General features: G+C 70.6%; 46 protein-coding genes and 3 pseudogenes (1 of these 49 running past the window's edge). 22 read left to right on the top strand and 27 right to left on the bottom strand.

Annotation, left to right across the window (positions count from 1 at the left end; genetic code table 11):
* Together AB0H43_RS06660 and AB0H43_RS06655 are read right to left on the bottom strand one after the other, a co-directional pair.
* A pseudogene (locus AB0H43_RS06660) lies at positions 1–531 on the bottom strand (glutamyl-tRNA reductase) (its annotated part extends 702 nt beyond the left edge of the window); the annotation flags it as partial.
* Entirely contained in the window at positions 528–1,280 is a 753-nt protein-coding gene (locus AB0H43_RS06655; RefSeq protein WP_359997582.1) for a redox-sensing transcriptional repressor Rex, read from the bottom strand. The pseudogene AB0H43_RS06660 and the gene AB0H43_RS06655, both read right to left, overlap by 4 nt.
* Positions 1,281–1,719: 439 nt before the next feature.
* Here AB0H43_RS06655 and AB0H43_RS06650 point away from each other — a divergent pair, with 439 nt between their 5' ends.
* Positions 1,720–2,352: an HAD hydrolase-like protein gene (locus AB0H43_RS06650; RefSeq protein ID WP_359997579.1), complete on the top strand. Its 633-nt coding sequence runs from the start codon at positions 1,720–1,722 to the stop codon at positions 2,350–2,352.
* A gap of 74 nt (positions 2,353–2,426) precedes the next feature.
* On the opposite strand, the gene AB0H43_RS06645 is transcribed toward AB0H43_RS06650, so the two are convergent.
* Entirely contained in the window at positions 2,427–2,660 is a 234-nt protein-coding gene (locus AB0H43_RS06645) for a glutaredoxin family protein (protein WP_359997576.1), read from the bottom strand.
* Entirely contained in the window at positions 2,653–4,269 is a 1,617-nt protein-coding gene (locus tag AB0H43_RS06640; protein ID WP_359997574.1) for an AMP-binding protein, read from the bottom strand. The genes AB0H43_RS06645 and AB0H43_RS06640 overlap by 8 nt, the downstream gene beginning before the upstream one ends.
* A 525-nt stretch (positions 4,270–4,794) precedes the next feature.
* On the opposite strand from AB0H43_RS06640, the gene AB0H43_RS06635 reads away from it, so the two are divergent.
* The 3 genes and pseudogenes from AB0H43_RS06635 (at position 4,795) to AB0H43_RS06625 (ending at position 7,864) form a co-directional block, all read left to right on the top strand.
* Positions 4,795–5,760, top strand: coding sequence for an ECF subfamily RNA polymerase sigma factor, BldN family (locus tag AB0H43_RS06635; protein WP_359997571.1), 966 nt, complete (start codon positions 4,795–4,797; stop codon positions 5,758–5,760).
* Positions 5,761–5,905: 145 nt separating this feature from the next.
* Positions 5,906–6,727: pseudogene (locus AB0H43_RS06630) on the top strand (DUF5667 domain-containing protein); the annotation flags it as partial.
* A 348-nt stretch (positions 6,728–7,075) separates the two neighbouring features.
* On the top strand, positions 7,076–7,864 hold the full coding sequence (locus AB0H43_RS06625; RefSeq protein WP_359997568.1) for an HAD-IB family hydrolase: 789 nt from the start codon (positions 7,076–7,078) through the stop codon (positions 7,862–7,864).
* Positions 7,865–7,878: 14 nt separating this feature from the next.
* On the opposite strand, the gene AB0H43_RS06620 is transcribed toward AB0H43_RS06625, so the two are convergent.
* From AB0H43_RS06620 to AB0H43_RS06575, 10 genes and pseudogenes are all read right to left on the bottom strand, one after another.
* The gene (locus AB0H43_RS06620; protein WP_359997565.1) at positions 7,879–8,991 is read right to left on the bottom strand and encodes a hypothetical protein; all 1,113 of its coding nucleotides are present in this window, start codon (positions 8,989–8,991) and stop codon (positions 7,879–7,881) included.
* Positions 8,992–9,008: 17 nt separating this feature from the next.
* Complete coding sequence (locus tag AB0H43_RS06615; RefSeq protein ID WP_359998582.1) at positions 9,009–9,878, bottom strand: lysophospholipid acyltransferase family protein; 870 nt, start codon at positions 9,876–9,878, stop codon at positions 9,009–9,011.
* 18 nt (positions 9,879–9,896) lie between these two features.
* Positions 9,897–10,940, bottom strand: a complete 1,044-nt coding sequence (locus AB0H43_RS06610) for an NAD-dependent epimerase/dehydratase family protein (protein WP_359997562.1) — start codon at positions 10,938–10,940, stop codon at positions 9,897–9,899.
* 92 nt (positions 10,941–11,032) lie between these two features.
* Positions 11,033–11,134, bottom strand: a complete 102-nt coding sequence (locus AB0H43_RS06605) for an AURKAIP1/COX24 domain-containing protein (RefSeq protein ID WP_007465623.1) — start codon at positions 11,132–11,134, stop codon at positions 11,033–11,035.
* A 167-nt stretch (positions 11,135–11,301) separates the two neighbouring features.
* The gene (locus tag AB0H43_RS06600) at positions 11,302–11,517 is read right to left on the bottom strand and encodes a helix-turn-helix domain-containing protein (protein WP_253759908.1); all 216 of its coding nucleotides are present in this window, start codon (positions 11,515–11,517) and stop codon (positions 11,302–11,304) included.
* A 212-nt stretch (positions 11,518–11,729) separates the two neighbouring features.
* Positions 11,730–12,914, bottom strand: a complete 1,185-nt coding sequence (locus AB0H43_RS06595; protein WP_359997554.1) for an ABC transporter permease — start codon at positions 12,912–12,914, stop codon at positions 11,730–11,732.
* Between the two features lie 14 nt (positions 12,915–12,928).
* Positions 12,929–13,618, bottom strand: a pseudogene (locus tag AB0H43_RS06590) (ABC transporter ATP-binding protein); the annotation flags it as partial.
* Positions 13,615–14,943 (bottom strand): efflux RND transporter periplasmic adaptor subunit, encoded by a 1,329-nt coding sequence (locus AB0H43_RS06585; RefSeq protein WP_359997551.1) that lies wholly within the window; start codon positions 14,941–14,943, stop codon positions 13,615–13,617. The pseudogene AB0H43_RS06590 and the gene AB0H43_RS06585, both read right to left, overlap by 4 nt.
* Before the next feature lie 51 nt (positions 14,944–14,994).
* A complete protein-coding gene (locus AB0H43_RS06580; protein WP_359997548.1) occupies positions 14,995–16,779 on the bottom strand; it encodes a hypothetical protein in 1,785 nt (594 codons plus the stop codon).
* A gap of 178 nt (positions 16,780–16,957) precedes the next feature.
* Complete coding sequence (locus tag AB0H43_RS06575; RefSeq protein ID WP_359997545.1) at positions 16,958–17,545, bottom strand: CGNR zinc finger domain-containing protein; 588 nt, start codon at positions 17,543–17,545, stop codon at positions 16,958–16,960.
* A 120-nt stretch (positions 17,546–17,665) separates the two neighbouring features.
* Here AB0H43_RS06575 and AB0H43_RS06570 point away from each other — a divergent pair, with 120 nt between their 5' ends.
* Positions 17,666–18,586, top strand: a complete 921-nt coding sequence (locus tag AB0H43_RS06570; RefSeq protein WP_359997543.1) for a proline dehydrogenase family protein — start codon at positions 17,666–17,668, stop codon at positions 18,584–18,586.
* A gap of 25 nt (positions 18,587–18,611) precedes the next feature.
* On the opposite strand, the gene phoU is transcribed toward AB0H43_RS06570, so the two are convergent.
* Positions 18,612–19,298 carry a phosphate signaling complex protein PhoU gene (phoU, locus tag AB0H43_RS06565; protein WP_359997540.1) on the bottom strand — a complete coding sequence of 229 codons (687 nt, stop codon included), beginning with the start codon at positions 19,296–19,298 and terminating at the stop codon, positions 18,612–18,614.
* A gap of 177 nt (positions 19,299–19,475) precedes the next feature.
* Between phoU and AB0H43_RS06560 the strand changes: the two genes are divergently transcribed.
* The 3 genes from AB0H43_RS06560 to AB0H43_RS06550 are packed head-to-tail and all read left to right on the top strand — an operon-like array spanning position 19,476 to position 22,912.
* Positions 19,476–20,582 carry an ATP-binding protein gene (locus tag AB0H43_RS06560; RefSeq protein ID WP_359997538.1) on the top strand — a complete coding sequence of 369 codons (1,107 nt, stop codon included), beginning with the start codon at positions 19,476–19,478 and terminating at the stop codon, positions 20,580–20,582.
* Between the two features lie 58 nt (positions 20,583–20,640).
* A complete protein-coding gene (locus tag AB0H43_RS06555; protein ID WP_359997535.1) occupies positions 20,641–21,324 on the top strand; it encodes a response regulator transcription factor in 684 nt (227 codons plus the stop codon).
* Positions 21,325–21,349: 25 nt separating this feature from the next.
* Complete coding sequence (locus AB0H43_RS06550; protein WP_359997532.1) at positions 21,350–22,912, top strand: hypothetical protein; 1,563 nt, start codon at positions 21,350–21,352, stop codon at positions 22,910–22,912.
* A 90-nt stretch (positions 22,913–23,002) separates the two neighbouring features.
* Here AB0H43_RS06550 and AB0H43_RS06545 read toward each other — a convergent pair whose 3' ends face one another.
* Complete coding sequence (locus AB0H43_RS06545) at positions 23,003–25,312, bottom strand: cellulose binding domain-containing protein (RefSeq protein WP_359997529.1); 2,310 nt, start codon at positions 25,310–25,312, stop codon at positions 23,003–23,005.
* A gap of 160 nt (positions 25,313–25,472) precedes the next feature.
* Positions 25,473–26,393, bottom strand: a complete 921-nt coding sequence (locus AB0H43_RS06540) for a Ppx/GppA phosphatase family protein (protein ID WP_359997527.1) — start codon at positions 26,391–26,393, stop codon at positions 25,473–25,475.
* Between the two features lie 97 nt (positions 26,394–26,490).
* On the opposite strand from AB0H43_RS06540, the gene AB0H43_RS06535 reads away from it, so the two are divergent.
* Complete coding sequence (locus tag AB0H43_RS06535; RefSeq protein WP_359998580.1) at positions 26,491–27,267, top strand: hypothetical protein; 777 nt, start codon at positions 26,491–26,493, stop codon at positions 27,265–27,267.
* Between the two features lie 36 nt (positions 27,268–27,303).
* Positions 27,304–28,101, top strand: a complete 798-nt coding sequence (locus AB0H43_RS06530) for a sugar phosphate isomerase/epimerase (protein ID WP_359997524.1) — start codon at positions 27,304–27,306, stop codon at positions 28,099–28,101.
* A gap of 130 nt (positions 28,102–28,231) precedes the next feature.
* Here AB0H43_RS06530 and AB0H43_RS06525 read toward each other — a convergent pair whose 3' ends face one another.
* Genes AB0H43_RS06525 through AB0H43_RS06515 form a run of 3 tightly spaced genes read right to left on the bottom strand, consistent with a single transcriptional unit; the run spans position 28,232 to position 32,047 of the window.
* Positions 28,232–29,545: an MFS transporter gene (locus AB0H43_RS06525; protein WP_359997521.1), complete on the bottom strand. Its 1,314-nt coding sequence runs from the start codon at positions 29,543–29,545 to the stop codon at positions 28,232–28,234.
* 11 nt (positions 29,546–29,556) lie between these two features.
* Complete coding sequence (locus tag AB0H43_RS06520; RefSeq protein WP_359997518.1) at positions 29,557–30,825, bottom strand: MFS transporter; 1,269 nt, start codon at positions 30,823–30,825, stop codon at positions 29,557–29,559.
* Positions 30,806–32,047: an MFS transporter gene (locus AB0H43_RS06515; protein ID WP_359997515.1), complete on the bottom strand. Its 1,242-nt coding sequence runs from the start codon at positions 32,045–32,047 to the stop codon at positions 30,806–30,808. Before AB0H43_RS06515 ends, AB0H43_RS06520 begins: the two co-directional genes overlap by 20 nt.
* A gap of 121 nt (positions 32,048–32,168) precedes the next feature.
* Between AB0H43_RS06515 and AB0H43_RS06510 the strand changes: the two genes are divergently transcribed.
* Positions 32,169–32,924, top strand: coding sequence for a phosphoglyceromutase (locus AB0H43_RS06510; RefSeq protein WP_359997512.1), 756 nt, complete (start codon positions 32,169–32,171; stop codon positions 32,922–32,924).
* A 368-nt stretch (positions 32,925–33,292) separates the two neighbouring features.
* On the opposite strand, the gene AB0H43_RS06505 is transcribed toward AB0H43_RS06510, so the two are convergent.
* Positions 33,293–35,884: a LuxR C-terminal-related transcriptional regulator gene (locus tag AB0H43_RS06505; protein ID WP_359997510.1), complete on the bottom strand. Its 2,592-nt coding sequence runs from the start codon at positions 35,882–35,884 to the stop codon at positions 33,293–33,295.
* Positions 35,885–36,104: 220 nt separating this feature from the next.
* Between AB0H43_RS06505 and AB0H43_RS06500 the strand changes: the two genes are divergently transcribed.
* From AB0H43_RS06500 to AB0H43_RS06490, 3 genes are all read left to right on the top strand, one after another.
* A complete protein-coding gene (locus AB0H43_RS06500; protein ID WP_359997507.1) occupies positions 36,105–38,465 on the top strand; it encodes a hypothetical protein in 2,361 nt (786 codons plus the stop codon).
* A 206-nt stretch (positions 38,466–38,671) separates the two neighbouring features.
* Positions 38,672–40,405 carry an FHA domain-containing protein gene (locus AB0H43_RS06495; RefSeq protein WP_359997504.1) on the top strand — a complete coding sequence of 578 codons (1,734 nt, stop codon included), beginning with the start codon at positions 38,672–38,674 and terminating at the stop codon, positions 40,403–40,405.
* Positions 40,402–42,012 (top strand): serine/threonine-protein kinase, encoded by a 1,611-nt coding sequence (locus tag AB0H43_RS06490; RefSeq protein ID WP_359997501.1) that lies wholly within the window; start codon positions 40,402–40,404, stop codon positions 42,010–42,012. The genes AB0H43_RS06495 and AB0H43_RS06490 overlap by 4 nt, the downstream gene beginning before the upstream one ends.
* Positions 42,013–42,117: 105 nt before the next feature.
* Here AB0H43_RS06490 and AB0H43_RS06485 read toward each other — a convergent pair whose 3' ends face one another.
* A complete protein-coding gene (locus tag AB0H43_RS06485; RefSeq protein WP_359997498.1) occupies positions 42,118–43,005 on the bottom strand; it encodes a DUF559 domain-containing protein in 888 nt (295 codons plus the stop codon).
* Positions 43,006–43,144: 139 nt separating this feature from the next.
* Between AB0H43_RS06485 and AB0H43_RS06480 the strand changes: the two genes are divergently transcribed.
* From AB0H43_RS06480 to AB0H43_RS06465, 4 genes are all read left to right on the top strand, one after another.
* Positions 43,145–44,056: a hypothetical protein gene (locus tag AB0H43_RS06480; RefSeq protein ID WP_359997495.1), complete on the top strand. Its 912-nt coding sequence runs from the start codon at positions 43,145–43,147 to the stop codon at positions 44,054–44,056.
* Positions 44,057–44,059: 3 nt separating this feature from the next.
* Positions 44,060–45,187: a histidine kinase gene (locus AB0H43_RS06475; protein ID WP_359997492.1), complete on the top strand. Its 1,128-nt coding sequence runs from the start codon at positions 44,060–44,062 to the stop codon at positions 45,185–45,187.
* Complete coding sequence (locus AB0H43_RS06470) at positions 45,184–45,828, top strand: response regulator transcription factor (protein WP_359997489.1); 645 nt, start codon at positions 45,184–45,186, stop codon at positions 45,826–45,828. Before AB0H43_RS06475 ends, AB0H43_RS06470 begins: the two co-directional genes overlap by 4 nt.
* 148 nt (positions 45,829–45,976) lie before the next feature.
* The gene (locus AB0H43_RS06465; protein WP_359997486.1) at positions 45,977–47,353 is read left to right on the top strand and encodes a hypothetical protein; all 1,377 of its coding nucleotides are present in this window, start codon (positions 45,977–45,979) and stop codon (positions 47,351–47,353) included.
* Here AB0H43_RS06465 and AB0H43_RS06460 read toward each other — a convergent pair.
* A complete protein-coding gene (locus tag AB0H43_RS06460; RefSeq protein ID WP_359997483.1) occupies positions 47,338–47,823 on the bottom strand; it encodes a YbjN domain-containing protein in 486 nt (161 codons plus the stop codon). The genes AB0H43_RS06465 and AB0H43_RS06460 overlap by 16 nt on opposite strands.
* Positions 47,817–49,142: a D-inositol-3-phosphate glycosyltransferase gene (mshA, locus tag AB0H43_RS06455; RefSeq protein WP_359997480.1), complete on the bottom strand. Its 1,326-nt coding sequence runs from the start codon at positions 49,140–49,142 to the stop codon at positions 47,817–47,819. The genes AB0H43_RS06460 and mshA overlap by 7 nt, the downstream gene beginning before the upstream one ends.
* A 144-nt stretch (positions 49,143–49,286) precedes the next feature.
* Between mshA and AB0H43_RS06450 the strand changes: the two genes are divergently transcribed.
* Complete coding sequence (locus AB0H43_RS06450) at positions 49,287–50,048, top strand: SDR family NAD(P)-dependent oxidoreductase (RefSeq protein ID WP_359997477.1); 762 nt, start codon at positions 49,287–49,289, stop codon at positions 50,046–50,048.
* Positions 50,045–50,812 carry a class I SAM-dependent methyltransferase gene (locus tag AB0H43_RS06445; protein WP_359997474.1) on the top strand — a complete coding sequence of 256 codons (768 nt, stop codon included), beginning with the start codon at positions 50,045–50,047 and terminating at the stop codon, positions 50,810–50,812. Before AB0H43_RS06450 ends, AB0H43_RS06445 begins: the two co-directional genes overlap by 4 nt.
* Before the next feature lie 149 nt (positions 50,813–50,961).
* On the opposite strand, the gene AB0H43_RS06440 is transcribed toward AB0H43_RS06445, so the two are convergent.
* From AB0H43_RS06440 to AB0H43_RS06430, 3 genes are all read right to left on the bottom strand, one after another.
* Entirely contained in the window at positions 50,962–52,587 is a 1,626-nt protein-coding gene (locus AB0H43_RS06440; RefSeq protein WP_359997471.1) for a GEVED domain-containing protein, read from the bottom strand.
* A gap of 135 nt (positions 52,588–52,722) precedes the next feature.
* Positions 52,723–54,354, bottom strand: a complete 1,632-nt coding sequence (locus tag AB0H43_RS06435) for a GEVED domain-containing protein (RefSeq protein WP_359997468.1) — start codon at positions 54,352–54,354, stop codon at positions 52,723–52,725.
* 110 nt (positions 54,355–54,464) lie between these two features.
* A complete protein-coding gene (locus tag AB0H43_RS06430; protein WP_359997465.1) occupies positions 54,465–55,568 on the bottom strand; it encodes a UDP-N-acetylmuramate dehydrogenase in 1,104 nt (367 codons plus the stop codon).
* A gap of 48 nt (positions 55,569–55,616) precedes the next feature.
* Between AB0H43_RS06430 and AB0H43_RS06425 the strand changes: the two genes are divergently transcribed.
* Together AB0H43_RS06425 and AB0H43_RS06420 are read left to right on the top strand one after the other, a co-directional pair.
* Positions 55,617–56,408: a maleylpyruvate isomerase family mycothiol-dependent enzyme gene (locus AB0H43_RS06425; RefSeq protein WP_359997462.1), complete on the top strand. Its 792-nt coding sequence runs from the start codon at positions 55,617–55,619 to the stop codon at positions 56,406–56,408.
* A gap of 138 nt (positions 56,409–56,546) precedes the next feature.
* Positions 56,547–57,548, top strand: coding sequence for a LacI family DNA-binding transcriptional regulator (locus AB0H43_RS06420; RefSeq protein ID WP_359997459.1), 1,002 nt, complete (start codon positions 56,547–56,549; stop codon positions 57,546–57,548).
* Positions 57,549–57,671: the final 123 nt, after the last annotated feature.

Here is a 57,671-nt window from a genome sequence, read left to right as displayed (position 1 = left end):
GGTCAGCGAACCGGCCCGGGCCAACGCGGCCGTCACCATGCTCCGGGGCGCCTGGTCGATGCCGGTCTCGGCGTGCGCCCGCTTGCCGACGCGCAGCGCCTGCTGGAGCAGCTCGTGCAGCAGCCGGCCGACCGCCTCCGCCTCCGTCGCGGCGGCGTACGCCTCCCGCAGCTGGCCGAGGATCTGGGCCTCACCGACGACCATGGAGTCCAGTCCGGCGGCGACGCGGTAGACATGTGAGACCGCGTCCGCCCCGTGGTGGACGTAAAGACTTCCGGCCAGCTCGTCCGCGCTCAGCCCGGACTGCTCGGCCAGGGCGGCGACGACCTGGCTCAACCCGGGGTGGAAGGCGGGGACGGCCGCGTACACCTCGACGCGGTTGCACGTCGAGACGAGGGCGACCTCAGCCACGTGCGGCCCGGCGACGAGCCCGCGCAGCAGCCGGTGCTGCTCGGCGGGCGGCACGCTCAACCGCTCCAACAGCGGCACGCTCGCACTGCGATAGGACGCGCCGACGACGATCAGGTTCACGCTGCCACCTCCCCAGGTCGGGCCGCTGAACCGCGCGCAACGCCGTTGGCCTGTCCGTTGCCGTTGGCCTTGCGATGCTCGTGGAACGACAGGATCTGCAGCTCGACCGCGAGGTCGACCTTGCGTACGTCGACGCCCTCCGGCACGGAGAGCACACACGGGGCGAAGTTCAGGATGCTGGTGACTCCGGCCGCCACGAGTTGGTCCGCGACGCTCTGGGCGGCACGCGCCGGAGTGGCGATCACTCCGATCGCGATCCGCTCCTGAGCCACCGTAACGGCAAGTTGGTCGATGTGCCGCACGGCGAGTCCGTGAACCCGCTCCCCGATGCGGGCGGGGTCGGCGTCGAACAGCGCCACGATCTCGAAGCCACGGGTGGCGAATCCGGCGTATCCGGCGAGCGCGTGGCCGAGGTTACCGAGGCCGACCAGGGCGACGCCGCGGTGGATCGTGAGACCCAGGACATGCTCGATCTGCTCGATGAGCCGGGTGATGTCGTACCCGACGCCCCGCGTGCCGTAGGAACCGAGGTGCGACAGGTCTTTGCGCAGCTTGGCGGAGTTCACGCCGGCCGCGGCGGCCAGTCCCTCGCTCGAGACGGTGTCCTGCCCGGCCTCCAGCATCTGATGCAAAGACCGCAGGTACTCCGGCAGCCGAGCGACCGTAGCGTCCGGCAGATCCGGAAAGTCCGGACCCGCACCGTTACGGGTACTCAGTCCGGCTTCTCCGCCGGAACGCTGCTGACTCATGTGACTCCGTGCCGACTCGGCTTGCTTTCGCTGGACCCCACCACACGCACGCCAACTGGCTGTGCTATCAGGGCCCGTCGCGGTAACAGAGTAGGCGCTTGTGAAGACGTGCACAAATCGCGATCTTGATAGATCGCCCGGGTGTGGCGACGCAGCCAGCGCCCACCCGCGACATGGATGATCCCGAGAGATGCCCCCGCGGCACACATGCCCTCCATTCTCGAGATCGCGCATGCGGCAGGTGGGCGCTGCGATTGCGATTATTTCGCAAGCAGGGATATTTCAGCCCGCGCCGCGCCGCCCCTCCATCCTGCGGTGCTGCATCCTCTCGATGTCACGCGCAGTGACGAAAGTCGCGTTCCACCGAGGCCGTACGCACAGCGTGACGAGCGTTACGCCGACCGCCGTCCCGCCCGCGACCGCCACTACGCTGAGCGACGTGAAGCACCTCGTCTGGGACTGGAACGGCACCCTCCTCAACGACTTGGGCCTGGTCGTCGCGTCCACCAATGTGGCGCTGACCTCTTCCGGCGGGCAGCCGGTGACCGAGGACGAGCACCGGCGCGACTTCCGGCGGCCGATCATCGACTACTACGGCTCCCTACTGGGCCGGACGGTCGAGCCGGAGGAGTTCGCCCGGATGGACACGATCTTCCACGACGAGTACCGGATCGGGCTCCTCCAGGTCGACCTGGCGGCCGACGCCCGCGACGCGATCGCCACCTGGACCGGTACGCAGTCCCTGCTGAGCATGTGGTTCCACCACGAACTCGTCCCCACCGTCGACCGTTTCGGTCTGACGCCGCACTTCGCCCGAGTCGACGGCCTACGCGACCCGATCGGCGGCGGATTCAAAGCCGGCCACCTGGCGGCGCACCTGACGGAGCTGGGCGTCGAAGGCGCCGAGACGGTGCTCATCGGCGACTCGGTGGACGACGCCCACGCGGCCGCCTCGGTCGGAGCACACTGCGTCCTGTACGCCGGTGGCTTCACCGACCCGGTCAAGCTGCGGGAGGTCGGCGTACCTGTGGCCGGGACGCTGCTCGAGGCGATCGCGCTCGCCTCCCGCTGACCGCGGCAGCCCTACTGCACGGCGCGAGCGCTCGCTCCGCCGGCAGCGCGCAGAAAGCAGCGCGGGGAGCCGGGTCAGGCGGCGAGGTCGCGGAGCAGCCGGGCCCCTTCGACCCGCCAGTATCCGTGTTCCTTGCCGTCCAGCATGATCACCGGGATCCGGTCGCCGTATTCGGCTTCCAGTTCCCGGTCGCCGGTGATGTCGATCTCGGCGAACGGCACACCTAGGTCGTCCAGCGTCGCGACGGCGTCGGAGCAGAGGTGACAGCCGGGCCGGGTGTAGAGGGTGACGCGGGGCTGCTCAGACATCCCGCAAGACTACTTTGCGGACCTTGCCGATCGCCGAGTGCGGCAGTTCCGGGACGAAGGAGATCAGCGTCGGGCATTTGAACCGGGCCAGGTTGCGTTCGCAGTGGCGGATCAGTTCTTCTTCATCCACGGAGCTGCCCGCCGCTCGGACTACGAACGCGCGCACGGTCTGGCCGCGTACCGGGTCGGGTGCGCCGAGGACGGCGGACTCGGCGACTCCTGGATGCATGCCGAGCACCAGCTCGACCTCGTACGGGTAGACGTTGAAGCCGTTGACGATGATCAGTTCGCCGATGCGGTCGACCAGGAACAGGTCGCCGTCGCCGTCGGCGTACGCGACGTCGCCGGTCGCCCACCAGCCGTCGGGGTCGGGGCCGCCGCGGCCGTCCGGCCAGTAGCCGGAGAAGAGGTTGTCGCCGCGGACCACGATCTCGCCGGGGTCGCTGCCGGGGCTGTCCGGCGATTCGTGTTCGAGTCCTGGTCCGTCGCCGTCGTCGTCCAGCGAGGGGCTGCCCGCCCGCCAGACGTCGTCGCCAGTGGAGGAGACCAGGCGCAGTTCGATCCCCGGGAGGGGCCGCCCGATCGAGCCCACTTTCAGCGCCGGGGCGGCCAAGGTCGAGGACACGACCGGCGAGGTCTCGGTCAGGCCGTAGCCGATGTGGACGTCGACGCCGGTGATGGCGGTGAACTTGCGAGCGGTCACCGCTTCCAGGGGCGCTGCGCCGCAGACGGCGACGCGTACCGACGACATCGGCGCGGCGGAGGTCAGGCTCGCCGCCCAGAGCGTGTACATCGACGGCACGCCGACCACCACGCTGACGCCTTCTTCGGCGATCAGCCGCAGCGACTCCTCAGCGTCGAACCGGTCGGTGAGCACGCCGCACGCCCCGTGGTAGGCCACCGCGCCGAGGCCCGAGTTCAGCCCGTAGGCGTGGAACATCGGCAGGCCGAGCAGCGCCACGTCGTTGCCGTCCAGGATGGCCGGTTCGACCGCCTCGAGCTGCACGTGGTTGGCGATCAGCGCCCGGTGGGTCAGCATCGCGCCCTTCGGCGCGCCCTCGGTGCCGGAGGTGTAGAGCAGCACCGCCAGGTCGCTGTCCGCGGGTGGGCGCGGGTTGGGGGCCGCGTCGCGCGCGAGCGCCCGGGCCAAGGCACGGCCCGCGTCCTCATTTCCACTGCAGGTGTACGCCCAGCGCAGCGACTCGAGTTCACCGCCGATGCCGGCGACGGCCGCGGCGACCGCGTCTGTCGCGATGAGCACACTCGCGCCGGAGTCGGCCAGGACGTGGCGGAGTTCCCGGGGTGTGTAGCCGGGGTTGACGGGGACGGCGACGAGTCCGGCCCGTAGTGCGCCGAAGAAGGACACCGCGAATTCGGGGATGTTCGGCAGGGCGATCGCGACCCGCGCGGGTCGCCCGTCGGTGTCCGGCGCGCCCAGATTACGCAGCCCGCCCGCCACCGAGTCCACTTGCGAATCCAATTCGGACCAGGTCAGGGTGCGTCCGTTGTGCCGCAGCGCCGGGCGATCGGGGTGTCGGCGCGCGGCGCGCTGGACATAGCCCGCGAGGGTGGCGTACTCGGCGACATCGGCGGCGATCGCATCCTGCACGTTCGGGAGTCTTCCACACGACGAAAAAGCGCGGCACCCCCATGAATCTCGTTCGTTGTAGTGATCGGATCACCGTGTCGTCACGGTCGGGTCACCCGCGGGGGTGAAACGCCGAACCCGGCGATCCACTTCGATCCCTCCCTGATCAGCGATTTTCCGAATCTCCTTGCAGCTCTGAGTACCTGGGAACGTGACCACGGCGTGTCTGCCGTGACACGCCGTGTGATTGATGAAGTAAAGCCGCACACGATGTGCGACGTCCGTGCGAAAGCAGCGGAAATACTCCCCCCAATGGCCGGACAGTTTTCGTGAACACGCACACCAGGGTGGGTTTGGCCCTATCATTCCGAGGGTCGGCTCACCCGTTTTGGCATGATCCGACACCCCTCAACCAGAGGAGGCCGCTGTGCCCGTTCTTGCACCGCACCCGTGCTTAATGGGTGTTTGTCGGCTTATGGTGAGAGACGCCCCGTTTGCCGCCGCCCGCCCCTGCGGCTCCGCATCCGGGCGCTCGGAGGTGACGGCATGACAAGCAGTGCGTACTACGGCGTGAGTCCCGAAGTGTCCGCCGCACGGCAGGCACTCACCGAGGGTCTGGACGCCCTTCGCACTTCACTCAACGAACTTCTCCTGAATCCGCTACTGAGCGTCACGTCGCGGAGCGAGGGCGCCGCGGTCCGGGCGCGTACGCGGACCAAGACGGGTAACGACAGCGGCCACCACAATCCGGCCGCCAAGACCCCCGCCACCAAGCCGATCGGCGGCCGGGTCAACGGTCGTCCGGTAGCGCCCGCCCAGGGCGGCGCGGTCACCGTGCCCGACTCGGAGACCACGCTGCTCCCGGTCCTGCCCGACGAGGACACCCAACGCGTCGACCCGCCCGGCGGCGGGCAGCCCGCGTACCCGAGCCGGCCCGATCCGGGCGACGCCGCCGCCGAGGTGTGGGCGCTCGTCGAGCGAGCCCAGGCGGGTGAGGCCGAGGCGTTCGGGCTGATCTACGACCGGTACGTCGACACCGTTTTCCGGTTCATCTACTTCCGGGTGGGCAACCGGCCGCTGGCCGAGGACCTGACGAGCGACACCTTCCTGCGGGCGCTCAAGCGCATCGGCAGCTTCACCTGGCAGGGCCGTGATCTCGGCGCCTGGCTGGTGACCATCGCCCGCAACCTGGTCGCCGACCATTTCAAGTCCGGCCGCTACCGCCTCGAGGTCACCACCGGCGACGTCCTGGACGCCGACCGCGAGGACCGGGGCCCGGAGGGCAGCCCGGAAGCCGCCGTCGTCGACCACATCACCAATGTCGCTCTGCTGACCGCGGTGAAGCAGCTGAACCCGGAGCAGCAGGAGTGCATCGTGCTCCGATTCCTCCAGGGTTTCTCCGTCGCGGAGACCGCTCAGGCGATGGGCAAGAACGAGGGCGCCATCAAGGCGCTGCAGTACCGAGCCGTCCGCGCGCTCGCCCGACTCCTTCCGGAGGGCTTCCAGCCGTGACCCCGCTCACCGCCCCCGCAGTGAGCCGAGTCACGCCCCGGCTCTCCGTAACCCCAGACCCCCCGCGGCCGTTTGACCGAGTACGACCGGAGTCCGTGGACACACTCCGGCAGTCCGCCGCGACCAGCGAAGGGGGGTGCCCGCTATGAACACTGTCTTCGACCGGCGGCGCGCCGAGCGCTTCGCCCGACTCCTGGACGAGGCCAACGGCGGCCGGCGTCATCATTCCCATTCCCGTCTCGACGCCCAGCTCGCGGAGTTCGTGACGCTCGGCGACCAGCTCCGGGGCACGCACGTGCCCGGTCCGAATCCGGACTTCCGGAGCAGCCTGCGCGCTCAGCTGATCGCCACCGCCGAGCGCGAGGGCATCGGCGTCACCGCGACCGAGCCGGAACCCATCCTGGTGAAGCCGGCCCGGTCCCGTACGCGCATCGCGATCATCGCGGGCGTGGCGACCGGCACTCTCGCCGTCTCCGGCATCTCCATGGCCAGCGGCGACGCCAATCCCGGCGACGCGCTCTACCAGGTCAAGCGATCGACCGAGCGAGCTCAGCTCGCGCTGGCCAGCTCCGACCTGTCGCGCGGGCAGCTCTACCTGGAGTTCGCCCGTACGCGACTGAGCGAAGCCAGTGCCGTCCGGTCCGACAGCGGCAGCTTCACCACCGCCTTGACGGACATGGACAAGGACACGATCGAGGGCGTACGCCTGCTGACCACGTCGGCGATGGGCCAGGGCGGCACCGCCGCGCTCGACACCGTCGACCGGTTCGTGGCCGATCAGAAGTCCTTGATGGGCCAGCTCACGGCGCTGGTGGACGGGCCGTCCCGGCAACGGGCCGCCGCGTCGGCCACGTTGCTGGACGCCATCTCGGACCGCTCTCACTCGCTGCGCGCCGCGCTCGCCTGTGGAGCGAAGGCGACCTCGGCGGCCGACGCGCTCGGCCCGGCGGCGTCGCCCTGCCCGGCCCCGGCCGGTCAGCAGCCCGAGACCACCGTCCCGCGGAGCACCTCGACGACGACCCCGCGACCGGCAACGGCGCCGAGCGTGGGGACCAGCGGCGAGGCGACGACGCCGGCTCAGATCGCGCCGTCCGCCTCGGCCTCGCCGCAGCCGTCGGCGAGCACCGAGGGCGACGAGGGTCTGCTCGGCGAACTCGGCCGCATCCTGGGCGATCTGCTCGGGAACTGATCACCGGACGGCTGTTGAAGGATTCACCTTCGAGATCCGGGGGCGTCACCGCAGGGTGGCGCCCCCGGTCGCATACAACCGCTACGCTCTACAGACGTGTTGCCGGGATTGGGAGGCGAAGCGGCCGTGACGGAGCCATACGAGCGCGTCAAGGCGGCTGCCTTCTTCGATCTGGACAACACCCTGATGCAGGGCGCCTCGCTGTACTACTTCGCTCGTGGTCTGGCCGCCCGGAAATACTTCACCACCACCGATCTGCTCCGGTTCGGCTGGAGCCAGGTGAAGTTCCGGCTGCTGGCGGCCGAGCACGCCGGCGACATCGCCGAGGCCCGGCAGGCGGCGCTGGCCTTCATCGAGGGCTGGCGCGTCGAGGATGTCAGCCGGCTCAGCGAGGAGATCTTCGACGAGCTGATGGCCGAGCGGATCTGGGCCGGCACTCGGGCCATCGCCGAGCAGCACATCGCCGACGGCGACCGGGTCTGGCTGGTGACGGCGGCCCCGGTCGAACTCGGTGAGGTGATCGCCCGGCGACTCGGCCTGACCGGCGCGCTCGGCACGGTCGCGGAGATCCACAATGGCGTCTACACCGGACGGCTGGTCGGCGAGATGCTGCACGGCCCGGCGAAGGAGACCGCCGTCCGCGCGCTGGCCGCCGCCGAGGGCTTCGACCTCGCCGACTGCTACGCGTACTCGGATTCGGTGAACGACCTGCCGATGCTCAGCGCGGTCGGGCACCCCACCGCGGTCAACCCGGACGGCGCGCTGCGGCGGCACGCCCGGGCGCGGTCCTGGCAGATCCGCGACTTCCGCACCGGCCGCAAGGCGGCGAAGGTGGCGGTCCCGGCGACGCTGGCGGCCGGTGTCCTCGCCGGTGCGGTCGCGGCCGGCCTGGCCATCCGCGCTCGCCGCGACTGACCGCCGTCCGGCGCTCAGCGCAACGCGTGCAGGTCGACGACGTGCCACGTCACGTCGTCGCCGGTGCCGCTGCCCCACCACACGAAACCACCGCGCCCCATGATCTGTCCCGCGCCGTCGGCGAGGGCGATCGTCCGGCGCTCTTGGATGTCGTAGAGCAGAACCTGCTGCCGGGCCAGCGCGGACGCACCGGACCCCTGACGGGAGAAGACCTCCCAGCGATCGAGCAGCCCCACGTCGACGAGCGCGGCGGTCACCGAGCCGGACGCCGCCCGATGCCGCTCACGGCCGTCGATCCGCATGACGTCGATCCGGGTCGCCCCGCCATCACCGCCCAGCACCAGTACGCGGCACACCGTAGAACTACAGCTGACCAGCTCGGACGCCTGGTTGGGGATGGACTGGCGACGCCCGGTCTGCCAGTTGACGAGCGCGGTCGCCCCACCGCCGGCGGTCATCGCGCTCACGAGCCAGTCGCCGCCGACCGACTGCCACCCGCCGTCGATGCGGCGTACCGAGACGTCGCCGCCGGCCACCGGAACCGAACGGATCTCCGAGGCCAGGACGTCGCCGGGCACCGCCGCAACCCAGTAGACCCGGCCGTCTCGGATGTGCAGGTCGTACTGCGAGTTGAAGAAGGCGAAGTCGCCCAGGTCCCGGGTGAGGATGTGGGCCGCCGAGCCGTCGCGCCCGGCGATCCAGATCGCGGCGTCGCCCTGACCGTCGTCCCCGGCGGTCTGCTCCAGCCAGGCGATCCGGTCGTCGCCCGCGGTGAAGCCGCCGAACTGGGGCGCCTCGTCCGCACCGAGGGTGCGTACGGTGCGAATCCGACCGTCGCCGTCCAAGATCACCAACGCGGTCTCCCCGCCGCCGGACGGGGTGGCGGTACCCAACGACGTCCGGTCGTCGAGGAACAGCATCGGCTCGTACGCCCAGTCGCCGTCGACGTAGCCCGGGACGTCCACCACGGCAGCCGACGGGAAGGCCTCCGTCAGCGTCCAATCCGTCCCCGGCGCATGGGGAGCCGGGAGGGTGAGCAGCCGGACGGAGGCGGCCAGGGCCACGACGAGAGCCACAGCCCCGCCGATCCGCAGCGTCGACCGCCGGCGGTGTTGACTCAGGCGCACCGGAAACAAGCTACTGCCTACTGGGCGAAGGGGTCCGGCCGCCGCTCCAGCAGACCGTGGATCATCTCCTGAATGGTCTCCCGGACCTGGTCGGCCAGGTTGAAGACGACCATCGGATCGTCGGCCTGGTCGGCCAGATCCTCGGTCGGGATGGGCTCGCCGAACTCGATCAGCCACTTGCTGGGCAGCGGCACCAGCCCCAGTGGCCCCAGCCAGGGGAAGGTCGGAGTCACCGGGAAGTACGGCGCCCCCAGGACCCGGGCCAGCGGCTTGATGTTGCCGATCAGGGGATAGATCTCCTCCGCGCCCACGATCGCGGCCGGGATGATCGGCACCCCCGTCCGCAGGGCGGCCGACACGAAGCCGCCTCGGCCGAACCGTTGCAGCTTGTAGCGGTCGCGGAAGGGCTTGCCGACGCCCTTGAACCCCTCGGGGAACACTCCGACGAGGTCGCCGCCGGAGAGCAGCCGTTCGGCGTCCGGCGTGCAGGCCAGCGTCGCGCCCGACTTGCGGGCCAGCTCGCTGAGGCCGGGCAGCTTGAAGACGAAGTCCGCGCCCAGCAGGCGCAGATGCCGGTGACCTTCCGACTCGTCGTGGCAGGCGATCGCCAGCATCAGCGCGTCCAGCGCCACCGTGCCGGAGTGGTTGCCGACGAGCAGTGCGCCGCCGTCGACCGGGATGTGCTTCGCGCCGATGATCTCGGTGCGGAACCACTCTCGCTGCAACAGCCGCAGCATCGGATGGAACAGGCCCTCGGTCAGCTCGTGGTCGAAGCCGAACTCGTCGACCTCGTACGCCCCCGACAGCCGCCTGCGCAGGAAGGCCAGCCCGGACGCGACCCGGCGATCCCAGACGTCGGTCTCCTCGGGGATGGCGTGCTCAGGCAGGTTCTCCGGAGAGGTCATTCACCGCACCTCCGCGCGTACCCGCTGGATCATGTCGAGGAAGGAGCGCTCAGCCGCCGCCAGCCGTTCCGGGGTGACCAGCGCGCCGGTCTGGTGGGTGCGGACGAAGTCCGCGAAGGCGTCGGGTGTGGAGCGGGGCGTGAAGCCGAATTCGCGGACCAGGCGCGTCGTGTCGACGACGCGGCCGTGCACGAACAGGTCGATCTGGTCGTTGCTGATGAGCCCGCGGCCGGTCGCGGCGCTGACCGCGAGGGCCTGCTCCACGATGGGCAACGCGATGCGGCCCGCTCGGCGGATGGCCTGGGAGAGCGTGACGACCCCGGCGCCGGCCACGTTGAAGGTGCCCGGGTGGCTCTCCAGGACCGACCGCTCGATGATCTCCAGCGCGTCGTCGACGTGGACGAACTGCATCCGCGGGTCGCGCCCGAGCACGGTCGGCACGGTAGGCCGGGTCAGATAGCGCAGCAGCGCGGTCTCGGCGCTGGCCCCGATGAACGGGGCGAAGCGGAGGACCGTCGCGGTGACGTCGGGCCGACGGCGGCGGAACCCGCGGACGTAGCTCTCGATGTCGAGAATGTCGCGGGCGTAGCCACCCCGGGGCACCTCGCGCGGCTCGGTGTCCTCGGTGAAGACGGCCGGATCGCGGAAGGACGCGCCGTACGCGGCCGTCGACGAGCGCACCACCAGCCGGCGCAGCGACGCGGCCTGCTGGCAGGCGGCGAGCAGCTGCATCGTGCCGATGACGTTCTGCTCCTTCATCGCCGCCCGGCCACCGCGCGCCTGATCGGGCGAGGAGACGACGGCGAGGTGCACCACGGCTTCGACGCCCAGATCGGCGATGACCTCGCCGGAGGCGCGCAGATCCGCCTGCACCACCTCGACGGAGCTGTCGGCGAGCAGGTGTTCGACCTCGGGTTGCGGAGGGAACGAGTCGAGCCCGATCACCCGGCCGACCCCGGTACGCGTGGCGAGGGTGGCCGCGATCCGCGCGCCGAGGAACCGGCTCACGCCGGTGACCAGAACCACCTCGGGTCTCGTCGCCATGCTCCCCCACCTTGGCCGAGCCCGGCGGTCGCCGGTCGGCAACGCACCGGGCTCAGGCACCCGCACTCATGACGCCGGCGAACCGGCGCGGGTCACTTGCCGAGACGGCGACGCTGGACGCGGGTCTTGCGCAGCAGCTTGCGGTGCTTCTTCTTAGCCATGCGCTTGCGGCGCTTCTTGACCACGGAGCCCATACGGCAGCCCTCTCATCACATGCTTCGGTTTCGCCCGGCGCGCGGACGCGCCATGGCGGAAGTTGGACATCTCGCCCCGCCCTCGGTTCGCGTACGCGCGAACGGGGCCGGAGCCGCTGTCCAGGGTAACCGCACGCATGCGTGTTCGTGAAACCGGGCGGTCACCCTCATGCGGCTTGGGAGAACGCGCCCCTCAAGTATTCGTGGACCGCGTGCTCGGGCACCCGGAAGGAGCGCCCGACCCGGACCGCGGTCAGGTCACCGGAGTGGACCAGCCGATAGACGGTCATCTTCGAGACTCGCATCAGCGTCGCGACCTCGGCGACCGTGAGGAAGCGCACCTCCGCCAGCTCGTTGTCGTGTGGCGTCCCGCGCGAATTCATGCCTTTCCCCCATCCAGCGTGTAAGTAGAACGTTAGCGGGGCTCATGTGGCTAACGCGACAGCTTTCAGTAATCGCCCGAACACACCCGGTTGCCCGCGCCCGATGGCTTGCGGGTACGCACGACGCCGGATCAGGGATCTCGGTCGAATCTTGGCCCAAGATTCGACGCAGATCCGTGATCCGGAGGCCTAAACCAGACAGTGCGAAACGGTCATTCGGTACGCAGGGCGACAACCGGATCGAGACGGCCGGCCCGTTGCGCCGGCACGACGCCGAAGATGATCCCGACGCCGGCCGAGACGCCGAAGGCGAGCGCGAGCGACCACCACGTGACGGTCGCCGGCACCGGCGACAGGGCGGCCGTGATCAGCGAGGCGGCGACGCCCAGCGTCATCCCGAGTACGCCGCCGATGGTGGTCAGCAGCACCGCCTCGAGCAGGAACTGCACTCCGATGTCACGTGGCTTGGCGCCGACGGCTTTCCGGAGTCCGATCTCCTTGGTTCGTTCGCGCACCGACACCAGCATGATGTTGGAGACGCCGACTCCGCCGACGAGCAGCGAGATCCCGGCGATGGCGGCGAGCACCGTGGTGAGTACGCCGAGGATGTCGGCCAGCACGCCGAGGATCTGATCCTGGGTGACCGCGCTGAACTCGGTGTCCGGATGACGTTTGCGCAGCTCAGCGAGGACTCGGTCGCCGAGCGGGCCGACCGACTCCGCGTCCGGCGCCTTGATCGCGAAGGCGTCGATGCGGTTCGTGCCGAACAGTCGCTGCGCGGTGCTGATCGGAATGTGCACCTCGGTGTCCCGGTCGACGCCCAGGCTCTGCCCGAGCGGCGCGAAGACGCCGACGACGCGGAAGCGTACGCCCGCGATCGTGATCTGCCGCCCGACGGCGTCCCGGTCGCCGAACAGCGTCCGAGCCGTTTTGGCGCCCAGCACGGCGACGCGCCTTCCGGTGTCGACGTCCGTACGCGCCAGGTACGAACCGCTGTGCAGGGTGCGTACGAAGACCTTGGGGGTGGTCTCCATGACGCCGAGCACCGTGGTGAAGGTGGAGTTCCGCCCGGCCCGCACGGTTTCGCCGGAGGTCAGCGACACCGTCACCCGGTCCCGGTCGCCGACCGTCCGGATGACCGCGTTGAGATCGCTCGTGTCGAGCGGCGACGCGGTCGGCGCGGAGTTGAAGTCCACCTTGCCCGGCACGACGAACATCAAGTTCGCGCCCAGCCCTTCGACCTGCGACTCGACCTCGTTCTTCGTGCCGGTGCCGAGCGCCACGAGCACCACGACGGCGGCCACCCCGATCACCATGCCCAGCATGGTCAGCCCGCTGCGCAGCCGGTTGGCCCGCAACGCGTCCAGCGCGACCCGCCACGCCTCCGCCAGCCTCACGCCGCCCCGCCCTCGTCCGCCTCGATGACGCCGTCTCGCATGTGGATGCGCCGGCCGGCCCGGGCGGCCACCTCCCGGTCGTGGGTGACCAGCACCAACGCCGCGCCCGACTCGGCGTTCAACCGTTCCAGCAGCTCCATCACGGCCTGCCCGGTCGCGGTGTCCAGGTTGCCGGTCGGCTCGTCGGCTAGCAGGACCGTCGGTTCGGTCACGAGCGCCCGCGCGATGGCCACCCGCTGCTGCTCACCGCCCGAAAGCTGGTTCGGGCGATGGTCCACGCGATGCGCCAGGCCGACGCGCGCCAGCGTCTCGCGGGCCCTCTCCCGGCGCTCGCGGGCGTTCAGACCGCGATAGACCAGCGGCAACGCGACATTGTCCAGAGCAGTGGTACGCGCAAGGAGGTGAAACGACTGGAAGACGAAGCCGATGGTCTGGTTGCGCAGCTGAGCCAGCTCCGCGGGCGTCAGCGACGAGACGTCCCGCCCGTCGATGCGCAGCGTCCCCGCCGTCGGCCGGTCCAGCCCGCCGAGCAGGTGCATCAGCGTCGACTTGCCGGAGCCGGAGGGGCCGATGACGGCCACATAGGCGGCACGCTCCACCGTGAAGGAGACCCCGCGCAACGCCGGAACGGTCACTCCGCCGAGGTCATAGGTCCGCTCCACGTTCACCGCCTCGATCGCGGCCGGCCCGGCAGCGGCGGTCACGGCAGTTCGTCTCCGGGGTGCACCTTGTCGGCGCCCCGGACGACGACCCGGTCGCCGGGCTGAAGTCCGTCGGTGATCTGCACCAGATCCTCGCCGGAGACGCCGAGGATCACCGGACGCCGCTCGGCCTTGCCGTCCGGGCCGCGTACCCAGGTCAGCGATTGGCCCTCGGCGGTGAAGACGGCTGCGGCCGGCACCGCGACGGCCGAGTTCGCCTGGCGTACGCGGAGGTGGGCGACGGCGTTCATGCCCGGCCGCGGCGTCGGGGCGCCCGCCGGTGGGGTGAGACTCAACCGCACCCGGTACGCCACCCCGCCGCGCGCGTTGGCCGTCGGCAGGACGTCGATGCTGGCGACGCGGGCGGGGTAGCGGACGTCGGTCGCGGCGTCGAGTTCGACGTCGGCGTCCAGCCCCGGCTTGACCAGCAGGATGTCGGTCTCGTCCACCTCGGCCACCAGGCCGAGTTCGCTGACGTCGACGATGGTCAGGATGGCGGTCCCGGCCGACACCGGGCCGCCCTCGGGAACGGTCTGCGAGACGCCGGGGATCGAACCCGTGCCGCTGCCCCCGGTCGTCGGCGTCTGCCCACCGGCCGCCGCGCCGAGTAGCGACGACAGGTCCACTCCGCTCGCGGCCGAACTGTTCGCCCCGCCCAACTGGATCACGCCGGCGATCGGCGCGCGCAGCGTCAGCGCGTCGACCGTGGCCTTCGCCAGGTCGTACGCCTGCTGCGCCTGGAGTTTCTGGGCGGCGCCCAGGGCGCTCATGGCGCTGCCGATGGACTGCAGACCGCGCTGCACTCCGCGAACCGCCGAGGTCACCGCCTTCGACGCGGCGGCGTATTGCTGCTCGGCCGCGTCGACCTGCGCGAGCAGCGCCTTCTTCAGCGCCGGGTCGGCGATGTACGCCACCGCCGCGCGGGCCTGGTCGAACGCCTTGGCGGCGGCCTCGTCGAGCTGCCGGGCGGTCCCGCTGAGATCCACCCGGACCCCACCGCCACCGCTGGACCGCTTCGCCAGGTCCAGCGCCTTCTTCGCATCCCGCAGCCGTTGCTGCGCCGTGGGCGAGTCGACGACCGCGACGATCTGGCCCTTGGCGACCTGATCACCGGCGGAGACGGCGAGCCGCGCCAGCGTCCCCTCGGCCGGTGCGGTCATGGTCGCGGCGGCGCGGGCGACCACCGAGGCGGGCGCGTCGACGATCTCGACCACGTCGGCCCGGCTCACCTCCGCCGTCGCGATGCCCTCGTCGCCGCCGCCACAGGACGCGGCGCTCAAGGCCACGAGGACGGTCACCGCCCCTGCCAACACCATCGGTCGCCGCACTCGCGTGATGGTAGTCAACTTGAGCAGGTTTCACAGCGGGGCGAACGGTGGTCACACGGAGGAACGGATGAACTCCACGCAGCCGGCCTCCACTGTGGTCCAGTTCTCGCCGAAGATCGCCGGGGCGGCCTGGGCCTCGGTCTGGTGGTCGTGCACCACCGCGTCGAAGAACTCCCGCATCTTCTGCTCGCCGTACTTCTCGGCGAGGTGGCGTACGGCCAGGAAGGCGACTCCGTAGGCGGCGGCCGCCTTCGCGTCGCCGTCGCTGTCCCCCGGTGCGCTGACGGCCACCTTGCCGTCCCAGGAGCCCTCGACGAACTTCTTCGTCTCCTCGATGGCGCTGTAGCGGCTCACCGACGCGCCGTCCATGTCGGCGTACTCGGCGATGCCCTCGATCAGCCACCAGGCTCGGGACCGGCTGCCGCCGGGCAGCGTCGCGGCGTGCGTCATCTCGTGCCGCAGCAGGTTGTCGATGTACCAGCCCTGCAGGTCCTTGCCGTTCAGCACGATGTTGGAGGCGTCGCCGACCTCGATCGTCACGCCGCCGGACCACTCCGGGGGATCCCAGTCGTACCAGGTCTTCCACTCGGTCGGACCGGCGTAGAAGATGACGTACTTCGTCGGCGGCTTGCCGCGGTACGCCAACCGGTCGGCCACCTTCGCGGCCGCCTCGGCCTGGTTCGCGACGTTGTCCAGGAGCGACGCGTACGCCTTCGTGGTGGCCACGACGGTGCGGTCGCCCACTTTCGCGATGAGGTCGCTGACCTCCCACGGCCGGGGCGCGTTCGCGGTGTCCTCCGGCTCGAGCGACGTCATCAGCGCGGTGTCCGGATCGGCCAGCCGCCACGTCGTCACCATGGAGTAGTCGTCGAGGTCGCAGGTCGTGGCGCCGAAGCAGGGGTGCCCGTCGACGCGTACGCGCCAGGTGGTGGCGAACTCCCTGCCACCGGTGGCGGTGATCGTGAGCAGGTCGTTCTCCCACGCGCCGATCTTCATGTTGCGCAGGGAGGCGTACTGCTTGCGCAGTTGGGCGACGAGCGTCCCCTTGGCCGGATCGATCACCTTCACGTATCCGGTGAGGTCGCCGCGCAGGAGCGCTTGGGACTGCACGTCCAGCGCCGCCTGCACGCGGTCCTGCGCCCAGTTCTGGAAGACCGCCTGGGAGTCGCCCGGATTGGGGCGGCGGGCCGGCGACCGGGACGCCTTCGGCGTGGCCTTCGTGCTCACGCCCGCGGTCGGTTGGGCCGACGGCTCCGCGGGCGACCGCGTCGCCACGTACGCGACCACGCCGACGACCGGGATGGCGCAGGCGATCAGGACGACGAACACCGCCAGGACGGCCAGCCGGCCGAACCAGGGCCGCTTGGGCGGAGGCGGCGGCGGGGCGTACGCACCCGGCCACGGCGGCGTCGGATAAGGCGGCGTCGGATAAGGCGGCGTCGGATAGCTCGGATAACCGGGCGGCGGTGCCGGGTAGCCCGGAGGCGGAGCCGCTGGACCCGGCGGATACGTCGGATACCCCGCCGGCGGGTACGCCGGAGCCGCGTACGGCGGCCCGCCGAGCTGACCGGCCTGCCGCTGTTGGGGGATCTGCGGCTGCCACAGCGGCGGGACCGGCCCTGGCTGCGGGACCTGACCTGTCGGCGGGACCGGACCAGGGACCGGACCGGGGACCGGACCTGAACCCGGCGGAACGGGGCTGGGCGCGCCCGGATAAGGCGGATTCGCCGCGGGGTGCGGGGGCTGCGGCGGGATCGGTCGCGTCGGCGGCTGCGAGTCGGCGGGCTGCGAGTCGGCGGGCTGCGGATCAGGCTGCGAAGGGTCCCCGGGGTGCACGGGCGGCAACGCTACTGGACGACCAGCCGAGCGTGGATCGCCCTTTCGGCCCATCCGCCGGGACCGCTCGGTACTCGCGTACGCGTGATCATCGCGTCAGCCACGCTGTTTCACGAGGCGAAATGTCCAGTGAAACAGCATGGCTGACGCGATGATCGAGAAATCCCGCGAGAGCGGCTCAGCGACCGACGGCGACCGGGGCCTTCGGCGCGACGGTGGCGCTCGGCAGCGCCGCCACCTCGTCGATCGCCGCCTTCTTCCGCGCCCGATGAGCGGCCACGTGCGACCGCGTCGCGCAGCGCTCGGAGCAGAACCGGCGGCAGTTGTTGGACGAGGTGTCCAGATAGACGTTGCCGCACCGCTCGTCGGCGCAGACGCCGAACCGGGCGCTGCCGTACTCGCAGAGCCAGACGGCCAGCCCCCAGGCCGCGCCGGCCAGGTATTCGGCCGAGGCGGACGCGCCCCGGCTCGTGACGTGCATGTGCCAGTCCCCGGCGTCGTGCCCCGAGATCCGCGGCTGGACCGGGAAGGTCTCGAGCAAAACGTTCAGATCGGCCACGGCGTCGGCGTCGCGGCCGGCCGCGCCGGCCTCGAAGACGTCCCGGAGCTTGCGTTGAGCCCGCCGGAAGACCGCCATCTCCTTATCGGCGACCGACTCCTTCATCCACTCCCGGTCGTCCGCAAAAAGCGCACGAAGGTCGTCGAGGGTGTCAAGCCGGACATTGACCAGGTCAACGGCGGTCTTGGCGTACGCATCGAAGTCCACCCGACAAAGGTAGAGCAATCTTGACGGAAGTGGTGTGCCGAGGTTTACCGGAACCGTTTCCGACGGACGGGACGTACCTCACAACCCGACTCCGGGCCGAATCGGAGATACGCTGCTGACATGCTCAGGTCGGTCATTCTCGCAGCGTCGCGATCCGGCAAGGTCGAAAAGTTCGTCGGCTCCGCCCCCGTCAGCCGGGACGTGGTCAAACGGTTCGTCGCCGGCACCGGTACGCCCGACGCCCTCCGGGTGACCCGGGAGCTGGCCGATCAAGGGCTGCGGAGCACGCTGGACTTCCTCGGCGAGGACACGCTGACGCCTGAGCAGGCGAGCGCGACCCGGGACGAATACCTCACCTTGCTGGCCGCCCTGGCCGAAGCGGGGCTGACCGGCGCGGCCGAGGTGAGCGTGAAGCTCTCGGCGCTCGGCCAGGCCTTCGACGAGGATCTGGCCGAGGCGAACGCCCGGGCGATCTGCGCGGCCGCCGCCGAGGCGGGCACGACGGTCACCCTGGACATGGAGGACCACACCACCACCGACTCGACGCTGTCGGTCCTGAATCGGCTGCGCAAGGACTATCCGGGGACGGGTGCGGTCCTGCAGTCCTACCTTCGGCGTACCGAGCAGGACTGTCGCGAGCTGGCGACCGCCGGCTCCCGCGTCCGGCTGTGCAAGGGGGCGTACTCGGAGCCCGAGCACGTGGCGTATCAATCCGCGCTGGACGTCGACAAGTCCTACGTCCGCTGCATGAACGTGCTCATGGCCGGGCAGGGCTACCCGATGCTGGCCACGCACGACCCAAGGCTGATCGCCATCGGCGAGGACCGGGCCCGGTGGTTCGACCGTGGTCCCGGCGAGTTCGAGTTCCAGCTACTCTACGGCGTACGCCCGGAGGAGCAGCGCCGGCTCGTCCGCGAGGGCTACCAGGTACGCGTCTACGTGCCCTACGGCACCGAGTGGTACGGCTACCTCATGCGGCGGCTGGCCGAGCGCCCGGCGAACATGATGTTCTTCGCGCGGGCGCTCGCCTCCAAGAAATAGCCGGCAGCCGGACAGGGCCGTCAGGTCAGAGGGACTCGGGGAGGTCCGGGTCCTCGTCGGAGGCCTGCCCGTCGGCGATCTCGCCGGTCACCAGGTAGATCACGTGGCGCCCCGCGTTCACCGCGTGGTCGGCGTACCGCTCGTAGAACCGGCCGAGCAGCGCGGCGTCGATCGCCGCCTCCACGCCGTGCTGCCACGACTCGCCGAGGATGACGGCGAACAGGTCGCGCTCCAGCGCGTCCATCACGTCGTCGTCGTTTTCCAGCTCGGCCGCACGCTTGGTGTCGTAGCGGGCCAGCACGAGGGTGATCTTGCCGGCGATGCGGTCGGCGACCTCGGCCATCTCGGCGATGACCGTGGCCAGCTCGGCCGGGACGGCGGCGGCCGGGTGCCGGCGCAGGGCGGTCTTCGCGACGTGGTCGGCGAGGTCGCCCATGCGCTCCAGGTCGGTCGCGACGTGCTGGGCGGTGATCACCATGCGCAGATCCCGGGCGACCGGCTGCTGCTGGGCGAGCAGGCGCAAGACCCGCTCCTCCACCTGGCGGTACAGCTCGTTGATCTCCGCGTCCCGGGCGACGACCCGGTCGGCCGCCTCCTTGTCCGCGGTGAGCAGCGCGTACGTCGCCTGGCGCATCTGGGTGCGGGCCGCCTCGGCCATGGAGACGAGCAGGTTGCCCACCTCGTGCAGGGCGGCGCCGAACGACTCTCGCATTGAAGATCCCTGTGGGTCGGTGTTGGTCGGTCGGGGGCCACGGTAGGTGCGCCGGGCGACCGCCAGATGAACAACGGTGAACGCCGAACCGCGCATAGGTGAACTTTGACTCCTGGCCCGGTTGTTTTGCCCCGGTTTTTCGGTTCGGTCTGGTAAACAACGGGCTATCGTTCCAGCGTGTTCCTCCGCCGCTCGTCAGCCGCCCCAGAGGTGGACGCGCTCGCCGGGCTCGGCCGCAAGAGCCTGGATTCGCTGCGCGTCGGCGTCGTCGTGCTCGACGACTCCGACCAGATCGCGCTGGCCAATCCGGCCGCCCGCGCGATGGGCCTGCTCCGGGCGGGTGCCGTGCCAGGCACTCCGGTCGCCCATCCCATTGTGCGTACGCTCGCCGCCCAGGTCCGGCGGACCGGCGTACGCCGTGAGGTGGAGCTGGACCTGCCCCGGGGCGCGGAGGGCAGCGACGCCGAACCGATGGGGGTCAGCCTCCGCGCGGTCGCCCTCGGCGGCGGCCTCGTCGCGGTCGAGGCGTTCGACGTCACCGACGCGCACCGGGTCGCCCGCGTACGCCGTGACTTCGTGGCCAACGTGAGCCACGAGCTGAAGACGCCGATCGGCGCGTTGCAGCTGCTCGCCGAGGCGATCCTGGACGCCACCGACGGCGAGGTCGACGTCGACTCCACCCGCCGCTTCGCCCTGCGGATGCAGCGGGAGTCCGTCCGCCTCGGCACGCTCGTCACCGAACTGCTCGAACTGACCCGTCTGCAGGGCGCCGAACCGCTGCCCGACCCGGAGCCGGTCCAGCTCGACTGGGTCGTCGCCGAGGCGGTCGACCGGTCGCGGACGGCCGCTCAGGCCAAGGCGATCGACATCGAGGTACGCGGCCGGCTCGACCTGACGGCGTACGGCAACGACAGCCAGCTCGCGACCGCCCTGGGCAACCTGATCGAGAACGCCGTCGCGTACTCCGACGAGGGGAAGACCGTCTCGGTGACGGTGCAGGGCGACGACGAGAAGATCGAGATCGAGGTCGCCGACGAGGGGATCGGCATTCCCCCGGAGGAGGTGGACCGGGTCTTCGAGCGGTTCTACCGCTCCGACAAGGCGCGTTCGCGGGAGGCCGGCGGCACCGGCCTGGGCCTGGCGATCGTCAAGCACATCGCGACCAACCACGGCGGTCGCGTCGATGTCTCCAGCCGGGTCGGCGGCGGTTCGACGTTCACCCTGCGGCTGCCGGCGCGGCCGCCCGAGGACGAGTTCGGGCTGACCCTGTCCGAACCGTTCTGACCCAGACCTGCCGCTAGCCCGGAGAGCTTGCCGCTAGCCCTGAGAAAGAGAGAAAGACGTGGCACGAGTACTCGTGGTGGAGGATGAGGAGGCGTTCTCGGACGCCATCTCCTACATGCTTCGCAAGGAGGGCTTCGAGGTGTCGGTGGCGGCCACCGGCACGGCGGCGCTCACCGAGTTCGACCGCTCCGGCGCCGACATCGTCCTGCTCGACCTGATGCTCCCGGAGATGTCCGGGACCGAGGTCTGCCGGCAGCTCCGCGTCCGGTCGAGCGTCCCGATCATCATGGTCACCGCGCGCGACAGCGAGATCGACAAGGTCGTCGGGCTGGAGCTCGGCGCGGACGACTACGTGACCAAGCCGTACTCGCCGCGGGAGCTGGTCGCCCGCATCCGCGCGGTGCTGCGCCGCCGTTCGCAGGAGCCGGTCGACGCCGGCGGCGCGACGCTCAGCGCCGGGCCCGTCCGCATGGACGTCGAGCGGCACGTCGTCACGGTCTCCGGCGACACCGTCCCGCTGCCGCTCAAGGAGTTCGAGCTGCTCGAACTGCTCCTGCGCAACGCGGGCCGGGTGCTGACCCGCGGTCAGCTCATCGACCGCGTCTGGGGTGCGGACTACGTCGGCGACACCAAGACGCTCGACGTCCACGTGAAGCGGCTGCGCTCCAAGATCGAGCCGGAGCCTTCGACGCCGCGCTACCTCGTCACCGTGCGTGGACTCGGTTACAAGTTCGAGCCGTGAACGGTCGGCCCGGTAAGCTCCCCCGGTGCCCCCGGTCTGGAGACGTCCCGCCCTCGTGGCGTTCGCGCTCGGCCTGCTCGGCGTCGGTTTCCGGGTCTGGCTGACCGCGCGTGACGCACCCCTCACCAACAGCGACGAGGCCACGATCGGCCTCGCCGCTCTGCACATCTGGCGTGGTGAGGACTTCCCGGTCTACTTCTACGGCCAGCACTACATGGGCACGATCGAGGCGTACCTCGCGGCGCCGTTCGTCGGCCTGCTCGGCCCGACCACGCTCGCGCTGAGGCTGCCGACGCTCGCGCTCTTCGCGCTGTTCCTGCCCCTGATGTACGCCTTGGTGCGGCGCGTCTACTCGCCCTGGCTGGCGACGGCGACGGTCGGGCTGCTGGCGCTGGGCTCGGACCGGATCGTCAAGAACCAGCTCATCGCCGGGGGCGGCTATCCCGAGACCTCCCCGATGATGGTGGCGCTGCTGCTCGGCGTCCTGGCCGTCAGCCGGAGCGAGAAGCCCCGCCCCTGGATCACGGGCGGCATCGGCCTGCTCGGCGGCCTCATCGTCTGGAACCATCTGCTGCCACTGCCCTACCTCGCCGGTGCGGCCCTGCTGCTGATCGTCTTCGCCCGGCGGCAGCTGGCCTCCCGGGCCGGCTGGACGCTGGCGGGCGGGCTGCTGCTCGGCGCGTCCCCGCTGATCTGGCACGACCTGCACAACACGTTCTCGAAGAGTTTCCTGGCGGTCTTCTGGCATCTGCAGACCACCGGGACGGATCCGTCGGCGAGTGACCGGCTGTACGGCGGCGGGCTGCTCGGCGTACCGCTCGGCACCGGGCTCTGCGCACCGAGCTACTGCGCCGATTGGCAGCTGTGGTGGGGTCCGGTGTACGCCGCCCTCCTCGTCATCGCCGCCGTGCTCGCCTACCGGTCTCCGCGTACGCCGGAGAGCGGAATGCGGCTGGCCCTCGCAGTCGCGGCGCTGATCACGGTCGTCTCGTACGCCCGCAACTCGTCGGCCGGGGACTCCCCCATCGAGAGTGCGCGCTACCTGAGTTGCCTGCTGATCTCGACGCCGGCCTGGTTGGAACCCGTCTGGCGGGGCATGGCAGCGCCGGGGAGCCTCTCGGGCGAGCCGCCAGGAGTGCATTCGGTCGCCCGGCCGAACTGGCAACGGCTCGCGGCGGGGGTGCCGCTGGCGGCTGGAGTGGCGATGGCGGTGTACGCCACGGTCGCGCTGGCCGTGCACGCCCCGACCTACACCGACGCGGCGGCCGGCCAGCCGAAGGTGATCGCCGCACTGGCCGCGCACGACCAGACCCGCCTGTACGCCGACTACTGGACCTGCAACTGGATCTCCTACCAGACCGGTGAGGAGCGGATCTGTGCTGTCGTCGGGGACGACCTCACCGAGGGGTTGAACCGCTATCACCCGTACTGGGACGAGGTCGGCGCGGCGCGGGAGGTCACCTATCTCGCCCCGATCGGATCGCCGCTGGACACGACGCTGGCGGCGGCCTTCCCGGATCGTCCCATGGAGACCGCCGCCAACTATCACCTCTACCTCCCGACGCGGCCGTTGCCCGACACCCGCTAGCGGTCGCTGGATCAGGGATCGCGGTCGAATCTTGGGTCAAGATTCGACCCGGATCCCTGATCCAGCCCCGAAAGCGGCGCGGGCGAAGTGTCAGCGGCAGGTCAGGTTCGAGGGCGTACCGAGGCCGCTGACGTTGAAGCCGAAGTACTCCGAGCCGCCGGGCGCGATGTCGGCCGCGTACGCCAACGGCGTCACCACGTAATGACTGCCGCTCTTGGCGTACGTCGCTCGCCACATCGAACTGACGCTCGTCCCGGTCGGCAGATCGAACTCGGCCGACCAGCTCGGGACGGTCGCCGTCCCGTCGTTGTAGACGGTCACCTGCCCGCCGTACCCACTGCTCCAGACCGAGGTCTGGGCGAACGCGCACCGCAGCCCCACCACCCCGGACGGAGCGGGCGAGGCGGACGACGGGGACGGGGACGCGCTGGACGGCGACGGTGAGGCGCTCGGCGTACCAGTCAGGGAAAGCAGGAACAACGACGGACCCGCATCGGTCCGCGAGGCGTCGACGCCGTGGCCGTCGGTGTAGTCGGCCAGCTCGTGGCCGGCCCAGTCGGCGATGGGTGTGCCCGCGATGTCCAGATGGCGCCACGCGGACCCGGACCACCCGAACTGGTAGATCCGGGACTGATCGGCGTAGTACGCCGTGTACGGCGCGGTGTCCGAGCCGAGCTGCTTGGTCATCGTGTTGTGGAAGAAGACGTTGCGCGGACCGGACGATCCCGACCACTTGACCGCCTTCTGCCCGGCGGCCCACCAGATCGGGAACCAGTTCGAGTCGTCCGGCCCACCCCCGCCCTCCTCGCCGCAGTTGGCCTGGCAGTTGGCGGATCGATGGGCGTAGGGGACGGTCACGGTGTTCAGTTCGATGAGGTTGTTGCGTTCCCAGCCGCCGTGGAGGTTGAAGTCGGAGTCGGTGTCGTTGCCGATCGCGACGTTGCCCGACGCGGACCACTGGAAGGTGAAGTGGCGCAGGTTGCGGCTGACATTCCCGGCGTAGACCGAGTCCCAGACCCGGGAGCCGCGGAAGTAGCCGTTGCCGCCCTTGCCCTTGTTCCAGGCCCCGTCGAGGTAGTTGTCCACAATGGTGAGACGAGCCGCCTCCTCCGTGACGATCGGGTGGGAGCCGGTCATCGAGGTACGGATGCCCCGCACCCAGGAGTTCGCCGCCCATTTGAAGACGATGCCGTGCATCTCCCCCGGCGGGTCCATGTTGCCGTAGTTGTGCACGGCGTCCGCGGCGTTGAGGCCGGGCTCGTTCTGGGTCAGGAAGAAGTTCTCGAAGCCGACGCCGACGACCGGGTCGACCAGCGGCGCGGCCTTCGAGTCGTACACCGTGCCGCCGATAGCGGCGGAGCCGTCCGACGTGGAGGTGATCGGGACGTCGTACTCCAGCGGCTTGTCCAGGGTGATCGACTTCGCGGTCGAGTTCACGGCGGTGATCGTGAAGATCTGCTGCCGCATGTGCAGATTGCTCATCAGGGCGGTGTCGAAGACGTTCTGCGAGTTGTAGAACTTCACCGAGTTGGCGGCCCGGATGTTCACCAGCGTCCCGGCCGTCAGCCCGGTCAGGCTCGCCACATAGACCACGGTGTCACCGGTCCGGGCGGCGTACCCGGTCTCGCCGGGCTTCGCGGCGAGCTTCTGCCCCGCCTTCCAGTGCACGTTCACCGTGCCCTCGAAGATGTCCTTCCGGTTGGCGGGCGCGGCGGCGTAATCACTCGCGTAGGCGCTGTGCACCTGCCGGGACTGCACCCGGAACAACCCGCGGCCGGGCCACAGCCAGCCGCCCTTGCCCTGCCCAGACACCATGCCGTCCTCGTCCCAGTCCGAGCCGTCGGCGGTCAGCGTGTCGTAGCGGGTGTTCGCGTCGGGCTGGAAGACCAGGCGGGTCCCGGTCGCCGGATCACTGCCGGCTCCGCGCACGATCAGGTAGTCGGCGTCGACGCCCAGCTGGCGGCTCACATTCAGCACGCCCGCGGGCAACGTGATCAGCGACAGCTTCGTGAAACTCGCCGTCGCGGAGCAAGTGGTACGCACAAAGTCGATCGCGGATTGGAGACCGGTCGTGTCGTCCACGCCGTCGTTCGGGTGCACCGCGTACTGGGTGGCGAGTTCGGAGGCGGTGACCTGACAGGCGGCGTCGGGGTTGACGTCACCGGAACCGGGCAGGTTCGCACCGTTGCGATACCCGGCCTTGCTCCAGTCGTAGAGCCCGGCGATCGGCGTACGCCGGTTGGCGCTGGACAGGTCGAGTCCGGTCAGCGCGGCGCCGGCTCGGTCGACGTCGTCAACGGTCTGCGCCGCCGGGCGGATCAGCAGGGAGACGGACAGGAGCGTGGTGGCGGTCAAGGCGGCGGCGAGCGCGCCGGTAAGAGATCGGTGGGCGTCCATCATGAAAGACAGTTAATGGAACACTGTCCATGTAGTCAACGCCCGTTCGGAATATGGCACGCCGTCCACATACGTGAACCCGCTTGCCCTCTTTTTGGCGCTGGATCAGGGTTCTCGGTCGAATCTTGACCCAAGATTCGACGCGGATCCCTGATCCAGCGGGCTAGGTCGAGAGGTCGAGCTGGCGGAGGATGACGCCCTCGCGGAGCGCCCACGGGCAGATGTCGACGGAGTCCAGGTCGAGCCGCTCCATCGCCGCCAGCGCCACGATCGCCCCGGCGAGCACCTGGTGCGACCGCTGTGGGCTGACCCCGTCGAGTTCGGCGATGGCGTCGGCGGGCATCCGGCGGATGAAGCCCAGGACCTGCTTCAACCCCGTACGCGTCAACGACCGGGGCGCCCACAACCCCTTCCCGCTCGGAGCGGCCCCGGCGAGCCGGGCCAGGGACCGGAAGGTCTTCGACGTCGCCGCCGCGCGGTCGAGCCCGGCCAGCCGGGAGACGTCCAGCTCCTCCAACGTCGCCGCGACATACGCCCGCGCCTCGTCGATCGTTTGAGCCGACGGGGGATCCCCGGCAAGGCGCTCACGGGTGATCCGCCCCGCACCCAACGGGAGCGACACCGCGAGCGTCGGCTCCTCGTCGATCCCGGCCGCGATCTCCAGCGAACCCCCGCCGATGTCGAGGACGGCGAGCCGCCCCGCCGACCAGCCGAACCATCGGCGTACGGCGAGGAAGGTCAGCCGGGCCTCGTCCGCGCCGGACAGCACTTTCAGCTCCACTCCGGTCTGCTCGCGTACGCGCGCCAGCACTTGGGAGGAGTTGCGCGCGTCGCGTACCGCCGAGGTCGCGAAGGCCAGCAGGTCGTCCACGCCGAGCCGATCCGCGGCCTGGCGGGCATCGCGAACCGCGGTGAGCAGGGCCTGTTCCCCCGCCGGAGTGAGCGAGCCGTCCGGGCCGAGTTGCTCGGCGAGGCGCAACACGGCCTTCTCCGAGTGGGCCGGCCAGGGATGGGCGCCGTGGTACGCGTCCACGACCAGGAGATGCACCGTATTGGAGCCGACATCGAGCACGCCCAGACGCACGGGAATACCGTACCGGGGACGCCCACCGCCGTACGCTGAGTGTGTGCGTATCAGCGAAACCACCCAGCCCAAGAGCGCGCCCGCGCCGCGCAAGACTTTGCCGCTGACGCCGGTGAACCCCCGCGATCGCGAGGTTGGCCTGGACTTCCCGCGCGAGTGGGTGGAGTTCGCCGACCCGGCCGACGCCACCCAGCTCATCCGGGCCGACCTCACCTGGCTGCTCTCCCGGTGGAGTTGCGTCTACGGCAAGGGCTGCCACGGCATCATCAAGGACCGGGCGATCGAGGGCTGCTGCTCACACGGCGCGTTCCTGACCGACGCCGACGACATCCGCCGGGTGAAGGCCGCCGTGCGGAAGCTGACCCCGGAGACGTGGCAGCACTACCGCAAGGGCTTCAAGAACTGGACCGAACTCGACGAGCTGAACGACGAGGAGCCCGCCCGGCGTACGGCGACGCAGAGCGAGGACGGCCCGTGCGTCTTCCTCAACGACGCCGACTTCCCCGGAGGCGGCGGCTGCGCGCTGCACGGCCAGGCGCTGCGGGACGGCGTTCACCCGTTGGAGTACAAGCCCGACGTCTGCTGGCAACTACCGATCCGCCGCGATCAGAAATGGCACAAGCGACCCGACGGCACCAAGGTGCTGATCACGAGCATCACCGAGTTCGACCGGCGCGGCTGGGGCGCGGGCGGGCACGACCTGCACTGGTGGTGCACCTCGTCGCCGGAGGCCCGCGTCGACCGCACCCCGGTCTACGTCTCCTACGCGCCGGAGCTGATCGCGCTCATCGGGCAGGCCGCGTACGACGAGTTGGCCCGCCTGTGCGCGGCCCGCGCGAAGAAGGGCCTGGTCGCCCCGCATCCGGCGGGCTGACGGGCGCATTTCGCGGACCGGGCTAGCCTAGGAGGCATGCCCAGGATTCCGGTGCTCCTCTCCAGTTCGTCCGTATTTCCCGAGCCCACCGCCGCCGCGTTCGAGCTGGCGGCCGCGCTCGGGTACGACGGCGTAGAGGTCATGGTCTGGACCGACGCGGTCAGCCAGGACGCCGGGGCGCTGCGCGGGCTCGCCAGCCATTACGGGGTCCGCGTCGGGTCCATCCACGCGCCCTGCCTCCTGGTCACCCAGCGGGTCTGGTCCAGCGACCCCTGGGTACGCCTCCGGCGCGCGGCGGCGCTGGCGGAGACGCTGGAGGCCGACACGGTCGTCGTGCACCCGCCGTTCACCTGGCAGCGCGAGTACGCCCGGACGTTCGAGGCGGGTCTGCGGACACTGAACGGCCGCTACCCGCAGATCCGGTTCGCCGTCGAGAACATGTACCCCGTCCGGATGGCTCGACGGGAGTTCGTGCCCTATTCGCCCGGCTGGGACCCCACCCGCACCGGCTATGCGGCGTACACATTGGACATTTCACACTGCGCTGCCGCGAAGATGGACTCGCTCGCCATGGCCGACGCGATGGGCGCCGGACTGGCACACATCCACCTCGGCGACGGCACCGGCGAAGGCCGAGACGAACACCTCGTCCCCGGGCGAGGCAAGCAGCCCTGCGCCGAACTGCTGTCGTCGCTGGCCGAACGCGGCTTCACCGGCTCGATCGCGGTCGAGGTGGCGACCCGGCGCGCGGCCAGCCGAGCCGAACGCGAAGAGCTGCTGGCCGAGGCGCTGACCTTCGCCCGGCAACACCTCACGACCCCCGCCGCCCTCTAACCCCTCGCCCACCCCGCCTCGCCCCGCCTCGGCCCCCGTTCTTCCGCACGATCATGAACCTTCGGTCATGATCGCGCGGACAGACCAGGGCGAGGGCCCGCCCGCGGTGAGCGGAGGGGGCCAGGGTGGGTTAGACGGTGGCGTTGTTGGGCAGGATGGCCGGCGACGCCAGGAGCCGGGCGACGCGGCGCTCCCGTGGCCGGCTGGCCAGCAGGTGCCCGGCGGCGGCAGCGAGCCCGACCGTACCGATGACCACCCAGTGCACGTCACCGAGGTGTTCCAGCGACCATCCGCCGACCGCCGGGGCGACGAATCCGGCCGCCGGGAAGGTCAGGAAGAACACCGCCTGGTAGCGGGCGCGCAGCCGAGCCGGGGCGAGTTCGGCGATGACTTCCGCGTTCGGCGGGGCGGCGAGCATCGAGCCGATCGTCCAGATCGCCGCCGCCATCAGGTACGCCCCGAAGACGTCGGCGAAGGTGAGCGTGAAGTAGCCGATCCCGGAGACGGCCAGGGACAGGGCGAGTACGCGTCCCTTCAGCCGGCCCTGGATGAGCCGGGGCACGAAGAGCTGGCCGAGGACGATCAGCAGTCCCGGCACGGCCGCCACGACCCCGTACGCCGCGGGTGGCAGGCCGTCGGAGTCCATGGCCAGCTGCAGGATCGAGGTCTGCGAGTTGAGGATCGCGGCGATGAAGGTGAGCCCGACGAAGACCATGAAGATCGGGTCGGTGAGCGCCGTACCGAGGCCGCCCGGGGTCGCCGACCGTTTGACCTGGCCGCTGGCCGGGTGCGGGCGGGAGCCGATGGGGCGGGCCGGCCAGGGCCTCGTGGCCCACGGACGGGACGGGCGGCCCTGGCGCAGCATCAGCGTCTCCGGCACATACCGGTAGAGCACGTACGCCGTGATGGCCGTCGTCGCCGCGTCGAGCGCGAAGAGCAGGAAGAATCCGGCCTCGGCGATGACCCCGGCGAGGGCGGAGGCGATCGCCATGCCGAGGTTGAACGCCCAGAACTGCAGGTTGAACGCCCGGGCGCGGGACTCTTCGGGAACGATGTCGATGATGGCCGCGACCGTCGCCGGGCCGGGCATCGAGTGGAAGATCCCGATGAACAGGGTGAGCCCGGCGATGAGCCAGAGCGGCTGGGCGAACGCGAGCGCGAGCATCAGCGCGGCGGCGATCCCGTTCGCGGTGACCATCGTGGCGCGGCGGCCCCAGCTGTCGGCCAGTACGCCGCCGATCAGGCTGCCACCGGCGCCGCCGATGCCGTAGCCGGCGGTGACCAGGCCGGCCGCGGTCAGCGAGAGCCCGCGTCCGGTGCTGAGGTAGAGCGGCAGGAAGAGCATGCCGAAGGCGCCGACACGGTTGACGAGGATCGCCGACCAGAGGGTCCAGAAGACTCGGGGCAGTCCTCCGGCGGTCTGCGACCAGAAGCGAGAGAACAAGACGCGATTCCTTACGAAACGGGGGTTGGCTGCCGGGAGACGGCCGGCGGGGGTGGGGCGAGGATCGCGGCTCTGCGTTCGCGCGCCGGTCCCGAGGCTACCTGAGCTGCGGCGACGGCCAATCCGACGACCGCGCACAGGAGCCAGAGGAAGGTGTTGCCGAGGTGTTCCTGGAGGAAGCCGCCGGCGGTCGGGGCGACGAATCCGGCGATCGACCAGGAGAGGGAGAACACGCCCTGATAGCGGCCGCGTAGCTCGGCCGGGGACAGGACAGCCATGGTGGTGGAGTTGGCGGGTGCGTTGACCATCTCGCCCAAGGTCCAGACGAAGACGGTGACGGCGTAGAACAGCGGGGTGTTCGCCAGCGCGGTGAGCCCGAAGCCCAGCCCGGTGACGACCGAGGCGACCGCGAGCATTCGCGTACGGCTCATGCCCCTGGTCAGCCGGGGGATGAAGAGCTGCCCGATCACGATGAGGAGGCCGTTCAACGCGATCACGTAGCCGTAGGTCTGGCCGGAGATGCCGTCGGCGGCCATGGCGATCGGCAGCGTCGTGAGGTGCTGGAGGAAGACGAACGCGCTGAGGATGTTGAGCCCCGCGAAGATCAGGAAGATCCGGTCGGTGAACACGACCCGCAGTCCGCCCCTGGCGGCCGACGCCACCGCCGAAGCGGCGGCCGGCGAAGTCGCGGCCGGGCGGGCGGACCGGGTCTCCCGCAACGTGAAGAACAGGAACGTGGCGGTGACGAGCGTCGTCGCCGCGTCGACCAGGAAGACCAGGTGGTAGTCGGCCGCCGCGGCCAGGCCCGCGAGGGTGGCGGCGAACGAGAAGCCGAGGTTGATCACCCAGTAGTTCAGGGTGAACGCGCGCAGCCGGTCCTTCTCCGGGACGATGTCGATCAGCATCGCGCCGAATGCCGGGCGCGCCCCGTCGGCGAACATCCCGAAGAGGAACGCCAACCCGGCGATGCCCCAGTACGCCGAGGTGAAGGCCATCGCGACCAGCGTCGCCGCCCCGGCGACCTGGCCGGTGAGCAGGGTGACCTTGCGGCCGATCCGGTCGGCGGCCACGCCGCCGAGCATGTTGCCCAGCGCCCCGCCTGCCGCCCAGACCCCCATGATCAGGCCGGCCTGCGAAGGCGTGAAGTGCCGGACCGTCGTGAGGTAGATGGTCAGGAAGATGACGACGAAACCGCCGACGCGGTTGATCAGCGTCCCGGTCCAGAGATACCAGAACTGTCGCGGCAGACCGCCGGTGGTGTCACGCAACCAGCGCCGCATCGCGTACCCCTTCTGGCTGGGTGAGCTGAGCGGCCCGGCGCTCGCGCGCGGGCCCGGAGAGGAGGTGGCCGGCCGCGATGACCAGGCCGAGGACCCCGAGGCCGAACCAGAGCGTCGCGGGCGCGGTGTTGTCGAGGACGAGGCCGCCGACGATCGGCGCGAAGAAGTTCGCGGCGGTGAAGCTCATCGAGGCGACGCCCTGGTAGCGGCCACGCATCGTGGGGCTGGAGAGGTCCGCGATGGTCGTGCCGTTGACCGGCGCGTTGATCATCTCGCCCAGCGTCCACACCACGACGGTGAGTGCCAGCGTGGGCACGCTGCCGGCCAGGCCGACCGCGCCCATGCCGAGGCCGACGAGCAGGGCGGACGCCATTTGTACGCGATTACGCGGGTGCCGCCCGACGATCTTGGGGATGAACAGCTGCAGCGCCACGATCATGACGCCGTTCACCGCGATGACCGAGCCGTAGTTGGCCGGATCGATCCCCTGGTTCACCATGGCGATCGGGATCAGCTTGCAGGATTCGATGATCGACCAGAGGCCCAGATTCAGCAGCACATAGGTCATGAAGACCCGGTCGCGCAGCACGAGCGCGATGCCGCCGTTCTCCTTGGGCGCGGACAGCGCCGGACCGGGGGTCGTCTCCGGGACCTTGATCGCGATGATCACGGTCGTGATCGCGAGCACCGCGGCGTTGAGGATGAAGACGACCATCCGTGGGGTGTGCGCCAGTACGCCGGCCAGGAACGCCGCGCCGGAGAACCCGAGGTTGATCGCCCAATAGTTGAGGTTCATCCCCCGCATGCGCTTGGTCGGGCCGAGGACGTCGACCAGGGTCGCGCTGTACGCCGGCCGCCCGAGCCCGTTCCAGAAGCCGTACACCAGGGCGGTGAGCGCGACGAACCAAGGTGTCAGGGTGATCCCGAGGGCGAGCGCGGTGACGACGCCCGCGATGTTGGCGAGCAGCAACGTCGGCCGGCGACCCCATCGGTCGGCCAGGACGCCGCCCGCGATGGAGCCGAGCGCCATGCCGCCGCCGTAGAGGCCGAGGACGAGACCGGCGAGAGTGGCGGAGAAGCCGTAGCCGGAGACCATGTGGATCTCCAGGAACAGCACGGCCACCGCACCGAGGCGGTTGATCAGCGTGCCGAGCCATAGATACCAGAAGGTGGCCGGAAGGCCACCCACCGTGTCGCCGGCCCAGGTACGCAGGCTCCGCACGTATCCACCACCAGGGGTAATGAGCGTTCTGAGAAGGACGCCTTACAACCTAGGCCAGCCCGGGTGACAGGGTCACGTGATTTAGAACGTGTCCGTGGTCACTCTGCGTACGTAAGGCAGGATGACAAGCATGGTTGGAACTCTCGTGCTGCTGCGGCACGGTTACAGCGAATGGAACGCGAAGAATCTCTTCACCGGCTGGGTCGACGTGGACCTCAACGCCCAGGGAGAGAGCGAGGCGCGCCGCGGCGGTGAGTTGCTCAAGGAGCAGGACCTGCTGCCCGACGTGGTGCACACCAGCGTCCTGCGACGCGCCATCCGTACGGCGGAGATCGCCCTGCACACCGCCGACCGCCACTGGATCCCGGTACGCCGTTCCTGGCGGCTGAACGAGCGTCACTACGGCGCTCTGCAGGGCAAGGACAAGAAGCAGACGCTGCAGGAGTTCGGCGAGGAACAGTTCATGCTGTGGCGCCGCTCCTACGACGTGCCGCCGCCCCCGATCGCCGTCGACGACGAGTTCTCGCAGTTCGACGACCCCCGGTACGCCGCCCTCCCCGAAGAGCTGCGGCCGCGTACGGAGTGCTTGAAGGACGTCCTGGAGCGGGCGCTGCCGTACTGGTACGACGCGATCATCCCCGACCTCCTCGTCGGCAAGACCGTCCTCGTGGCGGCGCACGGCAACTCGCTGCGGGCCCTCGTCAAGCACCTGGACGGGATCTCCGACGAGGCGATCGCGGCGCTCAACATCCCCACCGGCATCCCGCTGCGCTACGACCTGGACGACAAACTCCGGCCGATCACTCCGGGCGGGGTCTACCTCGACCCCGCCGCGGCGGCGGAGGCTGCGGCGGCCGTCGCCAACCAGGGTCGCTGACGTCCCGGGATTACGGCGGCGCTTCGCTCGCGTTTTCCGGGATAACGCGGTCTCGCACACTGTTCGAGCGCGCGTTATCCCGGAAAACGCGCGAAGAAAGCAGTGTGGATAAGAAAAACCCGGCGGCGGCTGGCGACGCTCACCCCCGTTAGCGTCGCCAGCCAGCGCGCCGGTTCAGGTGGCTACCGTCCCCCAACGGTGTTGCGCCACCCATCCCCCAGCTCCTCGCTCGGCGCCAAAGTCGAAACAGATCGACTAGGCGAACCCCCGGTTTGCACAAGCGAGGCGCGTTACGGATGACGGTACGCCGGGCCTATTCCCTCGTCCACCCGTTTCCGTGTCTCTACTGTCACAATCTGTAACGGTGATCACACTGGTCGTCCGCTGTCCCGGAGATGGGCCACGAGTTCGACTCGGCTGCGTACGCCGAGCTTGCGATAGATGTTCGCGAGGTGGGTCTCGACTGTTCGCTCGCCGATCACCAGCCGTTCGCCGATCTCCCGCGCCGAGGCGCCGGCCGCGGCCAGCTCCAGCACTTCCTGCTCCCGCCGGGTCAGCGTCCGCCCGTCCGGCGGCTCGAACCGGTCGATCCGGCGTACCAGGCCTGAAAGGCCGCGTTCGGCGGCGTACGTGCGCGCGCTCTTGACCTCCTGCGGGTCCGCGCGCAGCCGCGCCCGCTCCCACCGCAGCCAGGCGAGCCACGGCGTGTGACCGATGACGCGCGCCGCGTCGTCCAGTCGGGTCGTGGCGCGCTTCGGGTCCGTCTCCAGCCGCGCGGCCATCAGCGCGGTGGGTCCGGCACTCGCCGTCGCCGGTCCGGCCACGATCCATTTCCCCGGATACGCCGAGAGCAGCGCACCGAGCCGGTCAGCCGCGGCCGGGGCGGGCTCGGCCGCCGCCACGAACGCGATCGCCCAGGGATCGAGGGGCTGGGCCGCCAGCTCCTCGACGAGCGCGTCGGCCAGCTCGTCACGCCCCTCCGCGCGCGCGATCCAGGCCGCGGCGGCAGTCGTCCACAGCGGGCCGGTCACGTCGCGCAGCCGGTCGGCGAGGTCACCGGGGTCTCCGTCGAGCAGCCGCAGTCCGGCGTACGCGGCCAGTCCTTCCAGCCCCGCGATCACCGTCAACTGTTCACGAGCCGCCGCGACCTTACCCGCCAACAGCAGGCGGTGCGCCGCGATCTCCGGTACGCCGTCCACCTCGGCCAGCTGCCGGTCGGCCGGACCGAGGTCGCCGTCGCGCAACGACAGCGCCGCCAGCGCCCGATGCGCCCGGCTCAGCAGTACGCCGTCGTCCAGCGCTCCGGCCTCGCGCAGCGCCTGGCGTAGCTGGTCGGCGTCCGACTCCACCTGGGCGAGCAGGGCCTCGGCCATCGCCCGGGGGTCGGCGCTTTCCCGGGCCGCCGTCAGCGACTGTTCGGCGAGCGTGCGAGCCGCCGCTCCGGTCGACTCCAACGCCAGCCGGGCACGCAGCCGGGCCACAGTAGACAGATCGGCGCCACGAAGATAGCCGCGAAGCTCGTCTCCAGGGGTGGGCGGTCGGGGCGGCAGCGGGGAATTGAGGAGCGCTAGGGCTTCGGTGAGCGCGGTCGCCCGCTGCGGATCGGTCGGCTCCGCCGTCGCACCCGACCCCGATCGAGGCCCGTACGCCAGCGCCGCCTCGGCGAGCAGTCCGGCGTCCTTGGCCTGACGCCCCAGGCGTACCGCTGCGGCGAACGCCTCGCGGGCCTGCTCCCGGCGCCCTGCCTGGAGTTGCGCGGATCCGAAGGCGACGAGCAGCCGGCCGAGGTGGCCGGCTGACCACTGAGCACGCGAGGCCAGCTCCACCGCGACGGCGAACGCGTCCGCCGCCTCGGCGGGGCGTTCGGCCGCCCGCGCGGACGCCACAGTGGCGGCGATCGCCCGATCCAGGCGCTCGTCGCCGCCGAGCACCGCCGCGGCGACGAGGTGGTGCGACAGCTCGGCCACGGTCGGGGCGCGTTCTCCCGCCCGTGCGCCGACCGAGAGCAGCGCGTCGGCGACCGCCTCGTGCAGACCGGCCACCTCGGTGAGGCCGAGCGCGTCGTAGCTCAGTTCGCGGGCGAGCGCCGAGTCGAAGGCGAACACCCGATCGGTCACCGGGCGGATCAACCCGGCCGTGATGGCCTCCTCCAGCGACGGCAACGCGGCGTCCCCGGCCACTTCCTCCACGATGGACAGATCGAACTCCCGGCCGACGACCGAGGCCACCGCGAGGACGTGCCGGGCCGGCTCGGTCAGCACGGTCAGGCGCTCGGCGATCGGCGCCGTCGCCGACTCCGGCCAGCGCAGCGCGAGCCGGCGACGGCCGTCGTCGGACTCCCGCAGCTGCCCGGCGATCGCGGTCAGCAACGCCGGACTGCCGTCCGAGCGGCGGCGCAGCTGCGTCGCGAGCGCCTCCGGCACCGGGAAGGCGACCGACTGGGCCAGCATCTCGGCGACCTCGTCGCGGCTCAATCCCGGCAGCCACACCCGGTACGCAGCCGGACCGGACGGCAGCGTCTCGGCCACCTCCGGGCGGACGACCGCGACGACCAGCGTCGGGGTGGCGGGTGGCTGGTCGGCGTACTCGGCGAGCAGGGTCAGCGTCGCCTCATCGGCGCGGTGGGTGTCGTCGAGCGCGATCAGCAGCGGTCCGGCTTCGGCGAAGATCCGGGTGAGTGCGGCTTGCGCCGACCAGATGTCGTCCACAGTCGACGAAGAGCCGAGCTCGGTGAGCACCCGCTGCCAGGGCCAGAGCGAAGGAGCACCCGCCGCCCGGGGCGGTGCCGCTCGTACGTAGCGCAGCGCGGGCGTACGCCGGTGGAACTCCGCCAGCAGCCCGCTCGCCCCCCGGCCGGGCTCGGCGATGAGCAGCACCACGCGAAGCCGCCGCTCGTCGACGACCGCGCGGGCGTGCCCGGCCAGAGCCCCCAGCTCCATCGCGCGCCCGACGAACCGCACGTCCCTCACCCCCACCCTTTCCGGCGACGCTATTCACTCCTGCGGCCGACCGGCCATCCTCCGCCCGGAGGGTACCCAGAGCGGTACGGATGGCGGTACGGAGAACCCGCGCATGGGAAAGTTCCGTACCCGGCCCGATGACCCCCGAGCGGCTCGCTTCCTACCTTCGTACTCGTTCCTGGCAAGCCCCCAGACAGCCACCGAGAAAGGATCGAAGGACATGTCCCAGTTCCGCGACGTGATCGCGCGGATGGCGGTGGACGCGGAGTTCGCCCGGCATGCGCGATCCCACCCCGATCAGGTGGCCGCCGAGTACGGGTTGACCTCCGAGGAGTCCGACCGCCTCCGCGGCCTGGCCGACGCCTCCACGGGCAGCGGCCCGCAGGCGCTCGGCGTACGCCTCTCCAAGAGCGGCGTGACGACCGGAGGGCTGGCGACCGCCCTGACCTCCGGCACCCCCGACCTGCCTCAGGTGGACGTGCACGTCGCGCCCGAGGTCCACATCGTCCCGCACGTCATCGCGCCGGCCGACGGCGGACACGACGGTCCGGCCGACTCGGGCGGCGGCGACTCCGGACCGGACGACGGCCCGAGCACTCCCCCGCCCGGTGGCAGCGAGCCGCCGTCCGGCGGTGGCGGTACGCCCGCACCGGCCATCCTCGTCCAAGGTGGACTGCACCCGACCCCGGACGGCTCGGGTGGCGGCGACGGCGGTCACGGTGGCCTGGAGATCGGCCCGAAGCAGGACGATCCCGCCCCACCGCCGCCGAGCAGCCTGCACCTCACTCCGGGTGTGCTGAACCTGGGCGGCGACGGACCCGACGACGGCCCGGGTGGCCTGCCGACGCCGCCGTCCCCGCCCGGTGGCGATCCCACACCGATGAACCTCGTCCTGCCCGACCTCGGCCACACGGATCCGCCCGACCCGATCCTGCCGGGCGGCGGCGACGCCCCGCAGGCGATGCGCGTCTTCGGCGACCTCGACTTCGGCACCGGCGACGGGGACGGCTCCGACGGCGGTTCGGACGGCGGCGGCGAGGAGCTGGCCACGATGCCTCCGGGCGGCCGGCTCAGCGGACTCATCGGCTCCGACTTCCACCTGCCCGACCTCGGCGATCTCGGCGACGGTGGCAGCGACGGCGGATCCGGCGGCGGCTCGTTCCCGGGTGGCTTCGGCCTGCCGGACTTCGGCCCGGACACCGACGGCGACGGTACGCCGGACATGTTCGAGGACTCCGACGGCGACGGCATCCCGGACTTCACCGACACCGATCCGAGCGGCGACCCCGGCGTACCCGACTTCGGCCCCGACTCCGACGGCGACGGCCTGCCCGACTCGCTCGAGGGCCTCGGCGGATTCCCGGGCATCCCCGGCCTCGGCGGCGAGGGCGACGGCGGTTCGGACTCCTCCGACGGCGGGCTGGACTTCGGCCTCGACACCGACGGCAACGGCATCCCCGACTCGCTCGAGGGTCCCGGCGGATTCCCGGGCATCCCCGGCCTCGGCGGCGAGGGCGACGGCGGCTCCGACGGGGGCGACGCGCCTGGCGGCGGGCTGGACTTCGGCCCCGACACCGACGGCGACGGCCTGCCCGACTCCCTCGAAGGACTCGGCAGCTGGCCCACCGGCATCCCCGGCCTCGGCGGCGACCCGAGCGACGGCGGCACCGACGCTCCCGGCGGGCTTCCGGACTTCCCGGGTGGTCTGCCCGGCCTCAGCCTCGACACCGACGGCGACGGGATTCCGGACATCTTCGACTCGACGCCCGGCGGCGACCCCGCGCCCGACCCCGGCTTCCCCGGCGGCCTGGGCCTGCCCGACCATTCCGGCATCTTCGGGGACAACGACGGCGACGGGACCCCGAACTACCTCGACCCGACACCCGACGGTCCGGTGTTCCCGCACTTCCCGGGCACGTTGCCCGACAGCGACGGCGACGGCACGCCGGACGTCCTCGAGCCGGGTGGCGTCGTGTTCGACCCGGGCGGCGTCATCGTCGACCCCGTGCACCCGATCGACCCGGGCGGCGTCCTCGGCGATCCGCCGGTCTTCGACCCGGGTGACGGCGGCGGCCCGACCGACCCCGGTCCGACCGACCCGGGTCCAACCGACCCCGGCCCCACCGATCCCGGCCCCACCGACCCCGGCACCGACGGCGGTACGCCGACGCCCGAGCCGTCGGACAGCGGCACGGGGACGGGCGGCACGGGCGGCGGCACCGGTACGCCGACCCCGGAACCGCCGACGGACCAGCCCCCCACCGAGCAGCCGCCGGTGGAGCAGCCGCCGGTGGAGCAGCCCGAGACGGAGTCCCCGACGGCTGAGGCCGACGCGGCAGCCGCCTCGCACGCTCCGGCCGCGACGACCCCGCCGGCCGACGGCGGCCAGGGCGGCGGTCAGGCGGGCGGCGCCCAGGGCGGCGGCGCGGCCGACGACGGCGGCATCGGTATGACCGAGCTGGCAGTGGGCGCCGGCGGCGTGGTCGCCGGGGTCGTGGTCGGCGGAATCGCGGGCGGCATCGCCGGCGCGAAGTTCGCCGGCAAGGACGACGACGAGGACAAGACGCAACCGAACGCTTAGCACCGACTCGCGGAGAGCACCGCTCCGCCGAGTACGCCGGCCGGGGCCGAGTCTCCCCCGTGCTCGCCCCGGCCGGCCCCCACCCTCCCGGCGCTGGATCAGGGTTCCCGGTCGGATCATGACTCAAGATTCGACCGGGAACCCTGATCCAGCGCCGAAAACGAAGCGCGAACCGAGTCCGCGAGACGCGAGAAGGGTCACCGGAGATGCTCTGCCACGCCTGTCACGTGCACCTGCGCCGGGACTACCCGTACTGCCTGCACTGCGGCACGCTGCGTAAAGGCGCCAAGGTCGCCGAGTTCGCGGCGCCGGAGTTGCGCCACGCCGGGCAGGCGTACCCGTTGGTGCGTCCGGTGACGACGATCGGGCGTACCAGTGACAACGATCTGATCCTGGACGATCCGAGCGTCTCGCGGCACCACGCCCGGATCACCCGGGGACCGGAGGGCTTCCTCCTGGAGGACCTCAACTCGTTCAACGGCACCACCGTCGGCGGGCGTACGCTCCACGGCGATCGAGCCGCCCTGAACGACGAGATGGAGCTGCTCTTCGGGGATGTGCCGGTCCGGTTCGCGCAGCCGCGGAACGCGGCTATCGGCTCCAAGACGATGGTCAAGGGCACCGAGTACACGATGCTCGCGGCGTCGAGGCACCAGCCGGAGGCGGCCACCGCCACCGAACCGTTGTCGGCGGTGCCCCGGCGTCGGTCGGGCTGGGCGCTCAAGCAGGTCCCGGACAGTCGCGGGGTCGAGCAGTGGGTGCTGAGCAATACGCGTACGGGGCAGTATCTTCAGCTCGACGATCGGGACGCGTTCCTGTGGAACAGCCTGGACGGCGAGAACAGCGTACGCGACCTGCTCTTCCTGTACGCCGACAAGTACGGCGAGCTGGCCCTTCCACGCATCGAGCAGACGCTGCGGACGTTCGCCGCGATCGGGCTCGTCCGCGGGCTCTACGGGCAACGCGATCCGGAGCGGCCGCCGCTGCTGAAGCGGATCGGCCAGGCGATCTTCCGCGCGCTGCTCCGGCTGGAGCTGTCGGTGAAGGGCTTGGACTCCCTGTTCGACCGCATGTACCGAGCTTTCGGCTGGCGCTTCTTCACGCGTACAAGCGTGTTCTTGATGTGGCTTGTGATCCTGGGCGGGATCTACGCGTTCTTCGTCGCGCAGAGCAAGCAGGAGCTTTTCAACGTGGGCGGCGCGGGCCTGGCCGGCGCGATCGTGGTCGCGGCGGTCTGCCTGATCGCGCTGGCGATCCACGAGAGTGCGCACGCGATGGCCGTGAAATCGTATGGCCGCAAGGTGACGCGGGGCGGCTTCATGCTGATGATGGGCATGCCGTTCGCCTTTGTGGACACGAGCGACATGTGGTTCGGTACGCGCTGGTCTCGCATCGTGGTGACGTTGTCAGGTCCACTCTCGACTGCGGCGGTTGCGGGAACGGCCTCCCTCGTAGCGGCGTATGTGCCGCGTCCGATGGTCTCCGGGATCGCCTTCCAGATCGCCTTCGCGCTTTACCTGAACACGATCTACAACCTCAATCCGCTGATGCCGCTCGACGGCTACCAGGCGTTGTCCGACGCGCTGCGTATGCCGCGGTTGCGGGAGGAGGCCTCGGCCTACTTCACCAAGGGCATCTGGGCCGACCTGCGCGGCGGCAAGCGTCCGGGGTTGAAGCAGTGGGGCATGGCGGCGTACGGGATGACCGCCGTCCTCGGGATGACGGCGTTCATGGTGATGGCCGTCTTCAGCTGGCGTACGCGCCTCGACGGAATGGTGCAGAAGTATCTCCCGGCCGGCTTCGCGATCCCCGTGATCGTGATCGGTCTGGCTGTCTTGATGTTTCCGATCTGGTTCCGCATCTACAAGAAGGTGTCCACACTGGTGCGGCGAACGGCGGCAAAGCGTTCGCTGACCGAGCCTGGGGAGGCGACGGCATGACCTGGTCAGTGCCGGGATATACGGCGGTACAGGAATTGGGACGGGGCGCGTCCGGGCTGGTCGTGCTCGCCACCCACGATCAGACGGGAGTTCCCGTCGCGATCAAATACCTCGCCGACAACCTGAAGAACGACGAGACCTTCCTCCGCGAGTTCCGGGCCGAGGCCCGCATCCTCGCCGAGGTCCAGGACGACCATGTCGCCCGCCTCTACGAGTACGTCGAGAATCCCGGCGGCGCGGCGATCGTCATGGAACTGGTCAACGGCGTCGCCCTCCGCAAACTCATCCGGGAACAGGGTCCGACCGAGCCCGAAGCCGCGCTCGTCGTGCTCAAGGGTTCGCTGCTCGGCCTAGCCGCCTCGCACAAACTCGGCATCGTCCACCGCGACTACAAACCCGAGAACGTGCTGGTCGACGCGCAAGGCCAGAGCAAGCTCGCCGACTTCGGCATCGCCGTCCGCGCCGGGCGCACCGGCGCGCTCGCGGGCACGCCCAGCTACATGGCCCCCGAGCAGTGGGCGGCCGGCACGGCCACCCCGCAGACCGACATCTACGCGGCCACCGCCACCTTCTTCGAGTGCCTCACCGGCACGCCGCCCTACCGGGCGCCCGGCGATCTGGCCCAGCTCCGCCGACAGCACGAGTCCGCGCCCATCCCGGTCGACAATGCGCCCGAAGGGGTACGCGGACTGCTGCGACGCGGGCTCGCCAAGGACCCGGCGCAGCGCCCGACCAACGCGACGCTCTTCCTCCGGGAGTTGGAGGCGGTCGCCGGAGCGGCATACGGCCCCGAATGGGAAGAGGAGGGCAAGAAGAAACTCGCCCGGCGAGCGCTCCTGCTCGCAGCGCTCTTCCCGCTCGCGCTCGCCTCGATGTCCGGCACCGCCGTCGCGGACTCCGCCCTCGGCCGCGGAGTGGGGCATCGCCTCCGCTCGCTGTCGAGCGGCGTGAAGAAGGCGCTCGTCGCGGGAACGATCACGGTGGTCGTCGTCGGCGGCAGTGTCGGCGGCTGCGTCGCCCTCAACCCGACAGACGCCGCCAACACCTCAGCCCTGCCATCCTCGTCCCCGTCGCTTGTGGAGGAATCGCCTTCGGCGTCGCCGACTGACTCCCCGTCGCCGTCCCCGTCGGCGTCGCCCTCGGCGTCAGTCTCACCGACGGCTGCTTCGCCGACTCCGACGAGGTCTCGGACGAAGTCGCCGACCCCCAAACCCACGACGAAGAGCCCCTCCCCCAGCCCCACCCCGCCGCGCGTGACAACGGCAACCGTGACGTCAGCGTGCTACTACGTCGGCAAGTGCGGCGCATCGACAAGCGTTGTCCACGCGGCCTGGGCCATCCGCGCCTCCAACACGAACAAGCTGACCTACCGGCTGCGCTTCGTTCAGGTCAACGCGAACGGCGGCGAGTACGGCACGGCGCTGTACACCGAGACCAAGACGCTTCAGGGCTCGCTCTCCTACTCCGGCGCCGAGGACCTGGACGTCGTCTCGCTCTGGCGCGACCAGTGCAGTGCGGGCTACCAGATCAAGGTCTCGATCGTCACGACGCCGACGAAGGAGAGCGGCTCGACGGCGACGGTCGCCGACTATGTCTGCATCGGGTAGCGCCGGTGCTCAGCGGACAGGGTGATGCGTTTGGGGGGTGGGGGAGATCAAATGGCCCCCCAAACGCATCACTCGGGTCGCTCGGAGGCGTCCGCGGAGAGGCGGTCAGCCCTGCCATCCCAGTCGGCGCAGCATGGCGCGGACGATCGCGACCGTCTTGTCCGGAGTACGCAGTACGTCGGTCGCGTTGAACCGAAGCACGGTCCAGCCCGCGACGTAGATCTCGTTCTGTCGATCCATGTCGGCACGGTATGCCGCCTGCTCCCGATGGTGGTCACCGTCGTATTCGATGGCGAGCTTCCACTCTTCGTACGCCAGGTCCACCCGGGCGAGTATTCGGATTCGTCCGTCAGGCAGGACTCGGCTGATTCTGACCTGCAACGCGGGCGGGGGCAGTCCACCGTCCAGGAGCACCAACCGGAGCTTCGTCTCCATGACAGATTCCGCTCGCTTGTCGCTGAGCGACAGCGCTGTCCGAGCGGAACGGGTCTGTGGCCGGCCGGCATGCGCGTCGAGATAGGACCGGACCTGGTCGGAGGACACTTTTCGACGGTGGAAGATCGCGTCGAGCGCGACTACGGCGTCGGCGCGCGGGAGTAGCCGAGCCACGTCGAAAGCCGTCCGAAGGAGCGACGTGACCGGCATGCCGAACCGCGAAGCCAGGTCGTCGGAGTCCAGCACCATCCGGCGGACGACGAGGTGGTTCTGCGTACGCAGACTCGTGCCGAGCGGCACCACCACGGTGACCGGGTCATCGGGTCCGAGCAGCGGGACGTCCCAGAGGGCGGCCGCGCTGAGCAGGGCGATCGCCCCGCCGGGCGGAAGAAGCAACGCCGCCGCCGAGCACCGGAGCCGATGATCGACCGGAATCTCGGCATCGACGTAGATGCCGCGAAACAGTCGCCGCCACCTTGGGCCGCGGAGCTCATCGCGGGTCAGCAGCCCGGCGGCGAGCCAATCACGCGCGCGAAATGGCGACGACGGGGAGCGCATCGGACAAGGGTGGCGCGCAAGTCTCGGCCGAAGACCGTGTTATCCACAACGGGAGGACGGCGGGCATCCTGCTGTAGGAGGATGCGGTGCGGCTGGCAGCAGGAAGAACGATGGAGCCGAACCCGGGACCGTCAGGTGCATGAGGAATGCACTGAGGAACGCGTACCGGGGTAGCAGTTGGCTCACCGTGATGGCGGTGGCGATGACCGTGCTGGCAGTCGTGGCCGTGGTCGGCCTCGCCGCAGACGACCGGGTGGTGCTGGGCCAGCCGACGTGGCTCAAGCCGTTCAAGTTCGGCGTCTCGTTCGCCGTGTACGCCATCACGCTGGCGTGGCTGTTGAGTTTCGTCCGGCCGACGTGGATGAAGAAGGTCGGGGTAGGGCTGATCGTCGTCGGGTCGTATCTCGAGGTGGCGCTCATCGTCTGGCAGGCGGCCCGGGGCCGGGCGAGTCATTTCCATGTCGAGACGGCTTTGGACAACGCGATCTGGAGCGCGATGGGGGCGATGGCGGCGCTGTTCGGCGTCGGGACGGCGGTAGTCGCGATCGTCGTGTGGCGCGGCCGGGTCAAGGATCGGACGACGGACGTCGCCGCCAAGGTCGGGCTGTGGTTGCTGCTCGCCGGGATGGGGCAGGCCGCCTTGATGGTCGTGCCGACGTCGGAACAGCGCCGGCTGGACGAGATCGAGGATCAGCCCATGCTCGGGGCGCATGCGGTCGGCGTACCAGATGGTGGAGCGGGACTCCCGATCACCGGGTGGAGCACGACGGGCGGTGACCTGCGCGTGGGGCATTTCGTGGGGGTGCACGGCCTGCAGGCCATGATCCTGCTGGCGATGCTCTTCCCCGGGCGGCCGCAGGTGATCAAGATTGCCGGCGGCGCATACGCCGGCCTGCTCGCCTTGGTGACTTGGCAGGCGTTGCGCGGGCAGCCGCTGACCCAGCCGGACGGGTTGACCCTGGCGGCTGCCGGAGTACTCGTCGCCGCGACCGCGATCGGCCTCCTGACGATCGGCCGGAGAGTCGCGCTGCCGTCGCTCGATAGGATCTGAAGAATGCCTTGGGTGGAGTGGCTGTTCGCCGAGCGCCACACCTTCGGCCGCCTGAGCATCGTGTGCCTGGCCGGAGTCGGCTACCTCGCGATCCGGCCGGACGGCGCACCACTGAACACAGTGGACTGGGTTTTGTCGGTCGGCACGCTGCTCTACGGCTTCGTCGCGGTCTGGTCACCGTTCTGGTCGGTGACCGGGCTCGCGGCGGGGATCGGCGCCGGCTGGTTCTTCGGGGCGGACAACGACGTCGTGCCGACCGTGGGGCTCGCTTGGGCGATGTTCGAGCTGGGGATGCGACGGTCCGGCCGTCCGATGTGGATCGGGCTCGCGGCCGGGCTGGTGGGCAGCGTCGTCTCTGATCTCGACGACGCCTGGCGGGAGCCGATCACGGTGTTCTTCGCCTCCGCGATCCTGATCGTGCCGCTGCTCATCGGCGTACAGCTGCGGATGGCGCGGGAACTGGCCCGGCAGGCGTCGGACCGGGCGGCTCAGGTGGTGTCCCGCGTCCGGGCCGAGGAACGCGCGACGATCGCCCGCGAACTGCACGACATCGTGGCGCATCACGTCGCGTCGATCGTGCTGCGGGTCTCGGTCGCGGCCGACGTGCTGCCGATCGAGGACCCGCGGGTCCGCAAGGTGCTCGACGATGTGCGTACGACGGGGTCGTCGGCGCTGACGGATCTGCGGCGGCTCGTCGCCGTCCTCCGGGACGTGCAACCGGCGGACTATCTCGTGGAACCCGCCGGGCTGGTCCTGGCCCTGGAGTCGGCGGTCGATCGCAGCCGGGGCCTCGGCCTCACCGTCGAGGCTGCGATCGATCCCACCGTGACCGAGCTGGACTCGCGTACCGCGCTCGCGGTGCTCCGGCTGACTCAGGAAGGACTCGCGAACGTGGCCAAGCACGCCGGGACCTCGGCCCGCGCCGAGCTGTCCATCCACGTCCGGGGCGAGCAGGTCGCCTTCGAGCTGCGCGACTTCGGCGGCGGCGCGGCACCGTCCGGCGACGGCGGGCACGGGCTGGTCGGCCTCCGCGAGCGCGTCGAACTCCTGGGCGGCGGGCTGCTCGCGGCCCCGGCCACGCCCGGTTGGCGCTTGTCCGCGCTGGTCCCGGCCATGCGGGCGGCGTCATGATCCGCGTGCTCCTGGTCGATGATCAACAATTGGTACGCGCAGGGCTGCGCATGCTGTGCGAGTCCGATCCCGAGATGGAGGTGGTCGGCGAAGCGGCCGACGGCGGTCCGGCGATCCGGCTGGCGCAGCAGCTCCGCCCGGACGTGATCGTGATGGATCTCCGGATGCCCGGCGTCGACGGGACGACCGCGACGGCTCGGATCCTCGCCGACCGCCCCAGTACGCGAGTCCTCGTGCTGACGACGTTCGACGACGACGATCACCTGTATCCGGCGTTGGCCGCCGGCGCCTGCGGATTCCTGGTGAAGGACGCGTCGCCCGGCGAACTGCTCGACGGCGTACGCCGAGCGGCGGCCGGGGAGAGCCCGTTCAGTCCGGAGGTGCTGCGACGCCTGGTGGCCAAGGCTTTGCGGCCGGCTGAGCCACCACGGCCGGTGTTGACCAACGTGACCGACCGGGAACGCGAAGTACTGGCCCTCGTCGGCGCGGGCCTGTCGAACCCGGAGATCGCCGAGCGCCTGCATCTCGGGGTGACGACGGTGAAGACGCACGTCGCCAACTTGATGACGAAGACGCGCAGCGCGAACCGCGTACAACTGGCCGTGATGGCGACCCAGGCGGGCCTCGTCGATCCGGCGTGACCGGCGGCCGAGCGTCGGCCTCCGGACAGTGGCCCATACCTTCGGCCAGTGTGCGCCCCATCCGGCCGGTTGTACCCTGACGCCGATTCAGTCGGCCGGGAAGGCTTCTGGCAAGCCGCCGGGAGCGCAGTCAGACAGGGGGCGGGCCGTGAGCATCGGCACGTGGCAGGAAACGTCCACTGCGGACGGTCGGAAGGTGGGTGCGCTCGCCCTGCCGCAGCAGGACCGGGAGCAGCTGACGCGGGTCGTCGCGGCCGTCAACGCGGTACGCCGGCTCGCCCTCCCCGGCGTCGTGCCGATCGCCGACCTCGTCGGCCACGGCGGGCGCGCCTGGCTGATCTCGGGCGCTCCCATCGGCCCGTCGATCGCCGACCTGGCGTCCCGGTTGACCCCTGGAACGGCCGCCACCGTGCTCTCCGACACCGGCCAGACCCTGATGCGGCTGCATCAGGCGGGCCTCGCGCACGGCGCAGTCGACGCGAGCACCGTCGTGGTGAGCCCGGCCGGAGTGGCGCTGTTGAGCGAGGTCGGCGTGGCCGCCGCCACCGCCGGACGGCAGCCGACCGCGGCCGAGGATGCCGCCGCGTGGGCGGAGCTGGCCCGCCGGATCGGCGGAGGCGACCAGACGTTGCAGGTCGTGGCGGCCGCGGCCGCCGCCGGTCTGGAAACCGGGCTGCGCGTCCTCGCGGCGCACGCGGCGTCGCTACCGGGCTTCGGCGACCGCAGCGCGCTCGCCGCTCTCCCCCAGCAGCCCGCTCCACTCACAGTGCCGGGGGACATCCCGCCGCCGGAGTCGACGACGCTGCTCCCGGGCGCGGCCACCGAGGCCGCCGTGCAGGCCACGCCCCAGCAACCCCAGCCGGTTATTCCGCAGCAGGCGGTTCCGCAACAGGGTCCGGCTCAGCCGGTGGCGCAGGAGCACCTGGCCACCCAGATGGCTCGGCGGACGACCGAACCACCGGTGCAGCAGCCGGCTCCCGTCGAGCGCAGCGCGGACGGCGTACTGCGGTTCGGCCAGGGGCCGGTGGCCACGCCCGCGACGCCCAGTTGGACGCCGCCGCCGACGGCGTACCGGCCGCCGAAGAAGAGCCTGTTCAAGCGGGTCACCGGGGTGCTCGGCAGTCTGCTGTCGCTCCTGCTCGTCCTGGGCGTCGTCTACGTGCTCCTGCTGCGGTTCATGCCGGAGCTCGGGGTTCCCAATCCGCTGGGGCTGTTCAGCGCCACCCAGATCACCGGGGTCACCGTGCAGAAGGCGGCCGTCACGACGTGCAACACGCAGGCGGACGTGATCGGGACCGTGGTGACCAACGGCGAGCCCGGCACCTTCGCGTACGAGTGGGTCGACAGCGACGGGCATCGCAGCGGCCGCCTCGACCAGAGCGTCCGCAAGGGCGAGGGCTCGGTGCAGGTGCACTACTACTGGGGGTTCAGCGGCAAGGGCAGCCACAAGGGCACGGCGACGCTGAACATCCTGGCCCCGGTGCAGCTGACCGCGAACGCCGAGGTCACCTACTCCTGCAAGTGATCTGCGGGGGCGAGGTGCTGGAAGGCGCGCAGGTTCTCCGTCGGTTCGCCCCGGCTGATCCGCCACGCCCACTCGCGCCGGATCGCCTCGGCGAACCCGAGTTCCAGCAGCGCGTCGAAGGACTCGTCGGCGTAGGAGAGCACCGCTCCGAGCAGCCGGTCGAGTTCTTCGGCGGTCACCGCGTGGTTCGGCAGACGGCCGGTGAGGTAGATGTCGCCGTTGCCGTCGATGGAGAACGACACCCCGTACATCCGGGCGTTCCTGCGTAGCAGCCAGGCCCAGACGGCTTCGTGGTTCTCGTCGGGGTGGCGGACGACGAACGCCTCGATCCGGACGGAGTGCTCGCCCGGAATGAGGTTGACCGTCGTCTTCAGCTTGTGCGTACCGGGCAGCACGACGACCAGGCTGCCCTGCGGGGACACCTCGTACGCGACGCCCAGCTCGTCGAGCAGGGCGCCGAGCTCTACCACGTCGCGGCGCCGGCCAGGTCCGCGTGGTCGCGGAGCAGCAGGCGCGCCCGGTTCTCCTCCATGGCCTCACGGTAGACGTCCAGGAGCCCGGACGCCGTGCGAGCCCAGGAGAACGCACGGGCGTGCTCGACCGCGCCCTGGGCCAACTCGGTCAGCCGATGCGGCGCCCGGAGCAGCCGATCGAAGACCCGAGCCCAGTCGCCCGGCACGTGGCCGTCGACGAGAACACCGCTCACCTCGTCGCGTACCGCCGTGACGAGGCCGCCGACGGCGGCTGCGACCACCGGCGTACCAGTCGCTTGTGCTTCGAGCGCGACCAGGCCGAACGACTCGTTGTGAGAGGGGACCGCGACCACGTCGGCCGCGCGGTAGACCGCGACCAGGTCGTCGCCGGATTGCGGGGGCAGGAACCGCACGCGGTCGCGGAGCCCGAGCGACGCGGCGAGTTCGATGAGCGCGGTCGGGCGGTCGAGGCCGCTGCCGCTGGGACCGCCGACGATGACGAGCGTGGTGTCGGCGGCCAGGTCGCGATCCCGGGCGCACAGTTCAGCGAGGGCCTGGATGAGCACATCGGGGGCTTTGAGCGGCTGGATGCGGCCGACGAACGTGACGATCCGGCCGCGTTCGGGCAGGCCGAGGCGCCGGCGGGCGGCGAGCTTGCCGGCCGAGGCGGCGACCCGGGGCAGCGGCCGGAACCGATCGAGGTCGACCCCGGGTTCGACGACGCTGACCCGGTCGAGGGGAGCGTGATAGAGGTCGATGAGTTCGCGAGCCTCGGTCGGGGTGTTCGCGACGAGGCGGTCGCTCTCGGCGACGACCTGTTCCTCGCCGATGACCCGAGACTTCGGCTCGGCCCGGTCGCCCGCCGCCAGCTGCAGGTTCTTCACCTTGGCCAGGGTGTGCGCGGTATGCACGAGCGGTACGCCCCACCGCTGCTTGGCGAGCCAGCCGACCTGGCCGGAAAGCCAGTAGTGCGAGTGGAGCAGGTCGTAGTGGCCCGGCGGCCGGGACGCTTCGGCGCGCAGCACCCCGTGCGTGAACGCACAGAGCTGAGCCGGGAGGTCTTCCTTCGCGAGCCCTTCGAACGGGCCGGCGTTCACGTGCCGCACCTGTACGCCCGGCGCGACCTCGACGGTACGCGGCAGATCGCTGGAGGTCGTCCGCGTGAAGATCTCGACCTCGACGCCCGCTTCGGCCAGGCGCTTGGAGACTTCGACGATGTAGACGTTCATGCCGCCCGCGTCGCCGGTTCCGGGCTGGTGCAGGGGGGACGTGTGCACCGACAGGGTCGCGATGCGGCGTGGGGTCCGAGAGCTCACGGTGCCTCCAACAGCGCGGCGGTTGTTCATAATCCCGACACATCCGTCAGACGTGATCCACATCACGTCGCTTGTGGCGTCCCGGCGAGCGGACTGGCCCCTCCCGGCGGCCGGGCACCGAGATGAACCGGGCATGATCGTGTCATGCAGTCCAGAGGCATCGCGGTGGTCACCGGCGCTTCCAGCGGCATCGGCGCCGCGACGGCGCGGCGGCTGGCCGAAGAGGGTTTCCACGTCGTCGCCGCAGCTCGTCGCAGTGACCGGCTCGCTGCGCTCGCCGCTGTCGCCCAGGGCCGGATCACTCCGGCGACCTGCGATGTGACCTCGGACACCTCGGTCGCCGACCTGGCCGCGCAGGTGGCCACGCTCGAGGAGCCGTTGACGCTGGTCGTGAACAACGCCGGGGGTGCGCACGGCGCGGACCCGGTCGCGGCCGGCTCGGTCGAGGACTGGCAGTGGATGTTCGACGTCAACGTCCTCGGCACCCTCCGCGTCACGCGAGCGCTGCTTCCGGCGCTGATCGACTCGGGCGCGGGCACGATCGTGAACGTCGTGTCGACCGCCGGGCACATCGTCTACGAGGGCGGCGGCGGGTACACCGCGGCCAAGCACGCCCAGCACGCGCTCACCGGGACGCTGCGGCTCGAACTGAACGGCGAGCCGGTCCGGGTGATCGAGATCGAGCCGGGCATGGTGAAGACCGACGAATTCGCCGTCAACCGCTTCGGTGGCGACTCCGGCAAGGCGGCGGCGGTCTACTCGGGCGTGGCCGAGCCGCTGGTCGCCGACGACATCGCCGACTGCATCGCCTGGTGCGCGACCCGGCCGCACCACGTCAACGTCGACCGGCTCGTCGTACGCCCGCTCGCGCAGGCCGCCCAGCACAAGGTGGCCCGCAAGCTTTGAGGCGGCCGCTCGGCGAGATCACCCGCGGCACGACCAACCCCAACCGGTTGCGCCGCGTCGACCGCTGGATCGCGTGGCGGCTGGCCGCCACGCTCGCCTCGGTGGACTCGCCGCTCGTGGTCGACCTCGGCTACGGGGCCACCCCCATCACCGCCGTGGAGCTGGCCGACCGGCTGGCCTCCTTCCGGCCGCACGTGGTCGGTCTCGAGATCGATCCGGTACGCGTAGCCGCGGCGCAGCCGGCGGCGGACCCGCCACGGCTGGAGTTCCGCCGGGGCGGGTTCGAGCTGGCCGGACTGCGTCCCCAAGTGGTACGCGCATTCAACGTGTTGCGGCAGTACGACGAGTCGGCAGTTCGTTTGGCGTGGGAGACGATGTGTGAACGGCTGGCCCCGGACGGCTGGCTCGTCGAGGGCACGTGCGACGAACTGGGCCGGATCGCGACCTGGGCGCTGCTGGCCGCGGGTTCCACCGCACCCGAAAGCCTCACACTGGCCGCCAAACTGTCCACCTTGGAAAGCCCGGCGGTCTTCGCCGAACGGCTGCCCAAAGCGCTCATCCACCACAACGTGCCGGGCGCACCGATTCACTCGGTACTCGAAGCGCTGACCGTCTCGTGGGAACGGGCCGCTCCCATGGGCGTCTTCGGGCCGCGTCAACGCTGGCTGGCGACGGTTCGGGCGTACGCGGACGGCGGGCATCCGGTGTTGGACGGGCCGCGGCGGTGGCGGCTCGGCGAACTCACCATCCCCTGGCCGTCGTGATCATCGCGCCCCCTTCAGCGCGTGCCGCTCTGGCGCGCCCCGCTTTGGGGCTGGATCAGGGTTCTCGGTCGAATCTTGCCCCAAGATTCGACAGAGAACCCTGATCCAGCGCGAACGCCAGGTGCGGGCGGGGTCAGGTGCGGGCGGGGTCAGGTGCGGGCGGGGCGGGGACTCGGCCGCCGGTTGGTCGGTCCCGCCGGAGTCGGCCGACGCCGGCCGGTCCCGGTGACGCCGGTGATGACCAGTCCGGCGGCGAGCAGTCCGAGCCCGAGTCCGAGGATCGGCCGCAGGTCGTTGCCCGTATCGGGCAGCCCGAAGACGATCTTGTGGTCTTCGATCTCGCCGCCCTGGATGAACCGGGCTCCGGTCGGCTTGGGGTCGGCGACCTCGCCGGGGTAGAGCCGCAGCCGCAGGTAGGTCTGCGTCAGGCTCTCGGTCCGGCCGTTCTCCAGCGGGTGCCAGGTCAGCTCGGCGCTGCTCTGTCCCGGTTCGACGGTGACCATGGCCCGCTCGGCGTCCTCGAACGTGCCGGACCCGTCGAGGTCGAGCCACCCGGCCAGGGTCGCCTTCTCCCCCGTCGTGTTCGTGATCGGTACGCTCAGCGCCGGCGCGTTGGCGTAGATCGTGGTGCCGGGCGTGACGCCGTCCTCGTCGTTGACGGGGAGGTTCTTGTCGTCGCCGTCCGCTTTTGCGGTCGGGATGCCGTCGAGGTCGGGGTCGATCAGCTTGCCGATCCGCAGGTGCTGCCCGGGGTGCTCGACCTCGGTGAAGATGTGCCCCGGTCCGCCGTGCGGGTTGAGCGTCTTGTAGCTGTCCGGCGCGTCGCCGAAGTCCGTCGCCACGAGGCAGTCCGCGCCGTCGTTGATGAGCAGCGGCGCACCCGGGGTGTACGCGATGATGTGCGGGTCCGAGTAGGGCGCGTAGATCGCGAAGGTGCGGCTCATCGCACCGGGCTGGCCGTGGGCGAGCTTGTCGTCGACGTCGTTGGCCGAGACGTAGACGGTGCCGCTGACGTCCTCGACGTAGACCGCGCCGTAGTTCTGCGAGTCGGGCAGCTGGGCGGTGAGGTCCTTGACGTCGGTGACCTGCCCGGTCGACGGGTCGATCTTGACCAGTTCCCGTTTGGTGTCGCCGACCATCTCCAGCGAGTAGAGCATGCCGTCGGCCGGGTTGTAGTCCCAGTCGCCGATGCGCAGGAAGTCCATGCCGGTGGTGGCCCGGCTGAGCGGAACGTTGCCGAGGATCTCGCCGAAGGTCGGGCTGTCGGGGTCGATGTCGACTTTGATCAGCGCGTTGGTCGGCCCGTCGAGACCGGGCTTGTCGGCGGCCGGATCCCGGGTCTGGATCAGCAGATGGTCCTGGTCGTCGACGGTGCCCACGTTCGTCCGGATCACCTGACCGGCCGGTACGCCGTCCAACGGCCCGACGTCCACCAGGTTGCCGGCGCGATCCCAGCGGGCCAGGTGGTTGTTGTCGTAGTTCGTGAGCATGCCCCAGAACACGCCTTGCGCCCGGGAGTACCCGGTGCCGTTGACCGCCGTGTCGAACTTCCTGATCGGCACGAAGGTCGAGGTGTTCAGGTCGAAGTAGCCGTAGGTGGAGGTCTTCCCGTCCTGCGACTGGACCTGGTATCCGAGGTTGGGGCATTCGGTGAAGGGCGTGGTCGGCGGCGCGGGCGGTGTCAGCGCGGCGAAGGCGGCGGTGGGCGCGAGTCCCGCCGCCGCCGAACCGATCGCGGCTATTCCGACAAGCTTCCCGATTCGGATAAACAGCACGAAAAACCCAACGAGTCGATCATGCCGGAGATGCTGGTCGTCCGCGGTTTCCCGCTGGATCAGGGTTCTCGGTCGAATCTTGGGGCAAGATTCGACCGAGAACCCTGATCCAGCGCCACAAGACGGCGCTCAAGATCAGCGGCGGACCTTCTTCGGGCCGATCATGAGGGCCACGATCAGGATGACCAGACCGAGCAGCACCATGCCGACGCCCAGCAGCAGATAGGGCCGCAGGACGAAACCGGTCGAGGCGAGGTCGCCGCCGTCGGAGCCGGTCGCGGAATCGGTCTCCGAACCGGTGGAACCAGTCGTGGTGCCGCCGGAGGTCCCGGCAGCGGCCGCGTTCACCGCTCCGACCGGACCGCGTACCAGGGTGACCTCGTGGTCCTCCACCTCACCGCCGTCGACCCAGCCGCCGGGCTTCGGCCCGGTCGCGGCCTCGGTCCGGCCCGCTTCGTAGAGGCGCAGCCGCAGGAACGTCTCGGCCGACGCGCTCGGGAGCGAGAACGCCTTCCAGCTGAGCGTGGCGCTCGTCGCCGACGCCGTGAGCGCGACCGTGGCCCGCTCGGCGTCGTCGAACTTGCCGTTCCGGTTGCTGTCGAGCCATCCGGCGAGCACCGCGGAGAGCCCGGTGGTGTTCGTGATCTTCACGGTGAGCTTCGGTCTGGTCGAGACGATCTTCGTCCCGGCCGGTACGCCGTCCTCGTCGCTCTGGCCGGGCACGTTGTCGTCGTCGACCTTCCCGTCGGCGTCGCTGAACCCGTCGAGGTCGGCGTCGATGGCCGAGCCGATCCGCAGGTTCGTCCCCTTGTGCAGGTACGACGACAGCACGTGGGCGGGACCGCCGGAGTTGTCGAGCGTGCCGTACGTGTCGGGCGCGTCGCCGAAGTCCGTCGCGAGCAGACAGTCGGCGCCGTCGTTGACGCGCAGCGCCGCGCCCTTCCCGTACGCCGTCGTCAGTGGCGGCGTCAGACCAGTACGCAGCATGAAGGTCTGACTCTGCCCGGTCAGCGAGCCGCCGGACTTCACGTCGTTGGCGCCGACGTAGAAGTTGCCGCTGCCGTCCTCCACGAACGCCGCCCCGTAGTTGCTGCTGTTGGGCAGGTCGGCGGTCACCGTCGCCACGTCGGTCACCTGACCGGAGGCCGGGTCGATCTTGACGAGCTTGCGGAAGTTGCTGTCCAGCTCGACGGCGTACAGGAGGCCGTCCTGGTCGTAGATGTCCCAGTCACCGACGTTCAGATAGCTCTGCCCGGGCGACGTCCGCGACAAGGTGACGTCTGTCAGCACCTGCCCGAAGGTCGAGCTGCCGGGGTTCACGTCGATCGTCATGAGGTGGTTCGCCGGCGTACGCGTGTGCACGATGTAGGTGTTGCCGTCGACCGTGCCGGCCAGCGCCTCGAACTCCGTCAACGGGTTGCCCGACGAGTCCTCCGGTACGCCCACCTCGACGAGCGCCCCCTGTTCGCCGAACCGGACGAGGCGGTCGGGGCCGTCGTCGACCGAGTGCGCGCCCCAGACGAGGTTCTGCGTCTTGGAGTAGCCGATCGCGTTCACCACGAAGTCGAACTGCTTGATCGGGATCAGGCTCGCCGTGCTGATGTCGTAGCGGTTGAAGGTCGACCGCCCGCTGCCCGCCGGCAACGTCACCATGTATGCGTAGTTCGGGCAGGTCGCCCACGCATCGGTCGCGGCCGGCGGCGCGGGCAGCGCCCGCGGTGCGGCGACCGGGGCGGCGTACGCCGCAGTGGATGCTCCAGTCGCCATAAGAAGAGCGGCGACGGGTACACCCCATCGCCGCGTTTTTAGCAAAACGCCCATATTGGACGTAACGACGGCGCTGACCTGCTGTTACGAAGATCGCCCGCCCAGGGCTGCTACAGCTCGCAGTTGATCAGCACGGGCTCCGGCCGCAGCGTCACGCCGAACCGCGCGTGCACGCCGTCGCGTACCTCCCGGGCCAGTTCCAGCAGGTCCTCGGTCCGGCCGCCGCGGTTGGTCAGGGCCAGCGTGTGCTTGCCGGAGATCGCCGCGCCGCCACGCGCGTACCCCTTGCGGAAGCCGGCGTTCTCGATCAGCCAGGCCGCGCTGACCTTGACCTTGCCGTCCGCCTCCGGCCACGTCGCCGGCGCAGGGCTGGTCTTCTCGCTCCGAGCCGCCGTCCTCCCGGCTGACGCCGGATCGAGCGACAGCCGGGCGTCGGCTTTCGCCAGAAACATCTGGTACGCCGAAGCGGACAGCACCGGATTCATGAAGAAGGAGCCGACCGAACGCGTATCGGGATCCTCCGGATCCAGCACCATGCCCTTGCCCCTGCGCAGGGCGAGCACGGCGGCGCGGACCTGCTCCAGAGGCACGTGGTCGCCGGGCTCCACCCCGAGGCGTCGCGCCAGTTCCGCGTACCGGATGGGCGTGGAGAGCGGCGAGCGGGCCAGGCGCATGGCCACGGACAGGACGACCCACCGGTCGTTGTGCTTGAACCGGCTGCCGCGGTACGCGAAGTCGCACTCAGCCGCGGACAGCTCCACGACCTCGTCGGCGAGCCGGTCGAGGACGGTGACCGCGGTGATCACCTCGGACACGTCCTGACCGTAGGCGCCGACGTTCTGGATCGGCGTGGCCCCCGTCGACCCCGGTACGCCCGACAGGCACTCCACCCCGGCGAGCCCCTCGGCGACCGTGAAGGCCACGAAGTCGTCCCAGTTCTGCCCGGCTTGAACGACCAGGTCAACGGTATTGTCGTCGGCGGCGGTCACGGTCCAGCCCGCCGACTGGATCAGGACCACGACGCCGGGGAAGCCGTCGTCGCCGATCACGACATTGCTCCCACCCGCCAGGACGAGTGCGGGACCGTCGCCGGCGGACCGTACACTTTGCACGATCTCATCGACGCTGTTCGCGGCGATCATCCGGCGGGCTGGACCGCCCAGGCCGAGGGTGGTCCAACGGGCGAGCGACACATCAGGGCTGACCTCAGGCACGCACTCACCCTAAGCTGTGCACGGGACGGCGGTACGCGGGAGGACCGGATGAGCAGGACGCACGGCAGCAAGGAGTTCTGGCTGGCCGCACTGCGGCCGGAGATCACGGCCTTCCGATCGGCGGCGGCCGAGGCGCTCGACGCCGATCCGGACATCGCGGTCCCATCCTGCCCGGGATGGACGATTCTCGATCTGGTCCACCATCTCTCCTACGTCTACGAGCGGCACCTGTCGCACCTCAGCCGAGGGCTCACCACCGATCCGCAGCTGCCCCCGATCGACGACGGTACGCCCGCCGACCAGCGTCCGCCCGCCGCCGAGGCGATCAAGGTCTTCGACGAACGAGCGGAACGGCTGCTCACGACGCTGGAGGCGCTCGACCCCGACATGCCCGCCTGGAACTGGGCCCCGCAGGCGAAAAAGGTCGCGTTCTGGGATCGCCGCCTCGCCCTGGAGACCGCGGTGCACCGCTGGGACGCGCAGATGGCGATCGCCCGCGCCGAACCGATCGAGGACAAGCTGGCCGCCGACGGAGTCAGCGAGGTGCTCGACACCTGGCTTCCCGCGGGCGGCAGCCGGCGGAAGGGTCCGGCCGACAAGATCGGCGTCGTGCACCTGCTCGCCACCGACACGGAGGAGGAGTGGTTCCTCCGGCTGCGCGGGCCGGGCGTCGCCCTCCTCGACACCGGCACCATCCTCGACAGCGACGAGCCCCACCCGCGGGTCTCCGCCTCCGGGACCGCTTCCGACCTGCTCCTGGCGATGTTCGGCCGGGTCGGCTTCGACGTGCTGGAACTCGCCGGCGACGAGTCCCTGCTCGAGGCGCTCCGAGTCGGCTGACCCACCGCCTCCCACCCCGTTGATCATGGAGTCAATTGTGGTGCGGCGCCGGAGAGCGCTTGCGCGAGCCGCCAGGAGTGCGGTCAGAGTGTCGAGGGTGAAAAGTCCATGATCAACGCGGCGATGCGGGGGGTGCCCATGACCGGCCGACCGACACTGGAGCAGGTGGCCGAGCGCGCGGGCGTGTCCCGGGCGACGGTGTCCCGCGTCGTCAACGGCTCCCCCACCGTCACGCCGGCCATCCGCGAGACGGTCCAGCGGGCCATCGCCGAACTCGGCTACGTGCCGAACCAGGCCGCACGCAGCCTGGTCACCCAGCGGACGGACTCGATCGCACTGATCCTGCCCGAGAGCGAGTTCCGGGTCTTCTCCGAAGACCAGGCCATCCCGGGCTTCATCCGGGGCGTCTCCCAGGAACTGGAGGCGGCCGACAAGCAGCTCGTCCTCATGGTCGGCGGCTCCCCGTCCGCCCACGACCGGATCGAGCGGTACGCGCTGGCCCGTCACGTCGACGGGGTCATCATCGCCTCGATGCACGGCGCCGACCCACTGCCCAACTCGCTGCACCGGATGGGCATCCCGGTGGTCTGCGGCGGGCGGCCGCTCGGCCGGAGCGTCGTCCCGTACGTCGAGGTCGACAGCGTCGGCGGAGCCCGACTCGCCGTACGCCACCTGCTGGAGCGCGGCCGGACCCGGATCGCCACCGTCGCCGGGCCGCAGGACATGGTCGCGGGCATCGACCGGCTCGCCGGCTACCGGCAGGAACTCCAAGACTCCGACCGGCGCTCGATCGTGGCCGTCGGCGACTTCACCCGCGAATCCGGTGCGGTCGCGATGCGCCAGCTCCTCGCGGACGACCCCCACCTCGACGCGGTCTTCGTGGCCTCCGACCTGATGGCGTTCGGCGCGTTGACGGCGCTCCGCGAAGCCGGCCGGCGAGTCCCCGACGACGTCGCGCTGGTCGGCTTCGACGACGTCGAACAGGCCCGGTACGCCGAACCGCCACTCACGACCATCCGGCAGCCCATCATCGGGCAGGGCCGGGAGATGGCCCGCCAACTGCTGCGGCTCGTGGCGGGTGAGGAGATCCCGGGATCGGTGGTCCTCCCGACCGAGCTGGTCGTACGCGCCTCCGCCTGACACCCCCACCACACCCCCAGCCCCGCGCCGCTGCCGCACGCGCAGCGCTGCCGCCGTCGCTGCCGCGCGCTCAGCGCTGGATCAGGGTTCTCGGTCGAATCATGGTCCATGATTCGACCGAGA

The organism is Hamadaea sp. NPDC050747 (assembly GCF_040654195.1).
In the GTDB taxonomy this organism is placed as follows: domain Bacteria; phylum Actinomycetota; class Actinomycetes; order Mycobacteriales; family Micromonosporaceae; genus Hamadaea.
This window is presented reverse-complemented; position numbering and strand designations above follow the sequence as displayed.

Excerpts from the sequence above, each read along its gene's own strand:
- AB0H43_RS06495 (WP_359997504.1), top strand. The coding sequence starts at position 38,672 with ATGCTCTGCCACGCCTGTCACGTGCACCTGCGCCGGGACTACCCGTAC.
- AB0H43_RS06520 (WP_359997518.1), bottom strand. The coding sequence starts at position 30,825 with ATGCGGCGCTGGTTGCGTGACACCACCGGCGGTCTGCCGCGACAGTTC.
- AB0H43_RS06545 (WP_359997529.1), bottom strand. The coding sequence starts at position 25,312 with ATGATGGACGCCCACCGATCTCTTACCGGCGCGCTCGCCGCCGCCTTG.
- AB0H43_RS06475 (WP_359997492.1), top strand. The coding sequence starts at position 44,060 with ATGCCTTGGGTGGAGTGGCTGTTCGCCGAGCGCCACACCTTCGGCCGC.
- AB0H43_RS06450 (WP_359997477.1), top strand. The coding sequence starts at position 49,287 with ATGCAGTCCAGAGGCATCGCGGTGGTCACCGGCGCTTCCAGCGGCATC.
- AB0H43_RS06635 (WP_359997571.1), top strand. The coding sequence starts at position 4,795 with ATGACAAGCAGTGCGTACTACGGCGTGAGTCCCGAAGTGTCCGCCGCA.
- AB0H43_RS06435 (WP_359997468.1), bottom strand. The coding sequence starts at position 54,354 with ATGGCGACTGGAGCATCCACTGCGGCGTACGCCGCCCCGGTCGCCGCA.
- AB0H43_RS06480 (WP_359997495.1), top strand. The coding sequence starts at position 43,145 with ATGAGGAATGCACTGAGGAACGCGTACCGGGGTAGCAGTTGGCTCACC.
- AB0H43_RS06605 (WP_007465623.1), bottom strand. The coding sequence starts at position 11,134 with ATGGGCTCCGTGGTCAAGAAGCGCCGCAAGCGCATGGCTAAGAAGAAG.
- AB0H43_RS06485 (WP_359997498.1), bottom strand. The coding sequence starts at position 43,005 with ATGCGCTCCCCGTCGTCGCCATTTCGCGCGCGTGATTGGCTCGCCGCC.
- AB0H43_RS06500 (WP_359997507.1), top strand. The coding sequence starts at position 36,105 with ATGTCCCAGTTCCGCGACGTGATCGCGCGGATGGCGGTGGACGCGGAG.
- AB0H43_RS06610 (WP_359997562.1), bottom strand. The coding sequence starts at position 10,940 with ATGGCGACGAGACCCGAGGTGGTTCTGGTCACCGGCGTGAGCCGGTTC.
- AB0H43_RS06645 (WP_359997576.1), bottom strand. The coding sequence starts at position 2,660 with ATGTCTGAGCAGCCCCGCGTCACCCTCTACACCCGGCCCGGCTGTCAC.
- AB0H43_RS06420 (WP_359997459.1), top strand. The coding sequence starts at position 56,547 with ATGACCGGCCGACCGACACTGGAGCAGGTGGCCGAGCGCGCGGGCGTG.
- AB0H43_RS06425 (WP_359997462.1), top strand. The coding sequence starts at position 55,617 with ATGAGCAGGACGCACGGCAGCAAGGAGTTCTGGCTGGCCGCACTGCGG.
- AB0H43_RS06490 (WP_359997501.1), top strand. The coding sequence starts at position 40,402 with ATGACCTGGTCAGTGCCGGGATATACGGCGGTACAGGAATTGGGACGG.
- AB0H43_RS06600 (WP_253759908.1), bottom strand. The coding sequence starts at position 11,517 with ATGAATTCGCGCGGGACGCCACACGACAACGAGCTGGCGGAGGTGCGC.
- AB0H43_RS06510 (WP_359997512.1), top strand. The coding sequence starts at position 32,169 with ATGACAAGCATGGTTGGAACTCTCGTGCTGCTGCGGCACGGTTACAGC.
- AB0H43_RS06470 (WP_359997489.1), top strand. The coding sequence starts at position 45,184 with ATGATCCGCGTGCTCCTGGTCGATGATCAACAATTGGTACGCGCAGGG.
- AB0H43_RS06530 (WP_359997524.1), top strand. The coding sequence starts at position 27,304 with ATGCCCAGGATTCCGGTGCTCCTCTCCAGTTCGTCCGTATTTCCCGAG.
- AB0H43_RS06570 (WP_359997543.1), top strand. The coding sequence starts at position 17,666 with ATGCTCAGGTCGGTCATTCTCGCAGCGTCGCGATCCGGCAAGGTCGAA.
- phoU (WP_359997540.1), bottom strand. The coding sequence starts at position 19,298 with ATGCGAGAGTCGTTCGGCGCCGCCCTGCACGAGGTGGGCAACCTGCTC.
- AB0H43_RS06655 (WP_359997582.1), bottom strand. The coding sequence starts at position 1,280 with ATGAGTCAGCAGCGTTCCGGCGGAGAAGCCGGACTGAGTACCCGTAAC.